The sequence below is a fragment of the Alphaproteobacteria bacterium genome (assembly GCA_017308135.1).
In the GTDB taxonomy this organism is placed as follows: domain Bacteria; phylum Pseudomonadota; class Alphaproteobacteria; order CACIAM-22H2; family CACIAM-22H2; genus Tagaea.
Map to the genome: position 1 here is coordinate 1 of JAFKFM010000010.1, position 56,398 is coordinate 56,398.

Consider the following 56,398-nt stretch of genomic DNA (forward strand, 5'->3'; position numbering starts at 1 on the left):
AGGTTGCCGCGAATGCCCTGCGCGACCGAGAAGGTCGACGCGTCGTCTTGCGCATCGGCGACGCGATAGCCGGTCTGCACCTGCTTGGAGGCGACGGACAGGGCCGACTGCGTGGTGCGCAACGAAGCGAGGGCGACGAGGGCGCCGACGTTGGTGTTAATCGAATTCGACATGATACGTGTTCCTTCCTTTCTAGGGTCTCTCCCGGCATTCTGCCGAGATAGCCAGCGAGCGCTTCCGGGATGGAATGCCCGCTCGCAAGGATGACAATACGCAACGTTTTTCGATCTGCCAAGCGAAATTCTCTAAAATTAGAAGAAAAATTTTGACGAATACGCCGGGCATTCTCTATTCAATCCGCCAATAAACTTTGCCGCATTCCAATGCGGAGACGGGAATTGGTCCCGATACGGCACGGCGGATCTGATGTATGCTCAAGTAATGGAAGGGATTTCGGCGATTCTGGCGGCCGCCTCGCGCAGTCACGCGCAAGGCGATTTCGCAGAAGCGGTTTCTGGATACCGTAAACTCGTTGCGGCCGGAATCCGCGTGCCGATGTTGTTTCAAAACCTCGGTGCGGCCTGTTTCGCTTTGTCGGACTGGGAGGGGGCACGCGACGCCTTCGCGACGGCGCTCCAAATCGCCGGCGACTCGCCCGACTCCGCCAAGCTGCATCTCAATCTCGGCGAAGCGCACGGCAAGCTCGGCGACTGGAATGCGGCGTCGCGCGAATTCATCCGCGCGTCGCAACTCGATCCAACGGATGCGGGCGCGTTCGCATTGGCCGGGCTCGCATTCCATCGCGCGCGCGATCTTGCCAAGGCGCAGGAATTCTATCGTGCGGCGTTGAAGCTGCTGCCGGACGACGCGGCACTTTGGAACAACCTCGGTGCGGCCGCGCAGGAAAGCGGCAATCCCGATGCCGCGATCGCCGCGTTCAAACGCGCGATCGAGATCGATCCGTCGCTGGCTTCGGCGCACGCCAATCTGGGTTCGGCCCTTGCCGATACGGGCGAACGCGAAGCCGCGCGCAATGCTTATGCGCGCGCGGTCGAACTCGATCCGGCGAATGCCGGTGCAAGGTTGGGCGCTTGCTTCGCCGAACTGCCGATCCTTTACGACAGCGCCGAGCAGATCGACGTCGCGCGCGACAATTACGCGGCCGCACTCGATCGGCTGATCGCGACGAGCGACACGAAGGATCCGGCCCTCGCCGCCGCGATCGGCCAGCATCATCCGTTCTATTTGCCCTATCAGGGCCGCGACGATGCGGATTTGCAGCGCCGCTATGGGCGCTTCGCCGCCGAAGCGATGGCGCATGCCTATCCGCAATGGGCGAAGCCCGTGGCGATGCCGCCGCGCGAACCGGATGGGCGTTTGCGCGTGGCTTTCGCAACCGCCTATTTCCGCAATCATTCGGTCTGGAAATTGTTCCGCGGTTGGATGGAAGGGCTCGACCGCAAGCGCTTCCGCTTGATGGGCTATTGGACCTCGCCCGCAGCCGATTCCGAAACGCCCAACGCGCGCGCGTGTTTCGAGCGTTTCGTCGAAGGCGGGTTCGAGACGATCGCGGCGGCACTCGAAACCGATCGTCCGCATGTGCTGATCTATCCCGAGCTCGGCATGGATCCAATCTGCCATCGCTTGGCGTGTTTGCGCTTCGCCCCCGTGCAAGCCTTCACCTGGGGCCATCCGGAAACGACCGGCTTCCCGGCAATCGATTGGTTCCTGACCAGCGATTTGATGGAGCCGCCGGGCGAGGGTACGCGCTACACCGAGCGCGTCGAACGCCTGCCGGGTTTGTCGATCGACTACGCGCCGCCCGAAACGCGCGCGACCCCTGATCCCGCCGCGTTCGGCTTGCGCAACACGGCGACGAAGTATCTCTGCTGCCAGTCGATCTTCAAATATCTGCCGCAGGACGATGTGCTGCTCGCGCGCATCGCCACGCGCGTGCCCCATTCGCAATTCGTGTTCGTCGGCCATCCCACGTCGCCCGCTCTTGCGGCGCGTTTCGCCGATCGCCTGCGCAAGGCGTTCAAGGCGCACGGCGTCGATCCTGCGCGCCACCTCGTGTTCCTGCCCTGGCTCGACCGCCAGCGTTACGCGAGCCTCAACGCGTCCTGCGATTTGTATTTGGACTCGCTGCGCTGGTCGGGCGGCAACACGGCGCTGGAAGCCTTGGCGCAAGGCGTGCCGCTGTTGACCTGGCCGGGCGAGACGATGCGGTCGCGCCACAGCTACGCGATCTTGAAGCAACTCGGCCTCGACGACGGGATCGCAACCTCGCCCGACGATTACGTCGCGCGCGCGGTGCGCTTCGGCCAAGACGAAGCGGCACTCGCCGCCTATCGCACGGCGACGCAGGCGGCTTTGCCGCGACTGTGGCGCGACAAGGCGCCGGTCGCAGCCTTGGCCGCTTTCATCGAACGCGAGGCCGCCGCCGCGCGATGACCGCCGATGCGCTTCATGCGGAGGGAACGGCGCTGCTTGCCCAGCAGGATCGCGACAGCGCGATCTTGAGATACGAGGCGGCATTGGCGCTCGATCCGCTGCATCTGCCGTCGCTCGTCGATTTGGGTGTGGCCAAATACTGGAAGCGCGACTACGCGCGCGCGATCGAGTTGTTCACGGCGGCGTTGACGCAACGCCCGGCCGACCGCGCCATCGCGATCAATCTCGCGCACGCCTTCGCCGACGATATGCGCCATGTCGCGGCCGAACGTTTGTGGCGCGCCTTAATCGCCGACGACCCGAGCCTCGCCCACGCGCATTACCAGCTCGGTTCCGCGTTGATGTGGCAGATGCGCCATCGCGAGGCGCGCGAATCGTTCCGTCGCGCGATCGATTTGTCGCAAGGCCCGGTGCGGCGCAAGATGTGGCGCGCCTATCTCAACGCGTTCCTATACGACGACGCGGTTCACCCGCAGGAAATCCGCAGCCGCAACGCCGAGTTCGTCGCCGAGTTGCCCAAGCCCGAAACGCCTGTCGTGTTCGCCAATCTGCGCGATCCCGGCCGCAAGCTGCGCATCGGCTATTCCAGCGCGGATTTCCGCGCGCATTCGGCGGCGCGCAGCTTCCGCGCCTTGTTCGAATTTCGCGACCGCGCGAATTTCGAGATCCATGTCTATTCCGAAGCGGCGACGGAAGACAGCGTGACAGACGAGTTCCGGGCGCTGGCCGATGGCTGGCGCTCGACCGTCGGTCTCGACGGGGCGCAAGCCGCCGCGATGATCCGCGCCGACGGCATCGACGTGCTGGTCACGATGGCGCAGCATTTCGATGACAACCGCCTCGACATTCCGGTGATGCGCGCGGCCCCCGTGCAGATCAACGCCTTCGACGTCGCGACCAGCGGCAGCGACGTGTTCGACGCGTTCCTCGCCGAGCCGACGATGGCGGCCATGCGTGGCGACGCGTTTACCGAGCGCGTGGTGCGCTCGCGCCGTGTTTACGTTCATGCGCCGTTGGAAGCCGCACCGCCGGTCGCAGTACCGCCCAGTGCGGCGGGTGCCGCGATCGCTTTCGGCTCGGCCAACAACCCGATCAAGATATCGGGCCGCGCGATCATGCTCTGGTCGCGCGTTCTGGCCGCCGTGCCCGGATCGACGCTGCGGCTGAAATTCTATAGCGCCTATCGCGAAGAGGCGACGCGCCTCGGCCTGCTCAACCGCTTCGCGGCGCACGGGATCGCGCCCGATCGGATCGTGTTCGAACTCGGCGGGGTGGAGACGGACGGCCATCTGCGGTTCTACGAACGCGTCGACGTGGCGCTGGACGCGACACCCTTCACGGGTTCGACCACGACCTTCGAAGCTTTGTGGATGGGCGTGCCGGTCGTGACCCCGCCGGGGCGCACCGTGTTGTCGCGCTGGACGGCGGGGATGCTCACCCGCGTGGGCCGCACCGATCTGATCGCGGCGAGCGACGAACATTTCGTGGCGCTGGCGATCGAGCAAGCGGTGAAGGCCAAGCACCAGGACCGCGCGGCTTTGCGCGAAGCGGTGCGCAAATCGGCGCTGTGCGATCCGCGCAAACAGGCGCGGGATTTCGAGCGGATCTATCGCGCCCTGTGGCGGCGCTATTGCGCCAAGGCGGGCGCGTGAGCGTCGCCGAGACCTTGCAAGCGGGCATCGCCGCGCATGGGCGCGGCGACAAACACGCGGCCTTGGCGCTGTTCGAACAAGCCGCGTCGGCCGAACTGGGCAATGCGGACGCCGCGTATCTTCATGGCTTCGTATTGTCCGAATTGGGGCGCGACGGCGAAGCGCTTGGTTCTCTCGAGCGCGCCGTTGCGCGCGTGCCCGGCAACGCCGCCTATCGCGGCGCTTTGGCGTTGTGCCTGAAAGGCCTCGGCCGGATCGGCGATGCGCGCGCCGAATTCGAGCGCGCCTTGGCATTGGCGCCCAACGATGTCGGCCTCGCGTTCAATCACGCCAACACGCTCGACGGCGATGCGGCCGTGGCGGCGTATGCGCGTGTATTGGCGCTCGATCCTCAGCACAGCGGCGCCAAGCTCAACCGCGCCAACGCGCTGGCCGCCTTGGGGCGCTGGCGCGAAGCCTTCGACGATTACGCGCGACTGCCCGGCGACAAGCGCGCGTTGATCGGCTTGGCGGGCGCGGCGCTGCATCTCGGCCGTGCGCAGATGGCGCATGATGCCGGGAAAGCGGCACTCGGCTTTGGCGACGATCCGAATGCGTGGTTCAATTTCGCCGTGGCACTCGGCATGCTCGGCCGCACCGACGATGCACTCGCGGCCTTCGGTAAGGCGGGCGACGATCCAAAGATCGCGCCCGCGAAAGCGACGGCGCTGAACCGCGCACATTGCTACGACGAGGCGTTGAAGGTGCTGGCGGATGCCGCACCCAGCTTCGAATACTGGATGGCGTTGGGCAACGCGCAGGCGGGCAGGGGCTTCTACGCCGCCGCCGCCGAGGCGTTCGCGCAAGCCGCCGCGTTGCGGCCCGGCGATCCCGACGCGGCGACGAACCACGCCAATGCGTTGCTCTATCGCGGGGAAGCGGATCGCGCTTGCGCGCTGCTGGCGAAACTGCCGGTGTCGTCGAGCGCGCTTTACGCGTTGAGCTATGCGGATGCGACAACGCCGGATGCGCTGCTCGAAGCGCATCGCGACTGGGCCAAGCGCTTTGCGCCCGTCGTGGCGCCCGCCATTCGCAACGCGCGGCCGCGCATCGGCTATGTCTCGGCCGATTTCTGCGCCCATTCCTGCGCGCATGTGTTGCGCGCCGTGCTGCCGAATCACGATCACGACAATGTCGAGATTCATGCGTTCTCGAACGTCGCGGCGGAAGATGCCGTCACGGCCGAACTCAAAGCGCATTTCGATCATTGGCACGATATCGCGGGCCTCGACGACGACGCGGCGGCCGATCTGATCCGTAGCGCGCGCATCGACCTATTGATCGATCTGTCCGGTCACACCGGCGGCCATCGCTTGGGCGTGTTCGCGCGCAAACCGGCACCGAGGCAAGCGACGTGGCTCGGCTATCCCGCCACGACCGGGTTGGCGCAAATCGATTTCCGGCTGGTCGATCGCGTCAGCGATCCGGCACCGGCGATGACGGAGGCGCCGGCCTTTATCGAGGGCGGGTTCTTGGCCTATGCGCCGCCACCGAATGCGCCTGAGCCGTCGCGCATTGGAACGGGGCCGGTCTTCGGCTCGTTCAACAATCTCGCCAAGCTGTCGCCGGCGACCATCGCGCTGTGGTCGAAGCTGTTGCGCGCGATGCCCGACGCGAAGCTGATCCTCAAGGCGCGCAGCTTCGAGGAAGCGGCCACACGTAACGCGATCGTGACGAAATTCGGCGACGTCGCCGAACGCGTCGAACTTCACGGCTGGCTCGGCGCGCATCTCGATCTTTATCGCAAGATCGACGTGGCGCTCGATCCTTTGCCCTATAACGGGACGATCACGACGTTCGAGGCGTTGTGGATGGGGGTGCCGGTCGTGACCTTGCCGGGGCGCACGCATGCTTCGCGCGTGGGGGCCTCGATCCTGCATCATGCGGGCTTCGGCGATTGGATCGCGAAAGACGAAGCGTCTTTCATCGAAACCGCGCGGCATTTGGCGAACGCGCCGCCGCCGCGCGAACAGATGCGGGCGCGTTTCGCGGCCTCGTCGTTGATGGACGGCAAGCGGATCGCGCGCGCGATCGAGGCGCTTACGGACGGTCCTTGATATAGGCGGCCGGCACGCCGCCCCAGATTTGATAGGGCGGAATCTCGCCCGACACGACCGATCCGGCGGCGACGATGGCGCCCTTGCCGATCTTGGCGCCGTCGAGGATCGTGGTGTTGGCGCCGATCCACACGTCGTCGCCGATCTCCACGCCGCCTTTCGACGGCGCGAAGCCCTGATGGCGGATTTCGACGTCGCGCCGCGCATAGGCGTGGTTCGACGGCACGACGCAAACATGCGGGGCCAGCAGCACGTAATTGCCGAGTTTGATTCCGTTGCCGGAATAAAGCGTGCAATGCGGATTGATGTAGCAATGTTCGCCGATCGACACGTCGCCCGAACCGCCGACGGCGCGGATCACGACGAAATCGTAGATCTGGCTGTGCGCGCCGATGCGGATCTTGGTGCCGCGCGTCGACGGGTGAATACGCGCGTCGGGCGACACATACGCCGTCGGATCGATCGACAGCGCGTCGCTCATGTCTTGGCGCCGAGCTTCTGCAACACGAAGGGCAGCAACTCGGCGATCTGGCGCGCGTTGGGCTCGTCCAGCCAGAAATACCCGTCATAGCCGCGCTTGGGGCCGTCGCTCAGCAATTCGACCTTGTCGTAGCGCTTGGCGAGCGCTGCGGCCTTCGCGAAGGCCGCGTCCCAGGCGCGTGTGGACAACGAAGCCCAATGCCAGCGCATCCAATCGGCGACCCATTCGGCGACGCAATGGTCGAAGACCACATCGCCGCCTTTGTCGAGTTCGGCCGCGTGCAGATCGAACAATTGCATGCGCAGCTCGGTCTGCAGATCGCGCGGCACTTCGTACATCGTCTGGAAGCCGCGCGACTGGACGAGCGCGCGGCCGGGATCGGCGACGATGCGCGCTTTGCCGCCGGCGAGTTTCGTCGTGACTTCTTGGCGGTCGATCGTCGGGGCGGCGGCGATGGCGATGATCATGTCACTTCACCCGCTTCAGGAAGCCGTGCGGCGACAGCGTCATCAGATATTTCTCCGGCAGTCGCAGATCGGGCACGAACGCGTCGGTCTCGGTCAGGAATTGCTTGGCGGCGGCGAGCGGCCCTTCGTTGGGCACGGGATGGTAGCCCATCAGATCGTTCAGCGAATCCTCGACGACGTAGTAAGAGCCGACATTGACGAATTTGGAGTAGAGCCGGATTTCCTTCAGCACGTGCTCCTTCTCGTGATCACTGTCGGCGATGACGAAGACCTTCTTGCCTTCGCAGCGCCGCGCGACTTCGTCGAGGATGCGCGCCGAGCCGCTATCGCCTTCGAGATACGTGATGTTCCCGGCTTCGCGCGGATCGTGCTTCAAATTCTTGAAGGTGATGTCGATGCCCAGCACTTCGCCATGGCCCATCAGCCTCAGGATATTGGCGAGGAACACGGAGGCGCCGCCGAACATCAACCCGAGTTCGAGCACGATGTCGGGCTTCGTGGCGTAGAGCAGTTCCTGATAGACCCAGCAATCCTCGGGCGACTTGATGATCTGATGGCCCAGCCACGTCTGCTGCATCTCGGGGATGCCGTATTTGTAGGCCTGGTGGACGTAGTAATAGTGATAGCGCAGATATTCGCGCACGGTCATGTTCGCCACGCGCTCCATATTCGTGCGCTTGGCGAAGATCGACGCGATCTGGTTCACATGCGGATTGTTGTAGAGGAGCTTGGGCGCCACTTGCGCCGTGCGGCAGAATTCCGCGCGCGCCGCATCGTCGTCGTCCAAGCGCCGTTCCACGAGGAACGACACATAGGCCTTGGCGATGGCGTGATCGGTGGCGGCGGTCTCGTCGAATTTCATCTTCTTCCATCCCGTTCGGCCGCGAGCGTTTGGAGCATGCCGGACAAAAACCCGTCGAGATCGTCGTGTGCCGCGCCGGTCTCGCCCCAGCTTGTTTCCAGCGCCAAGGCGGGTGGCGCTTGGGTCGGCGGCGGTGCTTCGATCGCGATCTCGCGTCCCAGCACGATCCGGGTGATCCCGGCGACTCGGGCGGCGAATTCGCGCACATTCATGGTATCGCGGCCCACGGCGTTGCGCACACGCCAGGGTTCCGGCGGCAGGGCCAGCGTGGCGGCGGCGATCTCGCCCAAACGGCGCGCCGCCAGGAAATTCCGCTGCTGAACGCCGGACGATTTCAGCACGATCTTGCCGGTCTCGACCGCTTCGCGCGGAAAACCGTAGGGGATCAACGCCCAGCGTTCGAAGCGCTTCAGATCGGCGGGGCGGCCATAGAGATTGCAGGCGCGGATCGTATCGCCCGAAATCCCGGAACTGCGCAGCACTTGTTCGGCGGCCAGATGCAGCCGCGCGTAATCGTTGGCGGGTTTGGGGAAGGCGTCTTCTTCGATTCGCCCTTCCAGCGGCCCATAGACATGCGCCGATGAAATATAGATCGCGCGCGCCAGCCCGGCGCGCTTGGCGGCGTCCAGCACCGTGCGCCAGGATTCGATGGCGATGCGCGGGCCCAATTCGGGGTCGCGCGCGGTCTCGTCCGTGATGCCGGCGGCATGGATCAATGCGTCGATGCCGCGCCAATCGATGCCCATGCCGGCCCCTTGTTGGGCGAGATCGATATGACGGCCGAGTTTCTCGCGCCGGCCCCAGGCGATCACCTGATGGCCCGCCGCGGCGAGGGCGGCGGCGATACCTTGGCCCGCGATGCCGGTGGCGCCGATAAGGGCGACGCGCTTGGCTACCATTCGATTTCGTCGGCGAAGGGCGAGACGATGTCGCGCAAGCGCGGCGCGGCGCGGTCGCGATCCGACAGGATCGGTTCGCGCGTCGGCCAATCGATGCCGAGATCGGGATCGGCCCAGGAAATCCCGGCTTCGGCCTGCGGCGCGTAGGGGGCGTCGACCTTGTATTGCACCAGCGTGTCGGGCGTGAGGGTGCAATAGCCGTGCGCGAAACCCTTGGGGATCACGACCCAGCGCGGCTCGGCGGCCGACAGCACGATCGAATCCCAGCGGCCGAAAGTCGACGAGCCGATGCGCAGATCGACGAATACGTCGAGCACGGCGCCGGCGGCGCAACGCACGATCTTGGTTTCGGCATACGGCGGGCGCTGGAAGTGCAAGCCCCGCAGCGTGTGTTTGGCGGCCGTGAACGCCTCGTTCTCCTGCGCGAACGCCGTGGGCAATCCGTGGGCCGCCCAAATCTCCGCATCGAACAAACGGCCGAAATAGCCGCGCGCATCTTTGCGCGGCGACAATTCGATCGCCATCGTGCCTTGGAGTTTAAGCGGGCGGATTTCCATCGTGGATCAGACCGGCGGTTTGACGATGACGCCTTGGCCCGTGGGCAGGCCCAGGATCGGCACGTTCCATTCCTTCGCCAATGCGTCGAAGGCGCGTTTCTGGTTGATATGCGGCGTCCAATTATAGTCGTCGAGCAGGATGACGCCGCCCGGCGACAGCATCGGCCAGAAATGGCGCGCCGCCGCGATTTCGGGGAAGGCGATATTCATGTCGAGCGACAGATAGGCGACGCGCGTGGTGTGGATCTGCGCCAGCGTGTCGGGCACCGCGCCCCGCACGATGCGCACGTTCGGAAACTTCGCGAATTTATCGACGACGATGTCGTAGGCGCCGCCGCCGCGATACTCGGCGTTGTAGCCTTGCAGGCCGATGGCGCGTTCGGCGTCGTTGATCTGATCTTCGGGCAAACCGTCATAGGTATCGGCCAGCCACATCGTGCGGTCGGTCAATTTGCCGAAGCCGGTCCAGTCGGCGATCGTGCCCGCCAGGATGCCGGTATTGACGCCGCATTCGACGAAATCGCCGGGCACGCGCAAGGCCTGCTCGGCCGCCCAGATCGCGATCCAGGCGCGCCACTCGATATGGATGTCCAGCATCCGCGTCGCGGTCGTGCGCATGCCGAAGCGATAGGCGCGCACGAAACGCGGATCGCGCAGGAATTCGCTGTTATGGATCGTCGCCAAGCCGTCGGCGTTGAATTGGATTTCGTCGGCCATGCGGTCTCCGATTCGGCGCTGGTGGCGCCATGGTGGTGCAGGCTCCGGCACGACGCAAGACGAACGGCCGGGCAATGGGCTAAGCTGGCGCTCCGAACATGCCCAAGGAAATCGTTCTGCTGACCGGGGATCGCGAGGCGCCGCATTTGGCGGCGCATCTACGCGGCTTCGCGCCGGCGGTGAATGTCCGCCATGTCGCGACGCGCGCGGCTCTGGACGAAGCCTTCGCCGTGCCCGTGGCCGGGCGGCGTTTGATCGCCTTTACCACCAATGTGATCGTGCCGGGGCGTTATCTCGCCGCGTGCGAGCATGGCGGCTATAATTTCCATCCCGGCCCGCCAAGCTATCCGGGCGTCTATCCCGAAAGTTTCGCGGTGTGGGAGCGGGCATCGCGTTTCGGCGCGACGGCGCACCGGATGTTGCGTCAAGTCGATGCGGGGCCGATCGTCGCGACCGAATGGTTCGACGTGCCGCCGGATTGCGGTCGGATGCATCTCGCCACGCTCGCTTTCGAGGCGTTGGTGCGCATCTTCGGCGATCTCGCCCATGCACTGATGAATGTGGATGCGTTGCTTCCCGAAAGCGGCGAGGCGTGGACGGGGGCGACGCGCCTGCGCAGCGAATTCGATGCGTTCTGCCGGATCGAGCCGGGCATGAGCGCGGAGGAATACAAACGCCGCTATCGCGCTTTCGGCGAAGGGCCGTTCCAGGACCTGCACATGACGATCCACGGCCATCGATTCAAAATCGACAATCCGTGGACGGAAGCGGATCTCAAACGCGAAATGGGGCGTTAGCGTCGGCGATCGCGTTCGCGCTCGCGTTTGCGCCGGTCGGCGGGTTCGCGCGCGGGCAGGCTGCGCGCATAATTGGCTTGGCCGCGTACGGCACTGGCCGCGGCCAGCGCCGCGACGAAGGGCCCGACATTCGTGTTCGTCGCCGCGTCGTTCGGCATCGGCGACGGCATCGCCGTTTTCGGCAAAGCCAGCGCCTTCAATACCAAAGCGGCGAGGGGGAGCGGGGCGGGGCTCAGCACTTTTCGTCCAGCACCATCGGCTGATAGGTGTAGGCGGCCTTCTTGGCCAGCGGCTGCGGGCGCGTACCGGTCTTGGTGTAGCCGGCCGCGTTGACGCGCTTCTCGTTCATCGCTTCGGCGATCGTTTTCATCACCTGTTCGTTGACCTTGCGGGCCGAATGGATCGCGCGTTCGTTCCGGCGCGCGGTTTCCTCGACCTTGTCCATCGCTTCGCGCACTTCGGCGAGCACGGCGGGCGCCAGCGCCTTGTAGTCGGCCGCGCGTTCCTTCGCCTGGCGCACGCACAGCACGAAATTGCGGGTGAGTTCGGCCTTCTCGCCCGAGATCTCGGCGATCTCCTGCATCTTCATGTCGACGAGCAGGGCGGTTTCCCGCTCCAGGCACGCGACCAGGCGCGCGGCGATCGCGATCAGCGTTTCGGCCGGATTGGCGAGCTGGGGCTTAGCGGGCGATTCCATCGGCCTTCTCCTGGATCTTGAGGATTTCGCTGGCGATATGCGGGGCGAGCCCGATGCCGCCGGCCTTGACCATCTGCTTGGCGTAGGCGCCGGTGAGGAACGAGCGCATCGTTTCCTCGGCCTGGCCGCCGCCGAATGTCGAGTTGACGGGGATGGTCGAGAACATGTGATTGAACATCTGTTCGAGGAACATGCTCTCGAAATCGGTCGCGGTCTTGTTCGCGGATTCGCGGGTGACGGCGGCGCTGCCGTTGCCTTTGAGCGCCATCGCCTTCTTCGAGACCACGCCATCGAGCGCGAATTCGCGGGCTTGGGAGATGTCCATGGCGAAACCCGAGCTCATGTCACATCACCGCGATTTCGGCTTGCAGCGCGCCGGCCGCTTTGATCGCTTGCAGGATGGTGATCATGTCGCGCGGCGTGATGCCCAGCGCGTTCAGACCGTTGACCAGTTCCTGCAACGTGACCGAACCCGGCAGAACCGCGAGGCGGCGGCCCGTGCCGTCGTCGACCTGGATGTCGGTGCGCGGCACCGTGGTCGTCGTGCCGGTCGAGGAGAACGGGTTGGGCTGGCTGACCTGCGGCGTCTCGGTGATGCGGATCGTCAGGTTGCCTTGGGCGATCGCGACGGTGGAGATGCGCACATTCTCGCCCATCACGATCGTGCCCGATTTTTCGTCGATCACGACGCGCGCCTGCTGGTCGGGCTGGACCTGCAGCTGCTCGATGTCGGTCAGGAAACCGACCAGATCGTTCTGGCGGCCGGGCGGGGGCACCATGATGATCGTGCCGGGATCGCGCGGGCGCGCGACCGGGCCGCCGGCGAAGGCGTTGATCGCCTGGGCGACGCGCCGCGCCGTGGTGAAATCGGGGTTGCGCAAAGTGAGGTTCACGGCCTGCATCGACGCCAACTCGAAGCCGAGTTCGCGTTCGACGATGGCGCCGTTGGAAACGCGACCGCCGGTCGGCGTGCCGCGCGTGACCGACGCGCCCTGGCCGCCGGCGGAGAAGCCGCCGATCGCCATCGGGCCTTGGGCCACCGCGTAGACTTCGCCGTCCGCACCCATAAGCGGGGTGACGAGCAGCGTGCCGCCTTGCAAGGACGTGGCGTCGCCCAGCGCGCCCACATTGACGTCGACCCGGCCGCCCTGGCGTGCGAAGGCGGGCAGGGTGGCGGTCACCATCACGGCGGCGACGTTCTTGGTGCGCAGCGTGTTGGCGATGTCGCGGGTGTTGACGCCCAGGCGTTCCAACATGCCGATCAAGGATTGCTGGGTGAACGGCGAGTTGTTGATCGTGTCGCCCGTTCCGTTGAGCCCGACCACCAGGCCGTAACCGACCAGGATGTTCTGGCGCACGCCTTCGAAGTCGGCGATGTCCTTGATCCGCACGCGGCCTTGGGCGGCCGCATCGGCGGGGATAAGGGCGCCGGTCGCCGCGAGGAGGGCGGCGAAGCAGGCACCGATCAGGTTCTTCATTCGGCTCGTCATGGCGTTATTTCTTCCCACGGACGGGGTTGGTCCGGGACAGGTGTTGCGAGGCGCATGCCAGTCGCACGCGCCATTCAACCCAATGAAAAACAACGATTTTTCATTTTCGGGATTGGCCTTGACCCGGCCATTTCTCCCCTGTCCCCGGCAGAATTTGCCGATTGCGCGAAACCCGAACCAAGCCCATCTTGATCGCAAGGGTTCCCGGCCATAACGGTTGGGACGGAGCGTTTTTGCCATGAAGATCGGCGAAACAAGCGGATCGCGGAATATCGGCGGGGCCGGCGGCGTCAAGCGCGGCGGCGGCGCCAAGGGATCCGATTTTTCGAAATTCCTTGAAGGCGACAGCGGCAAAGGCGTCGATGGTCCGTCCGGGACGGCGCCGACGCAGCTCGTGGGCGCGGTGCTGGGCGCCCAGGAAGTCGGGGATTCGACCTCCGAACGCGCCAACGGCAAGGCCCGCCAGCGGGCCGAGGAAATGCTCGAACGGCTCGAGGAACTGCGCACCGGTATCGTCACGGGCACCGTCTCGCGCGCCCGGCTGGTGGAATTGGCCCAAATGGCCCGCGCCCGGCGCGAAACCGGCGCCGACCCCAAGTTGCTGGAACTCGTGGGCGAAATCGAGCTGCGGGCCGAGGTCGAACTGGCCAAGCTCAGCCAAATCGACATCGTCCGGTAACGGACCTCCCTTAGACATTTTTTTGCTGGCAAACGGTGCTTGTCGCGCTATGTCCTGCCCCGCCCGGGCGGGGCCGGCGGACAAGCGAGCGTGCTTGCTTTGGTCGCCGGTATTCCGATACAAGCCGGGCCAACGGAACGCGAAACTCGGACGTCGAGCCGATCGAAAGCGAAAGACGGATCACAGTGAAAAACGGGGAAGCGATGACGTATCCGCTGTTGCCGCCGGATTATAAGCCGACGGAAAAAGAGGAATTCATGAACCCGCAGATGCGGGAATATTTCCGGCAAAAGCTGCTGACGTGGCGCGCCGAACTGCTGAAGGAGTCGAGCGAGACGCTGCACCACCTCCAGGAGGAAACGGTGCCCGAGGCCGACGTCACCGATCGCGCCTCGACCGAAACGGATCGCTTCACGGAGCTTCGCACGCGCGACCGCGAACGCAAGCTGATCGCCAAGATCGATTCCGCATTGCGCCGGATCGACGACGGCGTCTACGGCTATTGCGAGGATACGGGCGAGCCGATCGGCATCAAGCGCCTGGATGCCCGCCCGATCGCGACGTTGTCGATCGAAGCGCAGGAACGCCACGAGCGCATGGAGCGTACGCAGCGCGAGGATTGATCCAAGCGCTTCGTTCCAAGCCCAAATGAAAAAGCCCGGATGGTTCCATCCGGGCTTTTTTGTTGCGGGAGTTGCGGCCGGAATTATTCGGCGGCGGCGGCGGTCTGTTGCACGCAAGGAATGTATTCGCGGTCCTTGGCGGTCGACAGCGCGATCATCGCGTGGCTGCGCAGCACGCCTTGAATCGTCTTGATCCGGCGCGCGATCAGATCCTCGAGATCCTCGGGATCGCGGGCGCGCAGTTTCAGCATGTAGTTCCACTCGCCGGTGACGTGGTGGCATTCCTGGACCTCGGCGATCGCGCGGATCGCGTCCAGGAATTGCGGCTCGTTCTCCGGGCGGTCGATCGACACGCTGACGAAAGCCAGGACGGGGTATCCCAGCTTTCTGGCGTCGAGCCGCACGGTCCAGCCGCGCAGCGTGCCGGAGGTGACGAGCTTCTTGATGCGCTCGTTGGTGGCGGAGATCGACAGACCAATGGTCTTGCCGAGTTCGGCGAGGGAAGCCCGGGCGTCGGCCTGGAGTGCTTCCATGAGGGCGTAATCGATCCTGTCCATAACGCAAATTTCGCGAAGCAAATTGCGAATGTCAAAGATTTCTTTGGGTTAGCTGCCTTAAATATGCCTTACATCAGCAAGCCTAATGCTACGTTTACCACTTAAGTCATTGTCCAAAAACCAAGACCCCGCCCAGAGGGCGGGGTCTGATTAACCTCTTCGTATGGGGTATTTTTAGAAGGGCGAGATGATATCGATCATCTGATAGCCCCAGCGCGGCTGCTGGAGGTCGCTCAGCGTGCCGCGACCGCCGTAAGCGACTCGCGCTTCGGCCAGACGATCGTGGCGGATGGTGTTGTCCGACAGGATATCCGAAGGGCGCGCGACGCCGGTCACTTGCAGCTGGCGCGCTTCGTAGTTCACGCGGACTTCCTGGGTTCCGTAGAGCACGAGATTGCCGTTGGGCAGAACCTGCGTGACCACCGCGGCGACGCGCATCGACACCGACTCGTTGCGGGCGATCGTGCCCGTCCCGGTCGAGTTCGTCGTGCCGTCGACGCCGAGCAGGTTGCCCGTACCCGCCGAACCCTGCTGGCCCGGCGTGCCGATCGCGGCTTGGCCGCCCGGCAGGCGGCCGACGAGCGAGCTGGGGTCGTAGCCGAACAGGCCGGAGATATTGGCGCCGTCGTTCGACGTACGGCCGCGCGTCGAGGAATTCGTCAAGCTGGCATTGTCCGTCACGCTGATCACGACGGTGACGACGTCGCCGATCTGGTTGGCGCGCTGGTCCTTGAAGAAGGCCCGGGCCCCCGTGCGCCACAGCGAAGCGCCGGCGCGTTCGGGTTCGGGGCGGGGCATCGGCATCGTGACTTTGGGTTGCGCGTCCGCCGGATTGGCGATCGGGGAGAGCGAAGGCTCGCGGCCCATTTCCGAAAGGCGGCTCAGCGTATTGCCGCAAGCGCCAAGGCTGAGCGCCGAGGCGGCGACGAGAGCGATGCGAAGGGAGCGGTTCATCATGATCTCCGTGAATTCGGCTTTATGGGTTCGTTTTTATTGGGCGGATTTGTTCGGATCGAGATAGGCGAGCGGGCGGCCGAGCTGGACGAGCACCGTGTCGGGGGCGATGACGGTCGCTTCGATCGTGCGGTTCGACTGCGTGTTGACGATGCGGATCGTGTCGCCGCGGGCACCGTCTTCGGTGGCACGGCCTTGGGCGCTGAGTTGCAGGCTGCCGGTCTGCAACACGATCGTGACGGTCGCGTTGCGGGTGACCAGCGTGGGCGCGCGGACGTCGCCTTCGCGCACCGGCTCGCCGTCGCGCAAGCGCACGCGGGCGGTCTGGCCCACCAGGCGCTTCGGGTCGGCGATCAGATCGCGCTTGTTCGCGTCTTCGCGCACTTGGGCGAATTCGATGTCGTTGGCGCGGATCGTTTCGCCGGTGTTGACCGCGCGGCGCAGGATCGGCAGGCGGGCGGTGGCGAACAGGCGGCCCTGGATCTGCAAGCGCTGGGCGCCGGCATGACCCGCACCGGCGATGATCGACGCGGTGAAGCGGTTGGTGTTGCGGTCGATGCGGACTTGCTGCACGTCGACATGCGCGGGCGCTTCGAGCGGCAGGTGGATCGCGATCGCGCGGCTGCCGAGATCGATCTCGTCGCCGTCGCGCATGCCTTCGGCCTTCAGCGCTTCGCGCAGCGGCGGCAGGATGTCGTTCTGGTCGAGCGTACGGCCCGCACGTTCCAGCACCACGCGGTCGAAGCGCGTCTGCGGGCGCCAAGCGACACCGTTGGCGCGGGCGATATCGACGAGCTGCGTGACTTCGACCGAAATGCGCCGGCCCGGGGCGGGGCTACGCAGCACCGCGCGGTCGGACGTGATGCCGTCGAACAAGTCGGAGAGGCGCACGATGTCGGCTTCGACCGTCACCACATCGGTGCGCAGCGATTGCGCCGGGGCGGGGGCGGCGGCGGCGACGATCGACGCGGCGAGGAAGGTGATGAAGAGGACGAAGGTTTTCATGGCGGTTCTCCGGCGACCCGATGGTTCAGCGCATCTGGTTGACGACGTTGAGCATCTGGTCGGAGGCCTGGATGACCTTCGAGTTCATTTCGTAGGCGCGCTGTGCGGTGATCAGCGTCGTGATCTCGTTCACCGAGTTCACGTTCGAGGATTCGACGAAGCCTTGCTGCAGCGTGCCCACGCCGGCCGTACCGGCCGTGCCCACCGTCGCCTGGCCCGACGCGTCGGTCGGCAGGAACGAGGTGTTGCCGATCGGCTGGAGGCCCGCTTCGTTGACGAAGGTCGCCATCTGGAACTGGCCGATCTGCTGCAACGCCGTCTGGCCGGGGACGCGCACGAAGAGCTGGCCCGATTGGTTGACCGAAACTTCGACCGCGTTGTTCGGCACGTTGCCGGGGCCCTGCACCGGGAAGCCGTCGGCGGTGACGACCTGGCCCTGGTTGTTGAGCTGCAACGAACCAGCGCGGGTATAGGCGGTTTCGCCGGTGGGCAGCGTCACCACGAAGAAGCCCTTGCCCTGGATCGCGAGATCGAGCGGGTTGTCGGTCTTCAGCAGCGAGCCTTGCTCGTGGATGCGGTAGACGGCCGTGGGCTTCACGCCGAGACCGATCTGAATGCCGGCCGGCACCGTGCCGCCCGTGTCCGACGCGGCCGTGCCCGCACGGCGCTGGCCCTGATACAGCAGGTCCTGGAATTCCGCGCGCTGACGCTTGAAGCCCGTCGTGTTCAAGTTCGCGATGTTGTTCGAGATGACTTCGACGTTCAGCTGCTGGGCCAGCATGCCGGTGGCGGCGGTGTTGAGGGAGCGCATGGGGTTTCTCCTTCGATATCCGGTTAAGCGACGCGGGCGAGGCGTTCGATCGCCTTGCGCGCGCGCTCGTGTTCGCTGTCGATGACGCGTTGAGCCGATTCGTAACGGCGGGTGATGTCGAGCATCGTCGTCAGCTCCGTGACCGAGACCACGTTGGAGCCTTCGAGGATGCCCTGATGCACTTCCGCGCGCGGATCGGCGGGGATGGGATCGTTGTTGGAAGCGTAAAGACCGCCGCCCAAGCGCGTCAGCGCCTGTTCGTCCTGGAACTGGACGAGGCGGATGCGGCCGATATTCTGGTTGCCGGCGTAGACTTCGCCTTGGCGGGTGATTTCGAGGCCCGTCGCTTCCGGCGGCACGGTCATCGGCTGGTTGTTCTGGTCGAGGACGGGGAAGCCCTCGGCGTTGACGATGCGGCCCTGGCCGTCGAGGCGGAAATTGCCGTCGCGCGTGAAGCGCTGGCCGACCGGCGTGTCGACGACGAAATAGGCGTTGCCGTGGATGGCGACGTCGAGCGGCGCGTCGGTCTTGATCATCTGGCCGCCGCGCACGTCGCGATAGGTGCCGATGCCTTCGACGAACGCGACCTTGTTGGCGCCGTCGCCGCCCACGCCGGGGTTGCCGGCCTTGGGGGTGAGGTACGAGGCGAACAGCAAACGCTCGGCGCGATAGCCGGTCGTGTTGGCGTTGGCGATGTTGTTCGCCACGGTCTCCATCTGACGGCGCAGCGCGAGCTGGTTCGACAGCGCGAGGTATGTGGGGTTTTCCATCGTCGTTCGGTCCCGTTGGTCTCAAGGTCGCCCGTCGATCGGGCAGATCAGGTATCGCAACCCGCGTGCCAGGGCGTATTGCGATATAAATCAATGGCTTGATCCGGTGGCGGGGGCGTGGAAATCTGTCCTCCGGCAATTCTTGCCGGGCTGTTCCTGCCGCGAACGGGCCAAAACGGGAGGGGGTGGGCGATGGATGCCGGAAAACTCAAACGCGAGCTCGACGACGCGTTCAAGGCGCGCGCCCGGCTTTATCGGGCGATCCTGGACGAGCTGACGGCCGAAATCGGCGCCGAACGGGCCGAAGCCGTGCTCGGCCGGGCGATCGAAAAGCGCGGGATCGCGGCGGGCACGGCGCTATTCGGCGGGCTCGAATCGCCCACGGCCAAAGACGTAGCCGATCGGTTTTTGGCCGTGAGCCCGGCCGAGGGCACGCTTTATCCGCATACGCGCGACGACCGGGCGGGCGCGAACGGCGAAACCGGCGTCACCGTGAAGGTCCATCGCTGCCCGTTGCAGGAGGCGTGGCGCGAGGATGGCGCCTCGGATGCCGAGATCGCGCGGCTGTGCCGAATCTCCGGCCGGTTCGACACGGGCTGCTTCGGGGCCAGCGGTGTCGACTTCGAAGCGACGACCTGGACGCCCGGAAGTACCGGGTGCTGCACGCTTTTCCTGGGATCGGCGGCCCCGGCAGGGAAGCGTTGAATCCCGGAACGGGGTGGGGCATAGTCCGCGCCCGTTCGAGGCCGGCCCGCCCCAGGGCCACCTATATATACGTCACGACGTAGATAGAGGTCGCGCCGCGAACCCGTTCGGAGCGTAGCGCAGCCCGGTAGCGCATCAGTCTGGGGGACTGGGGGTCGTGGGTTCGAATCCCGCCGCTCCGACCATTCGTTAGAGACGAAGAAGCCCGCCCTGGGAAACCAGCGGCGGGCTTCGGCGTTTAAACAGGCGGGCGGCGTTGCGCCCAGGGCTGTGCTGTTTCGATCCAACGGGCGATGGAAAGCAATCGCGCTTCGTCGTACCAGCGCCCGACGAGTTGCAGGCCGATCGGCAGGCCTTCGGCGTTCCAGCCGCACGGAATGGAAAGGGCCGGATGCCCCGTGAGATTGAACGGATAGAGCGGCGCGCACCATTCCGCGTACATCGGCGTGTTCATGGCGCCGCCCGCGTCAACCGGCTTGGCAGGCGATAGCAAGGTCGGCATCGCGAGCACGTCGTAGCGGGTCAGCAATTCCTGGACGCCGCGGAACAGCACGGTGCGGCGGTCGCTCGCCTTCTGCCAATCGACGGCCGAATAGCCTGCGCCCTGGCGGACCATATCTTTGATCGTATCGGTCATCCGGTCGCCATGGCGCGCGAGGAGCGGCGGGGTGAGAGTGGCGCGGCTCGCCGTCGCGATGACGACGTAATACTCGAACACATCGTCGAACAGTTTCGTTTCGACGTCGTCGGCTTCGGCACCGCCGTCGCGTTGCAGCGCCTTGATCGTTACCTCGCACGCTTGCGCCACCTCGGGATCGATCGGATAGGCGCCGAAACGCGGCAGCCAGCCGATTTTCATGCCGAGTGGTGTGCCAGTAGCGGAGGCGGGTGCAAACGGAGCGACCCCCAGCGAGTGCGGATCCCGCCGGTCTTCGCCCGACATGATCGAGAGCATGACGGAAAGATCTTCGACATCGCGGCACATCGGGCCGGCGAAAACGAAGTTCGCGAACGATTCGGCGAAGAATTCGGCCGGGATGCGGCCCAGCGTCGCCTTCAATCCCAGAATGCCGGCGCAAGCGGCGGGGCAGCGGATCGATCCGCCGCCTTCCGTGCCGACGGCAAGTGCTCCAACACCCGCAGCCACGGCGGCACTCGCACCGCCGCTGGAACCGCCCGGCGTATGGGCAAGCGACCAGGGATTGCGCGTGATGCCGTATTTCGGGCTGTCGGTCAGCATTTTGTGCGCGAGCTCAGGCAGCGTCGTCTTGGCGACGACGATGGCGCCCGCCGCGCGCAACCGCGCCGCCAGCGTTACATCGGCTTGTGCGACGACATCGGCGAAGGCATGCGACCCGTTAGTGAGCGGGTCGCCAGCCGTGGCCAGATTGTCCTTTATTGTGATCGGAATGCCATGCAGCGGCCCGGTGGCTTTGCCGTGCGCGAGCGCCTCGGTCGCCGCGCGCGCCTCCTGGCGCGCCTTTTCATAGCGATCGACGGCGACGAAATTCAGCGCGGGCTGCAATCGTTCGGCACGTGCGATGGTCGCGTCGACGATCTCGACGGGCGTAAGACGGCCAGCCGCGATTTCGGACGACAGGATTCGCGCGGGCGCGTAGCAGATGTCTTCGGCGTTCAATTCGAACTCCCGTTATTCGGCGTTACTTGGAATCGGGCGTCTTGATGTTGCCGTCCGCGTCGAGATCGAAGCCTTTCGCGCGGGCGGCCGCAAGCAGCGCGTCGCTCCAGGTCACGCGACCGGGATCGGACCCGCCGATGATGGTCAGCAGATAAGCGTCGACGGGCGAATCGTTGCGGAACCCGCGCATGATTCCGGTCGGCACCGAGATCGTATCCCAGGGCCCGATCGACAGCTCGTTTTCGCCGTTGTCGCCCCAGATGATCGACCAATTGCCGGTCAGCACGACGAAGACTTCGAGCGTCTTGTGGGCGTGCAAGGCGCTGCCTTTGCCGGGGGCGGCGCGCGCGATGGTCAAATGGAAGTCGCGGGCGTCGGGGATCGCGACTTCCATCGTCGCGTCTTCGGTCACGCCGCGGCCGATGACGTTATAGTTGTCGCGCACGTATTCGGGCAAAGCGGCATCGAGCAGCGGGCGCGCCGAAGGCTTCAAATCCTTCCAGCGGGCGACGCGCTTCAGCATCTGCTCGCGCGTTACGATCGGTCTTGTCATGTCAGGTTCCTCGAATGGTGAATTGTCCGGCGTCGATGCTGAGAGATCGACCAGAAAGGTAATATAGGTATTATACCAAATGGTCTATCAAGATTATAATTGTCGAAAAACATATAGTTATTAGAGTTTGAGGAAGTCAGAAAAGAATCTTAAAACGAAACTTGCATACCTATTATACCAATGTTATGACTCCGATGAGTTCAATGCCAATAATCAAAACGGGGATGCAGCATGGAAAACATTCGCAAGTCCGGCGTTTCGCGGCGCGAGTTCATGGCCGGGACGGCGTCACTCGGCGCCATTGGTGCTGCCGGTATGTCGTGGTCGCCTTCGGCACAGGCGCAAGCGGCAGCCGTCAATCTGATGACGTGGTCTGCCGCGGTCGATCAGGTCAAAAGCCATATCAGCGCGTTCGAAGCGCAGTCCGGCCTGAAGGTCGGCTACGAGAACGCGCCGGGCGCGCAATTCCGCCAGACGTTGGTGACGAAGTTCGTCGGCAACGCACCGATGGACGTGATGTGGGTCAGCGACGCGTGGCTGCCGGAATTCGCCGAGGCGCAATGGCTCGCGCCGATCGATGGGTATTCGCAACTGACGAAATACAATTCGGACATCGAACAGTATTGCGTTGATTCAATGGTTTATAAGGGTAAGCAGTACGGTAACGTCTACTACACCGACTTCATGGCGTTCCTCTACAACGAGGAAATGTTGAAGCGCGCGGGCATTGCGGCGCCGCCTACGACCTGGGACGAAGTTGTGGCGCAGAGCTTGATCCTCAAGGAGCGCAATATCTGTGAACATCCGATGCTGCTGTCGCTGCAATCGGACGTGACTTGGTACATCGAGTTCATGTCGGCGCTGGCCTTCTCCTTCGGCGGAAACTTCACCGACAATTCGGGTCGCGCGGTGATGAACGATCCGTCCGGCGGCGTCGCACGGTCGCTCGAATGGGTGCGCGATGCCGTGCACAAGCACAAGATCGTTTCGCCCGCCGCGACGAATACGAATGAGATCGCGGGGCTCAAAGCCTTCGGGGCCGGTCAGCACGCCTTCGGCATCATTCCGCGCTATCGCCTGCGTCCGCTGAACAGCCCGGCGGAATCGCAAGTCGCCGGCAATGTCCGTATGGCGATGATGCCCAAGGGCGGGCCAAACGGCACTAACGCGACATGCGGCTGGGTGCGTTTCTACGGCATGTCCGCCGCGACCCAGCGCAATGCCGCCAGGGCCGCCAATGCTGTGAAGCTGATCGAATGGTTCGGCGGCAAGGCAATGGACAGCTACACGTTCCAGAAGATGATCATTCTGGATCTGGGGCTGCCGTATTGCACCAAGCCGCTGGACAACGATGCCGATATCATCGCCTTCTACGACAAGTTCGCGGGCGGCAACGATGTTATCCGCCGGCAAGCGGCGCAAACGCGCAAAAAAGATGTGGTCACCACCTGGTTCGGCGAATGGAATGACGTCAACATTCAAGCCACGCAGAAGGCCATTTTGAATCAGGTCACCGTGACGGCGGCTTTGAACGAGTCGGCGCAGGCATGGGAACGGCTACGGACGGGTAAGTGATACGGCGCGGCGGGGACGGGCAAGAAGGGGCGCGACGGATTTGATCGTCGGAAAATCGAGCTACGACGAAAGATGGGCGATGCTGCTGGTGCTGCCGGTAATGGCGGTGCTGGCGATCGTCGCGGTCTATCCGATCGTCCATTCCTTCTACACGAGTCTGTACGACATCGTGTTGACCCGTCCCCACCGCGCGCCTTTCGTAGGTTTGGCCAATTACATAGCCGTGTTCGACGACGCGCGTTTCTGGGTCGCGGTGCGGCGAACCACCGTCTACACGATCGTCAGCGTCGTCGGCACGGCGGGGCTGGCGCTGGTATTCGCGCTGCTGCTCAACGAAGTGTTCCCCGGCCGCAGGCTTCTGTCGATCATTTTGCTTATCCCCTGGGCGACGCCGTCGATCGTCAACGGGTTGATGTGGAAATGGATCTACGATCCGAGCTACGGCTCGCTGAACGGGCTACTAGATCGCTTGGGGCTCATCGACCGCTATCAACTCTGGCTCGCGGACCCGGATATGACGCTGCTGCTCGTCGCCCAGGCCGCGATCTGGAAGCAGATGCCACTCGCCGCGATCCTGCTGCTGGTCACGATGAAGGCGATCCCCGACGATCTCTATCGTGCCGCGAAGGTCGATGGCGCCACCGTACTGCAGCGGTTTCTCCACGTCACGATTCCAGGGCTGCGCTCGGGCTTCCTGCTGGTGTTCGTTTACGAGACGATGATCTCGATCCGCCATTTCGATCTTTTCGCGATCATGACCCAAGGTGGGCCGGGCGATGCGACCTTCACCGTGTCGTGGATGATCTATACTGAGACCTTCAACAGCCTGCGTTTTGGCACTGGATCGGCGATCGCCTTCATCCTGTCGATGGCGACGTTCGCGCTGTCCTACGCGTTGATCAGACTTCTGGGGAAGGACCGATGATCGCCTCTGGCTTTCGTTTGCCGGCCGCCGGGCGGCTGATCCGCGCGGCGGTCATCGCGACGACGGCATTGTTGCTGCTCGGTTATGTTCTGGGGCCGATCTATTGGGTCTTTTCGTCGTCCGTGACGGCGGAATCGGCCCTCGTCAGCAAGCCGATCCGCTTCGTGCCGGATGCCCCGAGCCTGCGGAATTTCAGAGCGATCTTCCTCTATGCCGAGGAGAAAGTGACTTACGACACGCGCCGTCAGAGCGATCCGTCGGCGGGCGAATTCGTGCCCTCGGCAGCGCAGAACCTGATGCCGGCGATGATGAACAGTCTCTATGTCGGCGTTTGGGTCGCGGCGCTGAACGTCATCTTCAGCCTGACGGCGGCCTATGCGATTGCGCGCATCCGCTTTCGTGCGCGCAACGCGGCACTGTTCGCCATCCTGACAACGCGCGTCATACCGGACATCGCGTTGGCCGTACCGCTCTTCCTGGTCATGCGCAATCTCGGGCTAATCGACACGCGCGAAGCTTTGATTGTCACCTATCTGGCGGTCACGCTGCCGTTCACCGTTTTTATCCTGATCAATTATTTTGAATCGATACCCAGCGATCTGGATCGAGCGGCACGGATCGACGGCTGTACGCATCTTCAGGTTCTTTGGCATGTGTTCCTGCCGTTGGGCATGCCCGCGATCGTTGCCTCGCTGCTGTTCGCCTTCCTGAGTAGCTGGAACGAATTCGTGCTGGCATTGATGACGACCAAGACGATGGCGGCGCAAACCTTGCCGATCGTGATTTCCGGTTTCGTCTTCGACTTCACGACGAGTTTCTCGTTCATCAACGCGGCGGGCGTCGTCGCGATCGTGCCGCCGGTCGTGCTGGCGATCGCGTTCGAACGATACATCGTCGGCGGCTTGTCCGCCGGCGCGGTGAAAGGTTAAGGGGCCGAAGCAGTGGCGCAGATCAAGATCGCGAACATGACGAAGCGTTACCAGGGAACGACGGTCGTAAAGTCGCTTGATCTGGAGATTCGCGACAAGGAGTTCCTCGTTCTGCTCGGGCCTTCGGGCTGCGGCAAGACCACCACGCTTAACGTCATTGCGGGGCTGGAGGACATCAGCGAAGGGGATATCTATTTTGACGATGCGCGTGTCAACGACGTGCCGCCCCATAAGCGCAATATCGCGATGGTCTTCCAATCCTACGCGCTTTATCCGCAGAAAACGGTCTACGAGAATATCGGTTTCGGCCTGCGGCTGATGAAAACGCCGGCCGAGGAGATCGATCGTCGTGTGCGTGCGGCTGCCGAGCGGCTGGAGATCGCGCATCTTTTGGAGCGCCGCCCCGCGCAGCTTTCCGGTGGCCAGCGCCAGCGCGTCGCCTTGGGGCGCGCGATCGTCCGCCAACCCTCCGTGTTCCTGATGGACGAGCCGCTGTCCAATCTCGATGCGGCGTTGCGCGTCACCACAAGGACCCTGATCAAGCAGCTCCATAATTCGATGGGTGCTACTTTCGTTTACGTGACCCACGATCAGGCCGAAGCGATGACCCTCGCCGATCGGATCGTCGTGATGAACCAAGGCATCATTCAGCAGATCGGCACGCCCGACGACATCTACCATCGTCCGGCGAATCTTTTTGTCGCGACCTTCCTGGGCACACCCCAAATGAACCTGATCGAGGGTACGTTGGGTTGGTCGTCGGGACGGCCGATTTTCTCGCGCGACGGCTTGACGCTACGGCTGCAGGACATGAATGGGCTTGCGAGCGGAGCCGGCGATCGTCCGGTCGTATTGGGAATCCGCCCGGAGGATGTAGCGATCGCGCCACCGGATGCGACGGACGATCCGCAGCTCGCTTGCGAAGCAGCGATGGTTTCCTCGCTCGGAGCCGAGAAATTTATCAATACGACCATCGCGGGGCGCGAGTTGACGTTCCGCGTGGGCAAGGATGTGGCGGTGTCGCCCGGTGACCGGCTGAAACTGACTGTGCCCGGTGCTCGGGTCCATCTTTTCGATCGGGGGACCGGGGCGGCCCTGGGAAATGCTTAGGGGCTGGGTTATTACAACCGAGGCGATTCGCGTGATATGCGGATCGGCGGAGAGATCGACGGAATGACGGACGAGCGGATACGCAAAAAGAAGCTTTCGGAGGAGGTCGGCGCGCGCCTCGAACGCGACATCGCCGACGGCGTTCTGCGCGTGGGCGATTTTCTCCCGTCTGAACGCGCGTTGATGACGCGCTTCGGCGTCGGCCGGCCCTCGGTCCGCGAGGCGCTATTCGCGTTGGAGAAAAAAGGTCTTGTGACCTTGGGCAGCGGTGCGCGCGCGCGGGTCTGCGCGCCGGACCCCGCGAAAATTTTGAGCGAGTTGTCGACGGCGGCGCAACTTTATCTCAGCAATCCCGAAGGCCTGCGCTCGATGCACGATCTTCGCACGCTGCTCGAAACCGGATTGGCACGCGAAGCCGCGCGTCGCGCCACGCCGGCGGATATCGCCCGCTTGCGCGAAAGATTGCTCGCCAACGAGAAGGCGATCGGCGACCGCGACGCGTTCGAGGCAACCGATAACGAACTCCATCTCGAACTGGCGAGAATTTGCGGCAACCCATTGCTGGTGCGGTTGCATGCCGTCGTCGTCGATTGGCTGGCGCAGCAGCGGGACATTGTTTTGCGCTATCCGGAAATTGGCCGCATCGCCTACGAGCATCACGAAGCGATCTACAACGCCATCGCCACCCACAATCCGGACCGCGCCGAGGAAGCCATCCGCGCGAGCCTCAACACGGTCGATCGCGCCTATTGGTCGACGCTGGCGAAGGAGCGGCCGCAGGATTCCGAGCGCGCTTTGCCGCAGTGACGATCGCCGACGCGCAGGCAGCACTCGAACGGTGCGCAACGTCAGCAACTGAACTCACGCAAGTTGCTTACGCCAAGATCGACGATCCGGCGGGCGAGGGGCAGCGCAGTTTCATTCGCCTGTTCCGCGATGCGGCGTTCACCACCGCGCGCGAGGACGATACGCGCCGTGCGGACGGTGTTCCGCGCGGCCCCCTCGCAGGGTTGCCGATTTCGATCAAAGATCTCTGCGACGTCGCCGGCAGCACGACATTGGCGGGCTCGAAAGCGTTGGCCGCATCACCGCCCGCCGTCGCCGACGCGCCGGTCGTCGCGCGGTTACGGCAAGCGGGCGCGGTTATTCTCGGCACGACCAACATGACCGAATTCGCGATGGGATCGCCGGGGACCAATCCGCATTACGGGACACCGGCCAATCCCTATGATCGCGCGACGCGCCGCATTCCCGGCGGCTCGTCGTCCGGGGCGGCGGTTTCGGTGAGCGATGGCATGGCGATCGCCGCCTTGGGCAGCGACACGGCCGGTTCGGTCCGCGTGCCGGCCGCCCTTTGTGGCTTGACGGGATTCAAGCCGACGGCACGGCGAGTACCGCTTGAAGGCACGATTCCACTCGCCTTCTCGGCCGATTCGATAGGACCGCTAGCACGCAGCGTCGCCTGTTGCGCCACGATGGATGCCGTGCTCGCTGGCGAAACCGAAACAAACTCGTCGCCCCGACCATTGAAAGGCTTGCGGTTCGGGTTGCCGGGGAATCACGTTACGGAAGGCCTCGATCCGGTTGTGGCCGCTGCGTTCGAGCGTGCGGTGTCGGCGCTGTCGGCGGCTGGGGCAAGGATCGAAACATTCGACTTCGCCGAGCTTCGCGAAATGGCCGCGATCGTTGCGCGGCTGCCCATCGCCGTTGCTGAAGGCTATTGGTGGCATCGGGAACGCTTAGCCGCGCACGGTGACCTATACGATCCGCGTATCGCGCGTCGGTTGCGCGCCGGTGCTGCGATTTCCGCTGCGGACTATATCGACTATTGTCGGGGGCGGGCGGATGTGTCGGCCCGAGCTGCCGTGGTTACGGCGCGGTTCGACGCGGTTATCATGCCCACGACACATATAATCGCGCCACCGATCGAATCAGTGGAGCACGACGATGCCGCGTGGCTGGCGACGAATCTGACGTTGATCCGCAATCCCGGGATCGCGAATTTCATGGATCGATGCGCGCTGACGATTCCCTGCCATGTGCTGGGCGAAGCGCCTGTTGGCTTCACCTTGATGGGCGAGGCGATGGCGGACCGGAGGTTGCTGGCGATCGGCCTGGAAGTCGAGGCGGTTTTGCGTCGTGGACGAGATTGAACGCTGAAGGCGATGTCGCCCAGGGTTCAAATCCCGCCTCTCTGAGCACTCGCGAAAGACGAAGGAGCCTGCCCTGGGAAACCAGCGGCGGGCTTCGGCGTTTTCGCGAGGTGAAGTCAGAATACTTTTCCTGGATTCATCATTCCGTGCGGATCGAGGAGCGCCTTGATCGCGCGCATCGCCGCGTGATTTTCCGGTGACGATATCCGGCGCAGTTCGTCGCGGCGCGCGACACCAATTCCATGCTCGGCGCTGAACACCCCGCCAAGTCGTTGGGCGAGATCATGGATCGAAGCGCGCAATGCCGCAAGCGCCGCTGGGGCTGGATCGGGAGCGTTCAATGGTGCAAGGAGATCGAAATGCACGTTACCGTCCCCGACATGACAAACCGGGACCTGCGGAAGGCCTGGTGCTTGGTTATGCGCGAGTTCGGTCGCAATCGAGATGAACTCGGCGATCCGCGAAACGGGGACGGCGATGTCATGTTGGATCGGCTTTCCAAAGCGCCGGCATGCGGCGCCATGCCGCTCGCGCAAAGCCCAAAGGCCGTCGCGTTCGCGCTCGCTCGACGCTAGAATGGCGTCGTCGAACGCATCGACCTCCGATGCCATCTCCAGATCCGCCTCGACTTGCGCGCGCAGTTCGCCAGGATCGCCGCGCGCGTTCCATTCGGCGAGTACGCCCCAGGCGGGCAGGTCCGGAAAGGGCGCTCGCAACGCGGCCTCCGCCGTCGCCAAATGCGTCAGTCCTTCGCGCGAGATCAGTTCGAAGACTTCGAGCGTCTCGTTCGCCGCCAGACGGCGAAACAACGCGATCGCGCGCGGAACGTCGGGCAAAGCAAAGAAGGCTGTTTCGCGCGCGGTGGCGCGTCGACCTAGCTCCAATGCCGCCGCGGTGATGAAACCGAGCACGCCTTCCGCGCCGATCAGAAGGCTACCGACATCGATGCCGGTATTGCCCTTGCGCACACCGCGCAAGCTTGACCAGATCGAACCGTCGGGGAGTACGGCTTCGATGCCGAGCGTGAGTTTGCGCATGCCGCCCCGGCGCCACGAACGCAGACCGCCGGCGTTCGTCGACAAAGCGCCGCCGATTTGCGCGCTGCCGGACGATCCAATACGCAGCGGAAAGCCGAGACCGTGATGCTCGGCGGCTTGATCGACCGCATCGAGTGTCGCCCCAGCTTCGACGACGATACTGGCGTTTTCCGGGTCGAGTTCGCGGATGCGTGCCATGCGGCGCAGCGAAACGGCAATCTCGGCGCCCGCGCGAGATGGCATGGCGCCACCCGCAAGCCCCGTCAGCCCGCCCTGGGGAACGAGGGCGATGCGCCGTTCACCGGCGAAGCGCACGATCCGCACGACTTCATCGACATTGCGCGGCTCCAACAACGCCAGCGGGGCGGGACCGGCTGGCCCACCCCACGGCGTATGACGCGCGGGATCGATCGGCGTAACGCTAATCTCGGGAAAGGCACGCGCGACATCGATTGCCGCGTTGCTGTCGGTCGACATCTCGCGTGCGGTTCCCTTACATCAATCCTTCACGCTTCATGACGCGCTCGATCCCCGCCGCGGCGGCGTCGAGTGCGGCTTTCACGGGCTTACGGCCAACGATGGCAGCGACCGTTTCCTCAAGGAAGATACGCTCGGCCTCCTTGGCGCCGGCGAAGGCCGGGAAGGGCGGCGCCGCGATAGGCAGCACCTTCTGAACGACGTCGGCGTAAGGCACCGTCGCGGCATAAGCCGGGTTGGCGTAGATCGATGCGCGGATCGGGCTGTTGTTGTTGAGTGCCAGCGTCAATTGCACGTCGGGTTGGCTCAAATGGGCGATCAGTTTGTAGGCGCGTTCCCGCGCGGCCGGATCGCCGTTGGCCGGGATTCCCATCGCCCAGAAACCGGCCGACGATGCGTATCTGACGCCCGAAACATCCTTCGACGTGGGGAAGGGGGCGAACCACACTTTTCCGGCGACCTGCGACTGATCGGGCGCGTTGAAGCGCTCGAAGTAATTGTCGCCGAAGATCCCCATCGAAATCAGCCCCTGACTCATCAAGTTCTGTAAGTCGGCGGGCGTGAGAATTCCGAGATTGGGCGGCAGCGCACCCGCGACAAAAAGTTCGTTCAATGCGGTGACGGCTTTGATCGCTGCGGGATCGTTGATCTTAATTTTGAAGTCAGGCGTGATGACATCCGCGCCGAAAGCGCGAAGAACGACAACCATGTCCTCGGCCTGATTCGTTTCGAACGCGAAGCCGTAAACCTGGGCGCCGTCCGCGCGTTTGTACGTGGCCTTCTTCGCCGCTTCCACGAAATCCTCGAACGTCGCGGGTTCGCTGGCGACGCCACGGGTGGCGAACACTTCCTTGTTGTAGAAAAGAAGCTGCGGATTATGGCGGATCGGGATCGCCTTGATGCCGCTTTTGTCGCTGAATGCCTTCACCATCGCGGGCGACACGTCGGCCATATCGCGGATCGGGTCCGATTTCAGCATTGCGTCCATCGGGACGAGGCGCGCGAGCAAGCTGGGTGTCGCCCAGGTGTTCAACAGGAAGACGATATCGGTCTTGGTGCGCGAGATATTGAGCTCGCGCAGAATCTTGTCCTGCATCTGGTCGAGCGGGATCGTCGTCCAGGAAAGCTTTACGTTGGCGGCTTTCTCGAAAGCCTCGCCAATGTTCACCGCCCCGCCGCCACGTTTGCCCTCGATCACCTGCTGGTGGACGATGTGCGACCACAGCGTGATTTCCGGGGCCTGTGCGGCGGCCGTACCTATTTGCAGACCAAGTGCGAGCGTCACTGCCGCGCGCCCCAGTTTCCCGAACGGATTGATCCTCATCGGCGAGTCCTCCTGCCTGTGGCGATTGAGCCTGTTTTTTTGCATTTCCGGAACCGGAACGGGTGCCCGAAAATCATGTGCGGAGGATTATGACGCGATCTAAGGCCAAGTAAACAATAAAAAACATCATTGATACAATCAGTCATGACACATAATGTGCGATGTATCGCTGCGGTCGGCCAAACCCGGTCGATGGAAGCGCGGATTCGGCTCGCGGCAAGCCATTATCCGTCGGGCTTTCGTGGCGCGCGCGGACCGAGCGCCCGTCGACGCGAGGTGATCTCTGTGTGGCCGCGCGCCGCCAAGCGGTGTACGACGCGTCAGGAGATTCGATGGCATGAACGACGTTGTGGACACCGAACAGCGCGCGCTACTGCAGCGAGAGCGTGGATACGACGCCTTCCATTCCGGCCTGATGGAAGGAGCGATCCAGCCCGGCCAATTCCTGTCGCAGCGCGAGATCGGCGTGCTGACCGGCCTGCCGGAGCGCGCGGTGCGGGAGTTGATCGTACATCTACTGAGCGACGGTTTGCTGGAAACCGCGCGTCAACGCGGCTTTCGCGTGGCAGGAGTCGACATTTCATTGATTCGCAATGCGTTCCAGCTTCGCCGCTTCATCGAGTGCGGCGCTGTCATGGAATTCTGCGCGCGCGCGGACGTGGCCGCGCTGGCCGCGTATCGTGCGAAGCACGAAGCGTTGATCCCCGAAGTGACGCCGAAGCCCGATGCGGAATTCCGAGAGCGCTATTACGCCGTCGATCGTGAGTTGCACGAAGCCATCATCGCTTCGCTTAAAAATCCGCTGATCGAGAACGTTTATCGCGTCAATGCAGTAAAGATCCGCCTGATCCGCAGGACGCAAGTCCGCCCCGATCAGTTCATGGCGCAGACCATCGACGAGCACTTGGCGATCCTTGCCGCCTGCGAACGGCGGGACCGCCATGCGGCGGTCGATGCGATGGCGCTGCATATCGACAACACCATGCGCCGCGTAATGGGGCTGGCTTGAAGGCGCGATCCGTGCGGACGGAGATCTAGAACGAAACCGCGCGTGCGCGCGCGCTTTCGATGTGTTCGCGCATCGTGGCGAGTGCTGCGGTTTCGTCGCGCGCGAGAAGCGCATCGAGGATGCGAATATGTTCGCCCAGCGCTGCCGGCAGTACTTCGGGCGTCAGGCGCATGCGATCGACATTGATCAAACGCACGCGGATGCTGACGATTCCATAAGCTTGAATCAGCATATCGTTGCCGGTCGCCTCGATCAGGAAGGCATGCATGCCCGCGTCGACCGATTGCGCCTCCTCAAGAAGTGCATGGTCCGCTCCGCGGGCGGCGCGCTCGAGGACATCCAGGTGCAAAGCCTTCTGATGCCGTAGCTCTTCGTCACCTACGATCTGAATAGCGGAGGATACCGCCTCGCGCTCGAACGCCATGCGCATCTGATAGGCGTTGCGAATCGATTTGAGATCGACCGCGGTAATTTGAATGCCGCGTTGCGGCATGACGGTGAGCAGGCCCTCGGCCTCTAGCCGCGGCAAAAGCTCGCGAAGGGCGCCCAACGATATATCGAGCATCGCAACCAACTCGCGTTGGGAGATCACATGCCCAGGCCGCAAACGTCCGGAAAGCAACAGACGTTGGAATCTGTCGTAAGCGAGGCGACGGACCGATCCGCCACCATCGCTGGGTTCATTTTCAGGAAGGATCGACGCAGATAGCAACATTCGCCTTCATTCCCCACTTGCGTGTCGAAATCAATCACCTGCGCTCGATTAACTTCATTCTCGGCACTGATGCCCAAAGTGATTGTATCAGATGTGGCAGGTATGATAAGGGCATACTTAACATATGCAATATGCCGCTGGGAAACTTTTCCTATACGGTGATCGGGGGGGCAATGGCGGGCATTGAGATCGATCAAGTGGTCAAGGATTTCGGCGGCTTCGTCGCGTTGAAGGGCGTGTCGATCTCGATTGCCGACGGAGCTTTCGTCGCGCTGGTTGGACCATCGGGGTGCGGAAAAACAACGTTGCTGCGCGCGATCTGCGGTCTGGAGGACGTGACCGACGGTGAGATCCGTATCGGCGGCCAAGTCGTGACCGACTTACCGCCGAAGGATCGCGACATCGCGATGGTGTTTCAAAGCTACGCGCTCTATCCCCATCTGGACGTGTTCGACAATATGTCGTTCAGCATGCGCATCGCCAAATCGCCGCGTGCCGCGATGGTGGAGAAAGTCGAGCGCGCCGCCGGTATTCTCGGCCTCGCGCCGATGCTCAAGCGCTTGCCGCGCCAATTGTCGGGCGGCCAGCGCCAGCGCGTCGCGATGGGGCGGGCGATCGTGCGCAGTCCGAAAGTGTTTCTGTTCGACGAACCGTTGTCGAATCTCGATGCCAAGCTGCGCGTGCAGATGCGCAAGGAGATCAAGCAGCTTCACCAGCGTCTCAAGGTGACGTCGGTGTTCGTCACGCACGATCAGGTCGAAGCGATGACCCTGGCCGATCGCATCGTGGTCATGAACGGGGGCAAGGTCGAACAAGCGGGCGATCCGCTGGCCCTTTACGACCGACCGGCGACGCCGTTCGTTGCGGGTTTCATCGGGTCGCCCGCGATGAACCTGATTGATGCGGTCATCGACCGCGCTGCCGGTACGCCGCGCGCCGCTGTTCCTGGCGGTGGCAATTTGCCATTGCCCGCCGATGTCCCAGTCAAGGACGGTCAGCGCATCGTCTATGGCGTACGGCCGGAGCATCTCGTCGCGGCATCCCCGGATGCGGATGGATTGTCGGCCGAAGTCACGGTGGTCGAGCCGACGGGATTTGAGACCTTCGTCTATTGCGACAGCCCGGCTGGCGAAATCTGTCTGCAGACGACCGACCGATTGGCTCTAAAGCCGGGCGCGAAAGTGCGCCTCGTGCCGGCGCCGGCGCATGTGCATCTCTTCGACGCCGCGAGCGGCGCGAGGCTCAATTGAGCGCCGCCGTTCTCGCGGGCGATTCCCGCCAGCAACGCCGGCAAGCCGCCGCGCGATCCCGCGATCGCTGGGCGATTTTGCTGCTCGCCCCGGTTTTTCTGCTGCTGCTACTCGTCGTTTTCATTCCGGAATTGTGGGCGCTGGGCATCAGCTTCACCAATTATCGGCTGGGCGAGGACGCGCGTTTCGTCGGGTTCGCGAATTTTGACTACTTCCTCAACGACCCGAATTTCTGGAACGCGCTCTGGGTCAATATCAAATTCGTCGCCGGCGCGGTCGTCCTGCAGATGGTCATCGGCGTGGCGATCGCGCTGTTCTTGGCGACGCGGAGCTTCAAGGCTCGCTATTTCTGGATCGCGCTCGTCCTCGCCCCGATGGCCGTCAGCCCGTCGGTGTCGAGCGTGATTTGGCGCTATCTGCTCGATCTCAATATCGGGCCGATCAATTACGGACTCGAGATGCTCGGGCTCGCCCGCATCGATTGGTTGACGAACCCGAGGGTGGCAGTCTGGTCGGTGATCGTCGTCGAAGTATGGCTCGCAATTCCGCATGTCATACTTTTCATCTATCCCGCGCGTATCACGTTTCCGCAGGAATTATATGACGCGGCGGACGTCGATGGCGCCAGCGCGTGGCAGAAATTCCTCTACATCACGCTGCCGCTGCTGGCGCCCGCGTTGTTTCTGGCACTCGTCTTCCGCCTGATCATCACGATCCGCGCATTCGGTGTCGTGTGGCTATTGACCAAAGGCGGACCCTTTCGCGAGACAGAGCTGCTCGCCATCTACATGTTCAAAGAAGGTTTTGAGAATTGGCGATTCGGCTCGGCGGCGGCGATCGCGTGGGCGATGCTTCTGTTCACGATGTTGTGCGCGTCGCTGCTGATCTGGCGCATGTATCGGAACGCGTTCGCTCGGCCGGAGGATGCGCGATGAATACACGACCGCCCCGCCGCCGCACGCCCGCACGCCGGCGCGCCGCCAATCTCGTTTCGGCGCTTGTTCTGGCCGCGATCGTGGTGTGGAGCTTCGGCCCCATCCTGGTGGCCTTCGTGTCGTCGTTCAAACACCAGCGCGATATCTTCACCTATGTTCCCACGCTAATCTTCTCGCCCACACTCGAGAACTACCGCGCCCTGATCGATAACTGGGGCGGATTTTGGCGTAGCTTGGCGATCAGCACTGTGACTACCTTGGGGGCCGCGGCGCTGGTCGTCGCCGTCAGTTTGCCGGCGGCCTACGCCTATTCGCGGTTGGCCCGACCGGCGATCGCGCTTACCGCGCTGTTCTTGATCGCGGTACGCATGTTCCCGCCGATCATCATAACGATCCCGTTGTTCCCCTTGTTCACGGGGATCGGCCTTGTCGATACGCCGTTCTCGATTGTGCTTGTTTACGCAGCGTTTCAAGTGTCGATGAGCGTGCTGTTGTTGAAGGTCTTTCTCGACGGTGTGCCGCGCGACATCGATGAGGCCGCGATGCTCGACGGCGCCACGCGGATGCAAACCTTCTTCCTGATCACGCTGCCGCAGATATTCCCCGGTATCGCGGCTGCGGTGATTTTCGTGACGCTGTTCGCATGGAATGATTTCCTTTTCGCTTTCCTGCTGACCGGTACGAGCGCCAAGACCGCGCCCGTAATGATCGCGGAGATGCTCGGCTCGGTCGGCGAAGGCGGGGCGACATGGGGTACCATCTTCGCCGCAAGTTGCGTGCAGTTGGGGCCGATCCTTATCTTCATTTGGCTAATCCAGAAGCCGTTGTTGCGCGGCTTCGGAAGGGGACCGAACACGTGAACGACGAAATCTGCGTCGAAGCGCTCGCGCTGACGGCATTCGTCGCCGCCCTTCTCGGCGCAGCGGGCTGTCCGCCGGACGAGGCGCAGGCGGTCGCTGCCAACCTGGTCGACGCCAATCTCGCGGGTCACGATAGCCACGGCGTGGGGCGCGCGCCACGCTATGTCGAAATGATCCGCGAAGGTTTGGTTGTGCCGGGCCGGCGGATCGCGGTGGAGCGGGACGGGGGCGGATTCGTTACCGTCGATGGTGAGTCCGGTTTCGGCGCTGTGATCGGCGCGCAAGCGGTCGATCTCGGTTGCGAACGCGCTGCGGCGAACGGCGCTTGCGTCGTTGCATTGCGCAACGCGAGCCACCTGGGACGTATCGGAGCGTGGGCCGAACGGGCGGCGGCGGCAGGATATGTGTCCGTCCACTTCGTCAATGTACGCGGCCGGAGCCTCGTCGCGCCTTATGGCGGGATCGACAGGCGGATGGCAACTTCGCCGATGTCGGTCGGGATACCGATCGCGGGAAGTGCGCCAATCATACTCGACTTCGCGACGTCGGCGGTCGCGGAAGGCAAAGTGATGGTGGCGGCGACTGGCGGGGCGAAGTTACCCGATGGCGTGTTGGTCGATGCGCAAGGACGGCCATCCGCCGATCCCGCGGCACTCTATGGCGAAACGGCCAGCGCGCTGGTGCCCAATGCTTCGCGAGGGGCCGGGGCCCTTGCGGTGTTCGGCGGGCATAAGGGCTCGGGCCTCAATTTTATGATCGAGATGCTGGCCGGCGCTTTGACCGGCGGCGGCGTGAATCGCACTTTTCGCGACCAAACCGAACAGCCGTTCCGCAATGGGATGTTGTCGATCTATCTCGATCCCGAGCGATTTGCGGGCCGCGACTATTTCGAACGCGAGGCGCTCGATTACGCGGCCTATGTGCGAAGCGCCAAACCCGCACAGGGCCACGATGAAGTCCTTATACCGGGCGATAAAGAGCGACGGATTCGCGCCGCGCGGCTGAAGGATGGCATTCCGCTGTCTCAGGGCGGATTGGCACGGCTTAACTCGGTTGCCGCGAAACTCGGCGTGCCAACATTGACGACGTTCTAACCGCTCCGTTCAGGCTTTGAGTTCTGTCGGCCCCACTATCATCGAAACCGAAAACATTCGCCGGGGTAACCAGCTTTGGGCATTGGCATATAGAAGCCGATTAATCAGGCTCGCGTTCTTTCCCGTTCTGAACAATACGCGCGGGCGTCAATGCGCCGACCCAGTAGCTGAGTTCGCCGGGATTGGCGGTCGGCCAAACGACGAGATCGGCGGCCTTCCCGGTTTCGAGTGTGCCATGCGTCTGCGCCATGCCCAAGGCCGCCGCCGCGTGCCGCGTGACGCCGGCGAGCGTCTCCTCGGGCGTCATCATGAAGAAGGTGCATGCCATGTTCATTGCGGTCAGTAGCGAGGCAAGCGGGCTGGAGCCGGGATTGAAATCGGTCGAAACCGCCATCGCGACGCCGTGCTTGCGGAACAGATCGATCGGCGGCTTGGTCGTTTCGCGCAGATAGTAATAGGCGCCGGGCAGAATGACCGCGACGGTACCGGCTTCGGCCATTGCGGCGATCCCGGTTTCGGAGGCGTATTCGAGATGTTCGGCGGACAGCGCGCCGTAGCGCGCCGCGACCTCCGCGCCGCCGAAAGCGGAAACCTGATCGGCATGCAGCTTCACGGGTAAACCTAGCGCGCGGGCCGCGTCGAAAACGCGTGCGGTTTGCGCATGGGTGAAGCCGATACTGTCGCAGAACCCGTCGACCGCATCGACCAGGCCTTCGCGCGCGAGGGCGGGCAACATCCGATCCGCGATCTCGGCGACGTAATCGTCGGCTTTGCCGGCGAATTCGGGCGGCACGGTATGCGCGCACAACGCCGTCGTCTTGATCGTCACCGGCAATTCACGGCCCAGGCGGCGTGCGACGCGCAGCATGCGCGCCTCGCTGTCGAGATCGAGACCGTAACCCGACTTGATCTCGATGGTCGTAACGCCTTCGGTCATCAGGCGCCGCACGCGCCATAACGCGGCGGCGAACAAATTGTCTTCGTCGGCGGCGCGCGTCTTGCGGACCGTGGCGCGAATGCCGCCGCCCGCGCGTTGGATTTCCTGATAGGTTGTGCCGGTCAAGCGCAGTTCGAATTCGTCGGCGCGATCGCCGCCGAAGACCAAATGGGTGTGACAGTCGATCAATCCCGGTGTGACGCAAACCCCGCCTAGATCGCGCGCGAGGGCCGCTATTCCGGCGGGTAAGGCCGCGCGGGGGCCGATATAGGCGATCTTGCCGTCCGCGACGGCGATCGCAGCGTCGTCAATCAGGCCGTAGGGCACGCCCGGCGCCATCGTCGCCGCACGGCAATTCGTATAGAGCAGATCCCATTGCGCGGTCATGGTGCGATCCCGTCGAGGAAATCGGCGAAGATGTCGCGGCCCTGGAGCGGCGCGCTGCCCATCGCCAGCGATAACGCGAAAGAGAGCAGAACCACATCGGCTGGGCGCGGATTGGCCGTGTCGCCCAGCAGATTCAGGACCAGCGTGGGGCAAGCAAATAGGGCGGCACGCAAAGTCTCGCGCCAATCGTCGGGTAGCAGTCCTTGCGCCTTCATCGCCTTCAAAAGCGGGCGCCACAGCAAGTCGCGTTTCGAATCCAGAAAAGCCGCCCGCATCCCATCCAGGCGCCAATCATGCTCGATCACGATCTTGCTGTCGCCGTAGCGTGCGCCGACACCGAAACGGCCGCTCGCCTCGGCGGGGTGATAAAGCCAAAACGGATGAGCAAAGATGTTGTGGACGGTCGCCTTTACCTCGGCCAGCAAAGCGGGAATTTCCGTGCCCGCGAATGCGGGATCGAACATTACCAGCCGCGCGGCATCGCCTTCGCGTTCGACCCAAACATTCGCGTTATGCGCGTCGCCATGCGCGACAACGCCGCCGAACCGCGCCAAGCGGCGCGGCTCAAGCAGGCGCAAGGCCCGGGCGAACACGCCATCCAGCGTATCGGCATATTCCACGCCGTTGATGATCCAGCGCGCGGCGGCGAGATTCCGCCAAGGAACGCTTGCACCCGCGATCTGGACGCTGCGCCCTTCGTGGAAGCGGCGCACGCGCCCGCCGATAAGCGTTGGCGCTTCGGGCTCGCACAGCCGCGCGTGGAACAGGCGATGGATCGGTTCGTCGGCGACTTTGGCGGGGTCGGCGGTGTGCAACGTGCGCAGATAGATTTCCGCGACCCGCGTGTCGAATTCGCGTTGCGCCGCGATCAACAGGGCCGGGTCCGGCGCGCCGGCTTCTCCGCGCTCGATCGCCAGCAACGAGGCGGCGAGCGTTTTCTCGTGCCGGATGCGATAGAGCAAGATTTGGCGTCCGGGATCGCGGCAGATGCGAACCGGCACATCGACCTCGTAGCCGTGGCGCTTCAGCAATTCGCCCCGGTAATACTCGGCAACCGTTTCTTCCTCGCCTTCCTCCTGATGGAGTTTGAAGAAGAACTCGCCGTCGTCGGTGCGCACCCGGCCGTTCAGCGAATTGAGGCTGGTCCAGTCGTAGTTCAATTTGGCGTCGCGCACGCCGATCGCGAAATTCTCCGCGACCAACCGCGCGATCGCGCGTTCGGCGTCCGTAATATTCCCGCTTTTTGCCAGCGCGCGCGCTTCGGAAGTCGGACTTGCCGCGAGCATGTCTAGCCCAGCGTCAATTCGGGCACGAGATCGCGGAAAAATCCGCTCTCGATCAATCGCGTCGCGGCGGCGATATCGGGCGCGAATTCCCGATCGCGATCGAGATGCGGCACTTTCGCGCGCACGGCTTCATGGGCCTTCAGCAGAACGGGCGAGGTCTTCAGCGGGGCGAGATAATCGAGCCCCTGGCACGCGGCCAGCAACTCGATGGCCACGATCCCCGCCGCGTTCGATGCCATTTCACCCAAACGCCGCGCCGCGTAGGTCGCCATCGAGACGTGGTCCTCCTGGCCCGCGGCGGTCGGAATGCTGTCGACCGTTCCGGGATGCGACAAGCATTTATTCTCCGACGCCAAAGCGGCGGCCGAGATTTGCGCGACCATGAAGCCCGAATTAAGGCCGGGATTGTCGGTCAGGAATGCGGGCAGGCCGCTCAACGTGCTGTCCATCAGCAGGGCGGTTCGCCGTTCGGACATGCCGCCGATCTCCGCGATCGCCAGCGCCAGCGTATCGGCGGCGAAGCCGACCGGTTCGGCGTGGAAATTGCCGCCGGACAGAATCTCGCCCGTATCGGCGAATACGATCGGATTGTCGGATACGGCGTTGGCTTCGATCGTCAAGGTCGCGGCGGCATTACGGATAAGGTCGAGGCACGCCCCCATCACCTGCGGCTGACAGCGCAGTGAATACGGATCCTGTACGCGATGCTCGTTGCGATGCGATGCCCAAATACCGCTGCCGTCGAGCAAGCGGCGATAGGCGGCGGCGACATCCATCTGCCCGCGATGGCCGCGCGCCGCGTGGATGCGTGGATCGAAGGGCGTGGAAATGCCCTTGCACGCTTCCAGCGACAACATGCCGGTGACAATGGCGGCGGCGAATACATTCTCGGCGGCGAACAGTCCGGAAAGGGCCAGCGCGGTGGTAACTTGCGTGCCGTTGAGAAGGGCGAGCCCTTCCTTTGGGCCCAGGCGCAACGGCGCGACCCCGGCGGCGGCCAGTGCGGCGTCGCCGCCAACAGTCGTTCCGCCGACGCGCGCCGTGCCGCGCCCGATCAATACGGCCGACATATGCGCGAGCGGCGTGAGATCGCCCGAGGCGCCCACCGAACCTTTCGCGGGCACGCAAGGATAGGCTTGGGCAGCGAGCAGGGCGAGCAGCGCGTGCACGATGTTCGCGCGTACCGCCGAATGGCCGCGCGCGAGGCCGATCGCCTTCAACGCCAGAACGAGGCGCATGACGGAATCATCCAGCAGCGGCCCGGATCCCGTGCAATGCGACAGCACGAGATTGAGCTGCAGTTCATCCAGGCTCGCGTCGTCGATACGCTTTTGGGAGAATTTTCCGAAGCCGGTGTTGACGCCGTAGATCGGCTTGCCTTCGCCCAAGCGGCGGGTCAGCGCGTCGGCCGATCCGGCGATGCGTTCCCAATCATTATCGGCGAATTGGAGCGCGCAGGGCGCTTGGGCGATCGCGCGCAATGTCGCGATCGGTACTGCACCGGCGGAAAGTTGAAGCGTTTGGATCATGCGCCGCGCCGTTTTTTGCCGCCGGTGGGGCGGGGACCGGCGAAGGCCTGCGACGCCGCATCGTCGGCGATTCGGCTCGACAAGGGCAGGGAATTGGGGCGCTGACCCAGACTGTCGAGGCGATAGCGGCTGCCGAGCGCGTAGCTCGAACCCGGGAACAGGAATTGGCTGCTGGTCGCCAGCGTATCGCCGGCCCATGTGCGCCGGAACAGCAGCAGGCACGGCTCGCCGTCGGGCACTTCCAGAAGTTCGCGCGCCTGCGGGTTCGGCAAAATCGCGTGGATGATATGCTCGATCTCCGTCGCCTCGACGCTGCCGCGCAGATAGCGGTAGGGCGTCACTTTGGAGAAATCGACGCTGATATAATTCGGGAACACCGCGGGATCAATCCACCGTTCCTCGAGCTGGACGGGCGTGTCGTTCTCGCGATGGACGATCAGCGAGTGGAACACGCGCAGGCCCGGGCGCATTCCGATGGCTTCGGCATCGGATTTTTCCAGCGTGATCGTTTCCAGCACCTTCATCTCGGCGCTGTGCCGATTGCCGCGCGCCTCAATTTCCTCGGCGATATCGCGCATCTCGAGCAGGGCGGATTGGGGCTTCGTCTTCGACACGAAGGAGCCGACGCCTTGCCGGCGCACGATGATTCCGGCCGCGGTCAATTCGCGCATCGCGCGGTTGACGGTCATTTTTGAGACGCCAAGCTGCTCGACGAGCTCGATCTCCGACGGCACACGCCGCCCGGCTTCCCATTTGCCGGATTGGATATGGTCGGTGATGAAGCGCTTCACCTGTTCGTAGGCGGGCATCGCGTCGTCGTACTCGTTCATTATCGCCTCGTGTCGATCATGTCCGCGCCAGACAGGAAGGGCCCAGCGCGCCGTAAGTTTTGTAGGAAAGGATGAATTCCTGGTGGCCGAGCGCTTCCGATTTCGTTTCCGCACCCCGGCAGATATCCGTGATCGCGTCGCGGATCTGCGCGCCGACCTGATCGAGCGTCGTGGCACCGGATAGAATGGCGCCGGCGTTGATATCCATATCGTCACCCAGCCGTTCGAACGTGTCGGGATTGGCGCAGATCTTCACGACCGGCGCGATGGCCGAACCGACGACCGAGCCGCGCCCGGTGGAGAACAGCAGGATCTGCGCGCCGCAGGCAATCAGTTCGGCGAGCTTGGCGTTGTCGTTGACGTTGGGATAACCGAAAACGGGCGCGCCTTCGGGGATATCGTCGACCAGGAACAGCCCACCACGCGCCGGACGTTCGCACGGGCGCAGCACGCCCATGATCGCGGAATCGCCCGATTTCGCGTAGGCGCCCATCGATTTCTCCTCCTGCGTCGTCAGGCCGCCTTCGGCGTTGCCCGGCGCGAAGCTGCCATGTCCCATTGCGTGATCGTAGGTCGCCGCCTTCGACAGGCAGCGATAAACCTCGTCGGCCACGGCCGGATCAGGCGAGCGTGACGCCATGAAATCCTCGCAACCGACGAGTTCTCCCGCTTCGGTAAAAATACACGCCGCACCGTCGCGGACAAGCGTGTCGAAGCAACGGCCGATCGCTGGATTCGCCGTGATTCCGCTGGTTCCGTCGGACCCGCCGCAAATCGTTCCGACGATCAAGTCGGCCCAGGCGAGGGGGACTCGGGGTGTGGCTTTGAGCGACTCGAGCGTCGCGGCGACCCAGCGCCGCCCCGTCTCGATCGTTCGCCTCGTGCCGCCGGTTTCTTGGATCGTCAACGTCGTGGTCGGTCGGCCCGATGCGGCGATCGCCGATCCGAGTTCGCCGCGATCGAAGCCTTCGCAGCCGAGCGAGACCAGCGCAACCGCGCCCACATTCGCATGGGTGCACAAAGCGCGCATCATCGCGAAGGCGTAGTCGTTGGGGTAGCAGCCGGGGAAACCGATCACCTGCACCTTCTGGGGTGCGAAGGCCGACGCGATCTCCCGCGCGACGAAATGCGCGCATTCGACCAGATAGACGACGAGGATCGTATCGCGCACGCCTTTACGGCCGTCGGGACGCAAATAGCCGATCATTCCGTCCTCCCCAGATAGCGGTGCGCGGCATCCAGCGTATAGGTCGGCAGATAGCCGCTTTTCATGTTGTGGACATGAACATGTTGGCCGCGGCCGATCGCGCGCGTGGCGATGCCGATGCGGGCACCGTATTTGACGATGTCGGCGCCCGCCGCGATGTCGTGGCGCGCGATCTTGTGGCCCAGCGACACGTTCGCATCGAGACCCAGCGGCGCGCCGTCGACGATCAGCCTTTCGCCCGCCGCCAGATCGGCGCAGGCGACGCAAACATTGTCGCGCGGGGATAACGCGATCAATCGCGGATCGTCGGCAACGCCCATCGAATCACCCGTTCAGCATCGGCGTGCGCAGCCCGGCGCGGCGCGCGGTTTCGCGTGCGATCGGATAACCCGCATCGGCGTGGCGCACCACGCCGATCGCCGGATCGGCGTAGAGGCAGCGCGAGATGCGGTCTGCGGCGGAATCGCTGCCGTCGGCGACGATCGTCATGCCGGCGGAGATCGAGCCGCCCATGCCGCTGCCCCCGCCTTGATGGATCGTCACGAGATCGGCGCCATTGGCGACATTGGCAAGCGCGTTGAGCAGCGGCCAATCGGCAACGGCGTCGCTGCCGTCGAGCATGCCTTCGGTTTCGCGCGTGGGCTGGGCGACCGATCCGGTGTCCAGATGGTCGCGCGACATCGCAACCGGGCCCTTCAACTTGCCGGTCCGCACCATGTCATTGAGGATCAGGCCGAACTTGTCGCGTTCGCCCAAGCCCAGCCAGCAGGTGCGCGACGGCAGGCCCTGGATCGGCACACGGGTTTCGGCGATATCGAACCAGGTATTGAGCTGTTCGTCGGCCGGGAAGGCGGCGCGCGCGGCGGCATCGGTCGCTTTCAGATCGTCGGGATCGCCCGACAGGCAGACCCAACGGAAGGGCCCGCGCCCGGCGCTGAAACTGTCGCGGATATAAAGCGGCACGAAGCCTTGCATGTCGAAGGCATCGTCCACGCCCGCTTCCTTGGCGTGGCCGCGCAAATTGTTGCCGTATTCGAAAATCGTGGCGCCTTTCGCCTTGAAGGCCAACAGTGCCCGCATATGCCGGCCCATCGCTGCCATGCTGGCGGTGATATACGCCTTGGGATCACGATTGCGGAATTCGATCGCAGCAGCGACATCGTAGCCGTCGGGGATATAGCCGTTGAGCGGATCATGCGCCGAGGTCTGGTCGGTGACGGCGGCGGGGACGAGGCCGAGCTTCAACAATGTTTCGAGCGACGTGGCCGCGTGGCCGACGACGCCGATCCCCAGCGTTTCACCGCGTGCGGCCGCGTCTTCCGCCAGACGTTTGGCTTCTTCGAGCGACCCAGTTTTCACGTCGCAATAGCCGGTGGCGATGCGTCGATCGATGCGCGCGGGGTCGATCTCAATCGCGATGCACACGCCGCCCGCCATCTTGACGGCCAGCGGCTGCGCTCCGCCCATGCCGCCCAACCCGGCGGTGACGAGAATTTTGCCTTTCAGCCCTTGCGCGCCGAAGCGCTTGCCGCAGGCGGCGAAGGTTTCGTAAGTGCCCTGCAGAATGCCTTGCGTGCCGATATAGGCCCAGGTGCCGGCGGTGTATTGGCCGTACATCATCAGGCCGCGCCGCTCAAGCTCGCGGTAGTGCTCCCAAGTCGCCCATTTGCCAACGAGATTGGTGTTCGCCGTGATGACGCGCGGTGCAGTCGACGCGGTGCGGAAAACCGCGACCGGCTTGCCCGACTGGATCAGCAGCGTTTCGTCGTCGGCGAGGTTCTTCAGCGTCTCGACGATCCGGCGATAGCAATTCCAGTCGCGCGCTACGCGCCCCGACCCGCCATAGACGATCAGCTGCTGCGGTTTCTCGCCGTTGGTCAGCGTGTTTTCGAGCATGCGCAGCAGGCCTTCCTGCCGCCAACCCTTGCAGCGCAATTCGGGCCCACGGCCCAGCTCGATCGGTTCGTTGATTAGATCGGTCATCGACGGCTTTCCTCGAACCAGGTCGCCGCCGTGGTCGCGTAGACGCGGATGGCTTGAAGATATTCCTCGATCGAGACGTATTCGTCGTCCCAGTAGCAGAACTTCGAACCCGGCCCGTAGGTGATCGACGGAATACCCGCTTCGATCATCACCGGCGTATCGGGCCAGGCGGGATGGCAGGCGCGCGCGGCTTCCTTGCCCGCGAAGGCGGCGTGGGATGCGCTGACCGCGTCGACGATCGGATGGCGCACCCAATCCATGGCGCTACGCGGATTGCGGATACAGGTTTCCTCCGGCTCCACCGTCGCGTTGAAGGCCGGATCGGCCGCGTGCAGTTTGTCGAGGATCGCCTGGACGTCGGCCAAAACCGAGGCCGCACTCGCCGACGGGCTGAAGCGCACATCCACGGTCACGTCGCAGGTCTCGGGGATCAGGCAGCGGCGCAAGCCGCCCTTGACCATCGAGACGTTGACGATCTTCTCCGGTCCGTAGCTGTCATGGCCGGGCTTTGTGAAGGAATCCTTCTTCAACTCGGCGATCAGCGGCACGATCTTCTCGATCGCGTTGACGCCCATATGCGCGGCCGTCGAATGCGCCGACACGCCCTTGATATGGACGGTCATGTAGAGAATGCCGCGCTGGGACGAGCAGATATCGAGATCGGTGGGTTCGCAGACGATACCCGCCTCGTGCTTCTCCCCGGCGTCGAGATAACGGCGCGTGCCCTCGCCGCCTTCGAAATGGTTGGGCACGCCCAGCACGACGATTTCGCCGCCCTTGGGCAAGCCAAGCTCGGCCAGCACGGTCGCAGCGACGATCATCGCCGTCGTGCCGCCCTTCATGTCGGTCGAGCCGGGACCGTAAACCTTGCCGTCACGCACTGGCACGCTGAACGGATCGAAGCTCCATGAACGCGAGGGCGGATAGACGTCGAAATGGCCGCAGAGCAACATGCGCCGCCCACTCGATGGGTCGCCGACGCGGCCAAGCACGTTGGGGGCGCCGGGCGTTCCGGAATCGGGTAGCGAAGCGCGCACACCCGACGCCGCAAGTTTGTCGTGAAGCACGTTCGCCATGCGCGCGAGCTGCGGTACGTCGCCCCAGATCGACGGCACCGAGACGACCTGGCGCAGGAACTCGACCATGGCGTCGCGGTTCTTCTCGACGTGATCGGCGACATGTTTGGCGATCGTTTGCTTGTCCATGACGTTCTCCGCTTAGGCCTGCGACAGCCATTGTTCGAGATTGATCTCGTCGGCGCCGACCAGCCGCTTGCGCTCGAACTCCGCGCGGCGCGCAAAGGGCACGCAAGCGTCGATGCCCATGCGGCCCCAATGGTCCTTGTGCGGATCGCGATAGAAGGTCGGCGTTTCCGGCACGATGATCGTGTCGCGATCGGGACGCGCACGGGTCAAGATCGCCCAGAAAACGTCGTTGAAATCGTAAAGATCGACGTCTTCGTCGACGACCGTGACGTATTTCGCCCAGGTCGGCTCCGCCCCCAGCACCGCCTGCAGCACTTGGCGCGCGTGGCCTTCGTATTGCTGACGGATCTGCACCACCGCATGGAAGGCGAAGGGCAGGCAGATGACGTCGATGATGCCGGGCAGGATCGCGTTGATGCGCTGGAAGATGTTCGCCGCGATGGTGATTTCCAGCGTCAGCACTTCCTCGGGCGAGCCGCACAGGATGCTGTGGAACACCGCGTTCGGCCGGGCGGTCACGCCCAGCACTTCGAACACCGCGTTGTTGTCGACCGGCACGTAATAACCCATGAACTCGCCGAACGGGCCTTCGGGGCGGCGTTCGTTGGGCAGGAAGCGGCCTTCGATCACGATCTCGGTACTCGCGGGAACTTTCAGATCGATATGCTTGCAGGGGCGCATCTCGATCGGCTTGCCGCGCAATTGGGCGGCAACCTCGACCTCGTCGGCGTCGTAAGGCAGCGGCGTGGCCGCCGTCAGGAACAATTGGGGCGGCGGGCCGATCAACATCGCCGCTTCCAGCGGCTTGCCCATCTTCTCCGCCTTCTCGTGATACATCGTCAAATGATGGCGCGGGGCGAGGCGTACGCGCAGTTCCTCGTCGCTCACATACATCGAGCGATGGAAGGACAGGTTGCGCACCTTGGTTTCCGGCTCCTCGGCCAGGAAGATCGCCGAGGTGAAATAGGGGCCCGCGTCGCGCTCGGAATAGGTGATGAGCGGCAGATCGCTGACCTTCACGTCCTCCAAATCCTTGGGCAGCGGCACCTGGCGGATCGGCGGCTCCTTCAGCTTGGTGCCGAGCGTGGTGAGTTGATGCCATTTGCGGCAGAAATCCGTCGGCTTGATGCCCAGGATCTGCGCCAGCCGCGTACGATTGCTGTAGATCGACGTCAAAACCGGAAAGCGCGAGCCCGTGACCTTTTCAAACAGCAGCGGCTTGTCGTGCTTCTTCTGCACGAGGTCCGTGATTGCGGCGAGCTGGTGCTTGGCCTGCACCTCGCGCTCCACCTTCAGAAGCTGGCCTTGGGATTGGAGGGATTTCATAAACTCGCGCATCGCGACTTTCCTTTTTGAGCCTTATCTCGTGAACGCCGACAGGCCGACCATCCGCTCCACGGCGAAGATCAGCAGGATCGAAAACAGGATGGTGATGGTCGAAACCGCGGCGATCAGCGGTTCGAATTGCCATTGCAGATAAAAGAAGATTTCGACCGGCAGCGGCGCGAATTCCGGCGTCGAAAGGAAGATCGACAGCGGATAATTGTTCCAGGACACGATGAAGCTGAGCAGCGCGCCGCCCGCCACGCCCATGCGCACTTGGGGGAAGGTGATCTTGAAGAAGGCGCGCACCGGGTGCTCGCCCAGCATGATCGCCGCTTCCTCCAGCGACGGATCGGTGTTCTGAAGATTGGCCATGATGGTGCGCAATGGGAAGGGCAGCGTGATGATGATGTGCCCGATGGTCAGCGCCAGGAACGAGCGGCCAATACCAACCGTGATCGCCGCCTGATAGATCGCAAGGCCGATGACGACCGTGGGGATCAGCAGCGGCGACATCAAAAACTGCGTGACGACACCTTTGCCGCGGAAGGGGTAGCGCACGATCGCCATGGCGGCGCACAGCGCCACGCCGGCCGACACGGCGGCCGCGACGATGCCGATCTGGATGCTGAGAAAGAACGCGCGGACGAAATTGTCGGCGGCGAAAGCGCGCTTGTACCAATCCAGCGTGAAGCCTTCCGGCGGGAAGACGATATGCCGGGGATTGAACGACGACGCGACGATCACGACGATCGGTGCGATCATCACCGCGATCCAGAACAGGCCGAAGATGGCGAGTGCGATGCGGGCGGGGCTGCGGAAGCCGGAATCGGCGTACATGGTTAGCGTCCTCCGGCGGCGCGGTTGAGCGCCAGCGTCACGACGGCGAGGGAGATCAGCGTCGCGCCGAGCAGGATGAAGCTCATCGCCGACGCGAAGGCGACGTTGCCGGAGACGTTGGCGGTCCGATAGATCAACATGCCCAGCATGGGCACTTTGCCGCCGCCCAGAAGCTGCGGAATGGCGAAGGATGCGATCGAAATGCAGAAGATCAGCACGAAACCGCTGAGCACGCCCGGCAGGGTCGCCGGAAAGATCACACGGCGGAAGACGTAGGGGCCGCTCGCGCCCAGGGAATAGGCGGCTTCGACTTGGCGTTGGTCGATCTGCTCGATCACACCGATCATCGCGATGACGAAGAAGGGAATGGCGAGATAGGTGAGACCGATGACGACCCCCGTCTCGTTATAGAGAAGTTGCAAGGCGGGCAGGCCGATATACTGCGCCAATCCCACGACCGGTCCGTTGTCGAACAGCAGCAACATGATGCCGAAAACGCGGATGACGGTGTTGAGCCAGAGCGGGCAGACGATCGCCGCGATGAGCGCCGCCTTGAACTTCTGATTGCGCGTCTGCGCCACGAAAAAGGCGAGCGGATACCCGATCAACACGGCGAGAAGGCAGGACAGCAGCGATACGCGTACCGTCGTCCACAGGATGCGCTCGAGATAGAAGACGTCGCCCAGGAAACGCGTGTAATTCTCCGCGCTCATGGGGCCGAGGAAGACCGGCTGCTGTCCGGGGGGCGTGACGCTGAACTGGGCGAGCCACGCGAGCGGAAAGCCGAACAGTCCGATCAGGATAAGCGCGGACGGCAGAAGCAGCAGCCAATGCGGCCTGATCGCCGGCAAAAAGCGCCGGGGCGGTGCGGCGATAATCGGGGTGGGGGCGGTCATTGCACCGCCTTGGGGACAAGGCAGCCGCCATCGAAGCGGACATGAACGAACTCGCCGCCACCCAGCGGGGTGCGGCTGTCGAAGAATACGTCGCCGCCATTGTCGAGCATCAGTTGGTAGCGATAGACATTGCCCAGGAACAGAAACTCCACGATACGCGCCCGCATCGCGCCGGCTTCGCCGGACGAAGCGAGGACCACTTCTTCCGGCCGGACGGCCAGAAGGGCGCGGTCGCCGCGCGCGAAAGCCTCGATGCGGCGCAGCTTCGGCACGCTGACTTCCATGCCGTCTGTCGTGCGCAGCCACGCGGTTCCGTCGGCGCCCGCACCGTCGAGCCCCACGTCCAGGAACGTCGCCTTGCCGATGAAGCGTGCGACGAACTCGGTGCGCGGCTCGAAGTAAATTTCGTGCGGCGAGCCGTGTTGCTCGATCTGGCCGAGATTCATGACGACGACCTGATCGGACAGCGATAGCGCCTCGTCCTGGTCGTGGGTGACGTAGATGGTCGTTTGGGCGATGCTGCGCTGAAGATGCTTCAACTCCAAGCGCATGTCTTCGCGCAGCTGACGATCCAGATTGCTGAGCGGTTCGTCGAGCAACAATAGCGGGGGATTGATGACCAGCGCGCGGGCGAGCGCCACGCGCTGCTGCTGGCCGCCGGACAATTCGCGTGGTGTACGCTGGGCAAGGCCGCCGAGATGCAAACGTTCGATGGCGGAGGTGACGCGTGTGGCGATCTCCGCTTCCGGTAGTTTGCGCACGCGCAAGCCGAACGCGACGTTCTCGAACACACTCATATGCGGCCACAGCGCGTAGCTTTGGAACACCATGCCGATGCCGCGATGGCGCGGCGAGACATTGGTCATGTCCTGGCCGTCGATATGGATCGAGCCGCTATCGGCCTTCAGAAATCCCAGAACGATACGCAATGTCGTCGTCTTGCCGCAGCCGCTATGCCCGAGAAGCGATACGAACTGGTTGCGCTTGATGTCGAGCGACACGCCTTTCAGGACACGGACGGGGCCGTATCGTTTCTCGAGATTGCGGACGGAGACGAAGGAGTCGGACATCGGGATGATCCAGTGACTGCAAAAGCGTATCGGGGAAGGCTCACGGCCGGCGCATCATGGGGAACGCGCCGGCCGCGATCGCGAGGTGGCGCTTCAGCGGAAGGCGACTTCCTTGTTCCAGCGCTCTTCCCAGGCGCGGTTATTGGCGTCGATATATTCCCAATCGACGTTGATCAGGCTTTCGATCGCATCCTTGCCGTGCGGCACGCGCGCGGCAATTTCGGGCTCGAGCACGGCTTTCGAATTGGCCGTGCCGTAGTTCATGATCTTGGCGAGGTTTGCCGCGATCTCGGGGCTCAGCAGGAAGTTGACGAGCTTCATCGACAATTCCGTGTTGGGACGCCCGGCGACGACTTGCAGCGTGCCGATCAACGCGAACCCGCCCGGCTTCGGATTGACGAACTTGACCGGCAGGTTCTGGTCGGTCGCGAGCCAGTTGGCGCGGCCATTGGTGCAGGTCGAGGCCCAGACCTGGCCGGTGCGGAACAGCGTCGAGAGATCGCCCCAATTCTCGTAGTATTTGGCGACGCTGGGTGCCAGCTCGGCCATCTTCTTGAACCCGGCATCGGGCTTGCGTTCGTCGCCGCCGTTCAACTTGGCCATCGTCACCAGCAGGCTGATCGAATCGACGCGATAGCTGCGGATGCTGACGCGGCCTTTGAGATCATTGCGCCACAGATCGGACCAGTTCTCGATCGGACCCGTGCGGCCGGGCAGGTAGCAAACGCCGAAACTGCCGTAGAACAAGCCGACCTGATAGGGATCCATCGCCGCGACGGGGTAAAGATCCGCCATGTTGGGGATCTTCGACTTGTCGAGCGGAACCAGCAGCTTCTCCTTCTGCATTTGATAGGAGTAGACCGGGTCGGTGATCAGAACATCGACCTCCTTGTTGCGTGCCATCGTCACCGTCGGCGCGCCGAGCCCCGCGACGATGTTGACGCGCACGTTGTTCTCGCGTTCGAATTTCGGCAGATGCGGCTCGAACACGGCCTTCATGGGGCCGAGTTCCGTGGCGTTCATGGTGATCGTCGTCTGCGCGGCGGCGGTACCGGACATCTGGCACGCGAAAGCTGCTGCGAAGGCGACGGAAAGGCTTCCCTGTATGCGCATTTTCCTTCCTCCTTGCCTGATCGGGTGGTCGGTTTAATTCACGCGGCGGTATCGGACGGGGCCGTGGCGCGCGCGGCGTTTTCGAACGCCGCGAGAAACTGGTCGTTATCTTCCGCATGGCCGATGCTGACGCGTAGCCATGTCGCGAAATTCCCGCCCCACGGTTTGACGATCACCCCGTGGCGAAGCAGCGCTTGGGCCATGGCGGCGGCCGGACGCTTGGCATCGAAGAACAGGAAATTCGCCCGGCTTGGCGCCGGTTCGTGGCCCATCGCCGTCAGCGCGCGGGCGACGCGATCGCGCTCCGCGAGCGTGGCGGAAACGGATTTGGCGACCGCCGCTTGATCGGACCACGCGGCACGCGCGGCGATTTGGGCGAGGCGATTGACGTTGAACGCCGTGCGTACGAGATCGAGATGCCGCGCGAAAGCGGATTCGGACGCGACGCCATAGCCGACGCGCAGCCCCGCAAGTCCATAGGCCTTCGAGAAAGTCCGCAGGGCAAGATAGCGTTTGCCCATCCGGTCGAGCATCGGAATGCTCTCGGGGTAGTCGCCGCCGCGCGCGTATTCGTAATAGGCCTCGTCGGCGACGATTACCGTGTCTGGATGGGCGGCGGCGCAGATGGCTTCGAATTCCGCCGCCGGAATGGCGTTGCCGGTCGGATTGTTCGGATTGCACAAAAACAGGAGCTTCGTGCGCGCCGTCAGGGCGGCGATCGTTGCGGCGGCGTCGAGCGAAAGATCGGCCTTGCGCGGTACGTCGATGACCGTCGCCCCCATCACGATCGCGTTATCTCGATAGACGGAGAAGGTGGGGGAGGAAAGTACGACCTCGTCGCCCGGATTGATGAAGCAGCGGCAGGCGAAGGCGAGAATGTCTTCCGATCCGTTGCCGAAGATCAGGCGATCGGTGGCGACGCCCAGCGAGCGCGCGATATCTTCACGCAGATCCCGGCAATTCGGATCGGGATAATGTTCGAGCGAAGCCGCTTCCGCCAAAGCGGCGCGCACGCGCGGGCTGGGGCCATACGGATTCTCGTTGCTACCGAGCTTGGCGATGCGCGGCGGCGCATAGAGGCGGCGGATTTCCTCCACCCCCAAGCCGGCATTATACGGCACGAGGGTCGTGACCGCCTCGCGATACAGCGCGCGCGCTCCTGTTCCGTCGTCGGCATTTTTTGTGATCGAGGTCACGTGCCGCACTGCCCTGCTTATGTATGTCGAGGGCAATTAGGTCAGATATTCCCGCCGTCGTCAATGAGTGTTATATACTAGTATAGGGTATATGGTTGGGATCGATGGAACCGCTCTATAAATTCACGTCCGGCGACGCGCCGGTTTTGGTGAGCGTGCCGCATGCGGGCACGCATATTCCCGCAGAAATCGCATCCACGATGACACCGGCGGCGCTGCGAGTCGAGGATACGGATTGGTTCGTGGATGCGCTTTACGATGTCGCGCCGGCGCTCGGCATCGGATTGTTGACGGCAACGCATTCGCGCTATGTCGTTGATCTCAATCGCGCGCCCGACGACGTTTCGCTTTATCCGGGAAAGAGTGTGACGGAGCTCGTGCCGACCACGACATTCGCGCACCAGCCGATCTATGCGCCGGGCCATGTCCCGGATGCGGACGCGATCGCGCGGCGCGTCGCGCGCTATTGGCGGCCCTATCATACGCTGCTGCGCGACGAACTCGATCGCCTGACGGCGAAATACGGCGCGGTAGTGTTGTGGGATGGGCATTCGATCCGCAGCGTCGTGCCGCGTTTCTTCGACGGCGTGCTGAGCGATATGAATTTTGGCACCGCCAAAGGCCAAGCGGCAAGCGCGTCGCTCGTCGCGGCGGTGTCCAGCGCCGCGAACTCGGAAGACGCTTTCGGCGCCGTTTGGGACGATCGTTTTATCGGCGGCTACATCACGCGGACCTACGGCAAGCCGGCGGCGCGAGTTCATGCCATTCAACTGGAAATGACATGGCGGACCTATATGGTGGAGCAGGCGCCATATAAACTCGATCCGGGCCGCGCCGCCAAAGCGCGCGCCTATATCGCCGCCTGTTTGCGTGCCGCCCGCGATTGGGCGCGCGCGCAACGCGCGTAATAGGAAAGGGTGCGATGACGCAACGGTTGATCGTCGGCATTTCTGGCGCATCGGGCGCGATCTACGGCATTCGCTTGCTGCAGGTGGCGCGCGCCGCAGGATTGGAAACGCACCTCGTCGTCACCAAAACGGCGGCGCAGACGATCGCCTGCGAAACCGACCACTCCTTGAAGGACGTCTGCGAAATGGCGGATGTCGTGCATTCGGCGGCCGATCTTGGTGCGGCGATCTCCTCGGGATCGTTCCGCACGCTCGGCATGATCGTGGCGCCGTGTTCGATGCGTTCGCTGTCCGAAATCGCCTACGGCAACACCGGCGGTCTGTTGACGCGCGCGGCCGACGTGCAACTCAAGGAGCGCCGCCGCGTGGTTTTGCTGGCGCGCGAGGCGCCGCTGCATCTGGGGCATTTGCGCGCGATGACGCAGGCGACGGAGATCGGCGCCGTTGTCTTGCCGCCCGTGCCGGCCTTCTACAATCGGCCGCAGACTCTCGACGATATCGTCGATCACACGGTCGGCCGTGCGCTCGATCTTTTCGGCGTCGAGAGCGGGATCGTGAAGCGTTGGAAAGACTCGGGATCGTCGTGCTCGTAGGATGGCTTCGTGGGCGATTCCACATCCGGACGTTTGAATTGAGAAGCTGACGCTCCGCTGCGTCAGTTTCCACAAAAGGCCTCAAAATGCTTCGATATTGTGGAAAACAATATTGAAACAATTGAATTCTATACGGTCTGGGGGACTGGGCTCGCGGCGATGCCGCTCGGGATTCGAATCCCGCCGCTCCGACCACTCGCAAGAGACGAAGAAGCCCGCCCTGGGAAATCAGCGGCGGGCTTCGGCGTTTTTCGACGGCCGTGGACGCGTGGTGCACGCTCATTCCAAAAGATAGCTTCAGATGGAAAAGGTGGCTTGCGAATATTATGAACAAAGGCGCATTCGCTGTTCGACGGCATATGCAACAGCGTCTCGCATGACGCCCCAGACCAAGCGGAGCCTCCCTCACGAGCCGCGTCTGAAGCGTTAAGCAAGCCAAGCGCGTTATGGGCACCGCAACTCGTCGCGATCGCGGCGCCGACAGCGACGATCGCAAAGATAAAATCAGCTTGTCGATGGCGTAAAACTATCATTCTTTCCGAAACTCAACAGCCTCATCGGTTCGCATGAACGATTCAACGTCCCCCACGGCAGACGTAAGATCTGCCGGTCGTTACATTCTCATTGGTATTCTCACCGTTGCGCCACTGACGGTTACCTGGATTATTCTCGATTTTCTTTTTGCGCAGTTATCGAGGGTCGGGAAGCCTTGGGTCGCGACGATTGCGCGCGGAATCGCTCCGGAAAGTCCAGGCACAGCCCAGTTATTGCAGAATGAGACGTTCCAATCGTTTGTTGCCGTTGGCGTTGTTTTATTGGGATTGTGGCTGCTCGGCTGGGTGGCGAGCCGCGTCATCGGGCGGCGCTTAATCGGAATTTTCGAACGCCTGATTGGGCTCATTCCCTTTGTAGATAAGGTATATCACGCGACCCAACGCTTCTTGACCATCGCCGGTGGTACGCAAGACGGCGCGCGCCGTGTGGTGTTAATCGAATTTCCGTCGCGCGATATGAAAGTAGTCGGGTTTGTGACGAAGACGCTTGTCGATGCGAATTCGGGTACCCAATTGGCAGCTGTTTATGTGCCGACGGCGCCGAATCCGACTTCGGGTTATGTCGAGATTGTGCCAATCGAGAATCTGGTATTCATCGACTGGACATTCGACGAGGCGATGGCCTTCATCGTGACTGGTGGCTCCAGTGCGCCGGATCGGATCGCATACAGCCACCCACCGCCACGCGGCTAACCCACCATGCATTTTTAAAGTGCGGCAGCAACGCCATCGGGCGTTCGCGCCGGAAACGGCAAGATCGACTTGGGGTTTTCGCCGAAATTTTTCGTACCTACGATGAACGCAGACGCATCCGATTGACCCATGACGAGTCGCGCAGCGCGAGGCGCGATATAGTCGATGCCGGCGACGTTCTCGGAAACCGTGGCCAAGATGCGACTTTGGAATTGCGAGGTTCGACGCTATGCCGCCGACCGACACGATCGCGTCCGCGCTGGGCGGAATTGGGCTGTTTCTGCTCGGCATGTCGATGATGACCGAGGGACTCAAGGCGGCCGCAGGCGGTGCGCTACGCGACTGGCTGGCGCGAGCCACGCGGACGGTGCCGCATAGTTTGGCGGCCGGCTTCCTGATTACGGCTTTGGTTCAATCGTCCAGCGCGGTGACGGTCGCCGCGATCGGGCTCGTCAACGCCGGACTGCTCGGCTTGACACAGGCGGTATGGCTGGTGTTCGGCACCAACGTGGGCACGACGATGACCGGCTGGATCGTCGCGTCGATCGGAGTAAAGGTCGATGTCGCGGCGCTTGCTTTGCCAATGATCGGTTTGGGCATGGCCTTGCGCATTGCGGCGGGCGGCCGGGAAAGGATCACCGGCGGCGGCGGCGCGATCACGGGATTCGGGCTGTTCTTCCTTGGCATATCCTTTCTTCAGAACGGCTTCGCGCACGCCGCCGACACGCTGGTGCTGGGCTTGCCGGCGGAGGGCGGAATCACCAAAACGGCGATGCTCGTCGCCGTCGGCACCGCCCTGACTGTGCTGATGCAATCGTCCAGTGCCGCGCTCGCGGTGACGCTCGCCGCCAGCGCTGGCGGCGGTCTCGGTATCGAAGCGCTCGCGGCGGTCGTCGTGGGCACAAATATCGGCACGACGTCGACCGCATTCTTCGCGGGTCTTGGCGCGACATCGGCTGCTCGGCGCGTGGCGGCGGCGCATATCATCTT

At 63.5% G+C, this 56,398-nt stretch carries 57 protein-coding genes and 1 tRNA gene (1 of these 58 cut by a window edge); 23 read left to right on the forward strand and 35 right to left on the reverse strand.

What is annotated here, in order from left to right; translation table 11 throughout:
* A partial coding sequence (locus J0H39_16880) for a flagellin (GenBank protein ID MBN9498429.1) occupies positions 1-173 on the reverse strand: 173 nt, incomplete at its 3' end.
* 253 nt (positions 174-426) lie between these two features.
* On the opposite strand from J0H39_16880, the gene J0H39_16885 reads away from it, so the two are divergent.
* From J0H39_16885 to J0H39_16895, 3 genes are read left to right on the forward strand one after another with little or no spacing between them, the layout of a single operon-like run.
* Positions 427-2,454 (forward strand): tetratricopeptide repeat protein, encoded by a 2,028-nt coding sequence (locus tag J0H39_16885; GenBank protein MBN9498430.1) that lies wholly within the window; start codon positions 427-429, stop codon positions 2,452-2,454.
* Entirely contained in the window at positions 2,451-4,106 is a 1,656-nt protein-coding gene (locus J0H39_16890) for a tetratricopeptide repeat protein (protein ID MBN9498431.1), read from the forward strand. The genes J0H39_16885 and J0H39_16890 overlap by 4 nt, the downstream gene beginning before the upstream one ends.
* Positions 4,073-6,202 (forward strand): tetratricopeptide repeat protein, encoded by a 2,130-nt coding sequence (locus J0H39_16895; protein ID MBN9498432.1) that lies wholly within the window; start codon positions 4,073-4,075, stop codon positions 6,200-6,202. The genes J0H39_16890 and J0H39_16895 overlap by 34 nt, the downstream gene beginning before the upstream one ends.
* On the opposite strand, the gene J0H39_16900 is transcribed toward J0H39_16895, so the two are convergent.
* From J0H39_16900 to J0H39_16925, 6 genes are read right to left on the reverse strand one after another with little or no spacing between them, the layout of a single operon-like run.
* On the reverse strand, positions 6,186-6,683 hold the full coding sequence (locus J0H39_16900; GenBank protein MBN9498433.1) for an acyltransferase: 498 nt from the start codon (positions 6,681-6,683) through the stop codon (positions 6,186-6,188). The genes J0H39_16895 and J0H39_16900 overlap by 17 nt on opposite strands.
* Positions 6,680-7,150, reverse strand: coding sequence for a hypothetical protein (locus J0H39_16905; protein MBN9498434.1), 471 nt, complete (start codon positions 7,148-7,150; stop codon positions 6,680-6,682). Before J0H39_16905 ends, J0H39_16900 begins: the two co-directional genes overlap by 4 nt.
* A gap of 1 nt (position 7,151) precedes the next feature.
* The gene (locus tag J0H39_16910; GenBank protein MBN9498435.1) at positions 7,152-8,012 is read right to left on the reverse strand and encodes a hypothetical protein; all 861 of its coding nucleotides are present in this window, start codon (positions 8,010-8,012) and stop codon (positions 7,152-7,154) included.
* The gene (locus tag J0H39_16915) at positions 8,009-8,911 is read right to left on the reverse strand and encodes an SDR family oxidoreductase (protein ID MBN9498436.1); all 903 of its coding nucleotides are present in this window, start codon (positions 8,909-8,911) and stop codon (positions 8,009-8,011) included. The genes J0H39_16910 and J0H39_16915 overlap by 4 nt, the downstream gene beginning before the upstream one ends.
* Positions 8,905-9,468 (reverse strand): dTDP-4-dehydrorhamnose 3,5-epimerase, encoded by a 564-nt coding sequence (rfbC, locus tag J0H39_16920; protein ID MBN9498437.1) that lies wholly within the window; start codon positions 9,466-9,468, stop codon positions 8,905-8,907. Before rfbC ends, J0H39_16915 begins: the two co-directional genes overlap by 7 nt.
* Before the next feature lie 6 nt (positions 9,469-9,474).
* The gene (locus tag J0H39_16925; GenBank protein ID MBN9498438.1) at positions 9,475-10,185 is read right to left on the reverse strand and encodes a class I SAM-dependent methyltransferase; all 711 of its coding nucleotides are present in this window, start codon (positions 10,183-10,185) and stop codon (positions 9,475-9,477) included.
* Between the two features lie 98 nt (positions 10,186-10,283).
* Here J0H39_16925 and J0H39_16930 point away from each other — a divergent pair, with 98 nt between their 5' ends.
* Complete coding sequence (locus J0H39_16930) at positions 10,284-10,982, forward strand: methionyl-tRNA formyltransferase (GenBank protein MBN9498439.1); 699 nt, start codon at positions 10,284-10,286, stop codon at positions 10,980-10,982.
* Here the strand turns inward: J0H39_16930 and J0H39_16935 are convergent.
* The 4 genes from J0H39_16935 to J0H39_16950 are packed head-to-tail and all read right to left on the reverse strand — an operon-like array spanning position 10,979 to position 13,169.
* Positions 10,979-11,221: a hypothetical protein gene (locus J0H39_16935; GenBank protein MBN9498440.1), complete on the reverse strand. Its 243-nt coding sequence runs from the start codon at positions 11,219-11,221 to the stop codon at positions 10,979-10,981. The genes J0H39_16930 and J0H39_16935 overlap by 4 nt on opposite strands.
* Entirely contained in the window at positions 11,215-11,679 is a 465-nt protein-coding gene (locus tag J0H39_16940) for a hypothetical protein (GenBank protein MBN9498441.1), read from the reverse strand. The genes J0H39_16935 and J0H39_16940 overlap by 7 nt, the downstream gene beginning before the upstream one ends.
* Entirely contained in the window at positions 11,663-12,022 is a 360-nt protein-coding gene (locus J0H39_16945; protein MBN9498442.1) for a rod-binding protein, read from the reverse strand. The genes J0H39_16940 and J0H39_16945 overlap by 17 nt, the downstream gene beginning before the upstream one ends.
* Before the next feature lies 1 nt (position 12,023).
* Positions 12,024-13,169 (reverse strand): flagellar basal body P-ring protein FlgI, encoded by a 1,146-nt coding sequence (locus J0H39_16950; GenBank protein MBN9498443.1) that lies wholly within the window; start codon positions 13,167-13,169, stop codon positions 12,024-12,026.
* Between the two features lie 238 nt (positions 13,170-13,407).
* On the opposite strand from J0H39_16950, the gene J0H39_16955 reads away from it, so the two are divergent.
* Both J0H39_16955 and dksA read left to right on the forward strand, forming a co-directional pair.
* Complete coding sequence (locus J0H39_16955) at positions 13,408-13,848, forward strand: flagellar assembly protein FliX (protein ID MBN9498444.1); 441 nt, start codon at positions 13,408-13,410, stop codon at positions 13,846-13,848.
* 203 nt (positions 13,849-14,051) lie between these two features.
* On the forward strand, positions 14,052-14,471 hold the full coding sequence (gene dksA / locus J0H39_16960; GenBank protein ID MBN9498445.1) for an RNA polymerase-binding protein DksA: 420 nt from the start codon (positions 14,052-14,054) through the stop codon (positions 14,469-14,471).
* An 83-nt stretch (positions 14,472-14,554) separates the two neighbouring features.
* Here the strand turns inward: dksA and J0H39_16965 are convergent, their stop codons facing one another.
* From J0H39_16965 to flgF, 5 genes are all read right to left on the reverse strand, one after another.
* Positions 14,555-15,028 (reverse strand): Lrp/AsnC family transcriptional regulator, encoded by a 474-nt coding sequence (locus J0H39_16965; protein ID MBN9498446.1) that lies wholly within the window; start codon positions 15,026-15,028, stop codon positions 14,555-14,557.
* Between the two features lie 174 nt (positions 15,029-15,202).
* Positions 15,203-15,985 (reverse strand): flagellar basal body L-ring protein FlgH, encoded by a 783-nt coding sequence (locus J0H39_16970; GenBank protein ID MBN9498447.1) that lies wholly within the window; start codon positions 15,983-15,985, stop codon positions 15,203-15,205.
* Positions 15,986-16,018: 33 nt separating this feature from the next.
* Positions 16,019-16,987 carry a flagellar basal body P-ring formation protein FlgA gene (gene flgA / locus J0H39_16975; protein ID MBN9498448.1) on the reverse strand — a complete coding sequence of 323 codons (969 nt, stop codon included), beginning with the start codon at positions 16,985-16,987 and terminating at the stop codon, positions 16,019-16,021.
* A 25-nt stretch (positions 16,988-17,012) separates the two neighbouring features.
* Complete coding sequence (gene flgG, locus J0H39_16980) at positions 17,013-17,798, reverse strand: flagellar basal-body rod protein FlgG (protein MBN9498449.1); 786 nt, start codon at positions 17,796-17,798, stop codon at positions 17,013-17,015.
* 23 nt (positions 17,799-17,821) lie between these two features.
* The gene (gene flgF, locus J0H39_16985) at positions 17,822-18,568 is read right to left on the reverse strand and encodes a flagellar basal-body rod protein FlgF (GenBank protein ID MBN9498450.1); all 747 of its coding nucleotides are present in this window, start codon (positions 18,566-18,568) and stop codon (positions 17,822-17,824) included.
* 192 nt (positions 18,569-18,760) lie between these two features.
* Here flgF and J0H39_16990 point away from each other — a divergent pair, with 192 nt between their 5' ends.
* Positions 18,761-19,273, forward strand: coding sequence for an L-2-amino-thiazoline-4-carboxylic acid hydrolase (locus J0H39_16990; protein MBN9498451.1), 513 nt, complete (start codon positions 18,761-18,763; stop codon positions 19,271-19,273).
* Between the two features lie 108 nt (positions 19,274-19,381).
* A tRNA-Pro gene (locus J0H39_16995) sits at positions 19,382-19,458 on the forward strand.
* Between the two features lie 53 nt (positions 19,459-19,511).
* Here J0H39_16995 and J0H39_17000 read toward each other — a convergent pair.
* The gene (locus tag J0H39_17000; GenBank protein ID MBN9498452.1) at positions 19,512-20,912 is read right to left on the reverse strand and encodes an amidase; all 1,401 of its coding nucleotides are present in this window, start codon (positions 20,910-20,912) and stop codon (positions 19,512-19,514) included.
* A gap of 22 nt (positions 20,913-20,934) precedes the next feature.
* Positions 20,935-21,465 (reverse strand): cupin domain-containing protein, encoded by a 531-nt coding sequence (locus J0H39_17005; GenBank protein ID MBN9498453.1) that lies wholly within the window; start codon positions 21,463-21,465, stop codon positions 20,935-20,937.
* Positions 21,466-21,696: 231 nt separating this feature from the next.
* On the opposite strand from J0H39_17005, the gene J0H39_17010 reads away from it, so the two are divergent.
* The 6 genes from J0H39_17010 to J0H39_17035 all read left to right on the forward strand — a co-directional run bounded on the left by J0H39_17010 (position 21,697) and on the right by J0H39_17035 (position 28,157).
* Positions 21,697-23,040 carry an extracellular solute-binding protein gene (locus tag J0H39_17010; GenBank protein ID MBN9498454.1) on the forward strand — a complete coding sequence of 448 codons (1,344 nt, stop codon included), beginning with the start codon at positions 21,697-21,699 and terminating at the stop codon, positions 23,038-23,040.
* Positions 23,041-23,119: 79 nt separating this feature from the next.
* A complete protein-coding gene (locus J0H39_17015) occupies positions 23,120-23,965 on the forward strand; it encodes a sugar ABC transporter permease (GenBank protein ID MBN9498455.1) in 846 nt (281 codons plus the stop codon).
* A 17-nt stretch (positions 23,966-23,982) separates the two neighbouring features.
* The gene (locus tag J0H39_17020) at positions 23,983-24,894 is read left to right on the forward strand and encodes a carbohydrate ABC transporter permease (protein MBN9498456.1); all 912 of its coding nucleotides are present in this window, start codon (positions 23,983-23,985) and stop codon (positions 24,892-24,894) included.
* Between the two features lie 12 nt (positions 24,895-24,906).
* Complete coding sequence (locus J0H39_17025) at positions 24,907-26,004, forward strand: ABC transporter ATP-binding protein (protein ID MBN9498457.1); 1,098 nt, start codon at positions 24,907-24,909, stop codon at positions 26,002-26,004.
* Between the two features lie 36 nt (positions 26,005-26,040).
* A complete protein-coding gene (locus J0H39_17030; protein MBN9498458.1) occupies positions 26,041-26,811 on the forward strand; it encodes an FCD domain-containing protein in 771 nt (256 codons plus the stop codon).
* Positions 26,808-28,157, forward strand: a complete 1,350-nt coding sequence (locus tag J0H39_17035; GenBank protein ID MBN9498459.1) for an amidase — start codon at positions 26,808-26,810, stop codon at positions 28,155-28,157. The genes J0H39_17030 and J0H39_17035 overlap by 4 nt, the downstream gene beginning before the upstream one ends.
* Positions 28,158-28,273: 116 nt before the next feature.
* Here J0H39_17035 and J0H39_17040 read toward each other — a convergent pair whose 3' ends face one another.
* On the reverse strand, positions 28,274-29,671 hold the full coding sequence (locus J0H39_17040) for an FAD-binding oxidoreductase (protein ID MBN9498460.1): 1,398 nt from the start codon (positions 29,669-29,671) through the stop codon (positions 28,274-28,276).
* A gap of 16 nt (positions 29,672-29,687) precedes the next feature.
* The gene (locus J0H39_17045) at positions 29,688-30,995 is read right to left on the reverse strand and encodes an extracellular solute-binding protein (GenBank protein ID MBN9498461.1); all 1,308 of its coding nucleotides are present in this window, start codon (positions 30,993-30,995) and stop codon (positions 29,688-29,690) included.
* 337 nt (positions 30,996-31,332) lie between these two features.
* Between J0H39_17045 and J0H39_17050 the strand changes: the two genes are divergently transcribed.
* Complete coding sequence (locus J0H39_17050; protein ID MBN9498462.1) at positions 31,333-32,004, forward strand: GntR family transcriptional regulator; 672 nt, start codon at positions 31,333-31,335, stop codon at positions 32,002-32,004.
* A gap of 25 nt (positions 32,005-32,029) precedes the next feature.
* Here J0H39_17050 and J0H39_17055 read toward each other — a convergent pair whose 3' ends face one another.
* The gene (locus tag J0H39_17055) at positions 32,030-32,719 is read right to left on the reverse strand and encodes a GntR family transcriptional regulator (protein ID MBN9498463.1); all 690 of its coding nucleotides are present in this window, start codon (positions 32,717-32,719) and stop codon (positions 32,030-32,032) included.
* A 173-nt stretch (positions 32,720-32,892) separates the two neighbouring features.
* Between J0H39_17055 and ugpC the strand changes: the two genes are divergently transcribed.
* The 4 genes from ugpC to J0H39_17075 are packed head-to-tail and all read left to right on the forward strand — an operon-like array spanning position 32,893 to position 36,858.
* Positions 32,893-33,969: a sn-glycerol-3-phosphate ABC transporter ATP-binding protein UgpC gene (gene ugpC / locus J0H39_17060; protein MBN9498464.1), complete on the forward strand. Its 1,077-nt coding sequence runs from the start codon at positions 32,893-32,895 to the stop codon at positions 33,967-33,969.
* Positions 33,966-34,904: a sugar ABC transporter permease gene (locus tag J0H39_17065; GenBank protein MBN9498465.1), complete on the forward strand. Its 939-nt coding sequence runs from the start codon at positions 33,966-33,968 to the stop codon at positions 34,902-34,904. The genes ugpC and J0H39_17065 overlap by 4 nt, the downstream gene beginning before the upstream one ends.
* Positions 34,901-35,764 (forward strand): carbohydrate ABC transporter permease, encoded by an 864-nt coding sequence (locus J0H39_17070; protein ID MBN9498466.1) that lies wholly within the window; start codon positions 34,901-34,903, stop codon positions 35,762-35,764. The genes J0H39_17065 and J0H39_17070 overlap by 4 nt, the downstream gene beginning before the upstream one ends.
* Complete coding sequence (locus J0H39_17075) at positions 35,761-36,858, forward strand: malate/lactate/ureidoglycolate dehydrogenase (protein MBN9498467.1); 1,098 nt, start codon at positions 35,761-35,763, stop codon at positions 36,856-36,858. The genes J0H39_17070 and J0H39_17075 overlap by 4 nt, the downstream gene beginning before the upstream one ends.
* Before the next feature lie 100 nt (positions 36,859-36,958).
* On the opposite strand, the gene J0H39_17080 is transcribed toward J0H39_17075, so the two are convergent.
* The 14 genes from J0H39_17080 to hisC form a co-directional block, all read right to left on the reverse strand.
* The gene (locus J0H39_17080; GenBank protein MBN9498468.1) at positions 36,959-38,182 is read right to left on the reverse strand and encodes an imidazolonepropionase; all 1,224 of its coding nucleotides are present in this window, start codon (positions 38,180-38,182) and stop codon (positions 36,959-36,961) included.
* Complete coding sequence (locus tag J0H39_17085) at positions 38,179-39,468, reverse strand: hypothetical protein (protein MBN9498469.1); 1,290 nt, start codon at positions 39,466-39,468, stop codon at positions 38,179-38,181. Before J0H39_17085 ends, J0H39_17080 begins: the two co-directional genes overlap by 4 nt.
* A 2-nt stretch (positions 39,469-39,470) precedes the next feature.
* Entirely contained in the window at positions 39,471-40,997 is a 1,527-nt protein-coding gene (gene hutH, locus J0H39_17090) for a histidine ammonia-lyase (GenBank protein ID MBN9498470.1), read from the reverse strand.
* Complete coding sequence (gene hutC / locus J0H39_17095) at positions 40,994-41,827, reverse strand: histidine utilization repressor (GenBank protein MBN9498471.1); 834 nt, start codon at positions 41,825-41,827, stop codon at positions 40,994-40,996. Before hutC ends, hutH begins: the two co-directional genes overlap by 4 nt.
* A gap of 16 nt (positions 41,828-41,843) precedes the next feature.
* Positions 41,844-43,034, reverse strand: coding sequence for a UxaA family hydrolase (locus J0H39_17100; protein ID MBN9498472.1), 1,191 nt, complete (start codon positions 43,032-43,034; stop codon positions 41,844-41,846).
* Positions 43,031-43,354, reverse strand: coding sequence for a UxaA family hydrolase (locus tag J0H39_17105; GenBank protein MBN9498473.1), 324 nt, complete (start codon positions 43,352-43,354; stop codon positions 43,031-43,033). The genes J0H39_17100 and J0H39_17105 overlap by 4 nt, the downstream gene beginning before the upstream one ends.
* 4 nt (positions 43,355-43,358) lie before the next feature.
* Positions 43,359-45,017 carry a urocanate hydratase gene (gene hutU / locus J0H39_17110; protein MBN9498474.1) on the reverse strand — a complete coding sequence of 553 codons (1,659 nt, stop codon included), beginning with the start codon at positions 45,015-45,017 and terminating at the stop codon, positions 43,359-43,361.
* Positions 45,014-46,222, reverse strand: a complete 1,209-nt coding sequence (locus J0H39_17115) for a M20/M25/M40 family metallo-hydrolase (protein ID MBN9498475.1) — start codon at positions 46,220-46,222, stop codon at positions 45,014-45,016. The genes hutU and J0H39_17115 overlap by 4 nt, the downstream gene beginning before the upstream one ends.
* Before the next feature lie 12 nt (positions 46,223-46,234).
* A complete protein-coding gene (locus J0H39_17120; GenBank protein ID MBN9498476.1) occupies positions 46,235-47,560 on the reverse strand; it encodes a UbiD family decarboxylase in 1,326 nt (441 codons plus the stop codon).
* Positions 47,561-47,581: 21 nt separating this feature from the next.
* The gene (locus J0H39_17125) at positions 47,582-48,385 is read right to left on the reverse strand and encodes an ABC transporter permease (protein ID MBN9498477.1); all 804 of its coding nucleotides are present in this window, start codon (positions 48,383-48,385) and stop codon (positions 47,582-47,584) included.
* 2 nt (positions 48,386-48,387) lie between these two features.
* Positions 48,388-49,281, reverse strand: coding sequence for an ABC transporter permease (locus tag J0H39_17130; protein ID MBN9498478.1), 894 nt, complete (start codon positions 49,279-49,281; stop codon positions 48,388-48,390).
* Positions 49,278-50,351 (reverse strand): ABC transporter ATP-binding protein, encoded by a 1,074-nt coding sequence (locus J0H39_17135; protein MBN9498479.1) that lies wholly within the window; start codon positions 50,349-50,351, stop codon positions 49,278-49,280. The genes J0H39_17130 and J0H39_17135 overlap by 4 nt, the downstream gene beginning before the upstream one ends.
* A 93-nt stretch (positions 50,352-50,444) precedes the next feature.
* Positions 50,445-51,464 (reverse strand): extracellular solute-binding protein, encoded by a 1,020-nt coding sequence (locus J0H39_17140; GenBank protein MBN9498480.1) that lies wholly within the window; start codon positions 51,462-51,464, stop codon positions 50,445-50,447.
* Between the two features lie 38 nt (positions 51,465-51,502).
* Positions 51,503-52,612 (reverse strand): histidinol-phosphate transaminase, encoded by a 1,110-nt coding sequence (gene hisC, locus J0H39_17145; GenBank protein ID MBN9498481.1) that lies wholly within the window; start codon positions 52,610-52,612, stop codon positions 51,503-51,505.
* 152 nt (positions 52,613-52,764) lie between these two features.
* Between hisC and hutG the strand changes: the two genes are divergently transcribed.
* From hutG to J0H39_17165, 4 genes are all read left to right on the forward strand, one after another.
* Positions 52,765-53,568: an N-formylglutamate deformylase gene (gene hutG, locus J0H39_17150; protein ID MBN9498482.1), complete on the forward strand. Its 804-nt coding sequence runs from the start codon at positions 52,765-52,767 to the stop codon at positions 53,566-53,568.
* A gap of 14 nt (positions 53,569-53,582) precedes the next feature.
* Positions 53,583-54,161, forward strand: coding sequence for a UbiX family flavin prenyltransferase (locus J0H39_17155; GenBank protein MBN9498483.1), 579 nt, complete (start codon positions 53,583-53,585; stop codon positions 54,159-54,161).
* Between the two features lie 566 nt (positions 54,162-54,727).
* Positions 54,728-55,408 (forward strand): DUF502 domain-containing protein, encoded by a 681-nt coding sequence (locus J0H39_17160; GenBank protein MBN9498484.1) that lies wholly within the window; start codon positions 54,728-54,730, stop codon positions 55,406-55,408.
* Between the two features lie 229 nt (positions 55,409-55,637).
* Positions 55,638-56,398 carry the start of a Na/Pi cotransporter family protein gene (locus J0H39_17165; protein MBN9498485.1) on the forward strand. Its footprint extends 868 nt past the window's final position, so only the first 761 of its 1,629 coding nucleotides appear in the window; its start codon is at positions 55,638-55,640; the stop codon falls past the right edge of the window.

Bases quoted from the DNA above. Each gene is read 5' to 3' on its own strand.
- J0H39_17115 (MBN9498475.1), bottom strand. From the start codon at position 46,222: ATGGACAAGCAAACGATCGCCAAACATGTCGCCGATCACGTCGAGAAG.
- J0H39_17080 (MBN9498468.1), bottom strand. From the start codon at position 38,182: ATGACCGCGCAATGGGATCTGCTCTATACGAATTGCCGTGCGGCGACG.
- flgA (MBN9498448.1), bottom strand. From the start codon at position 16,987: ATGAAAACCTTCGTCCTCTTCATCACCTTCCTCGCCGCGTCGATCGTC.
- J0H39_16905 (MBN9498434.1), bottom strand. From the start codon at position 7,150: ATGATCATCGCCATCGCCGCCGCCCCGACGATCGACCGCCAAGAAGTC.
- J0H39_17030 (MBN9498458.1), top strand. From the start codon at position 26,041: ATGCGGATCGGCGGAGAGATCGACGGAATGACGGACGAGCGGATACGC.
- J0H39_16885 (MBN9498430.1), top strand. From the start codon at position 427: ATGTATGCTCAAGTAATGGAAGGGATTTCGGCGATTCTGGCGGCCGCC.
- J0H39_17050 (MBN9498462.1), top strand. From the start codon at position 31,333: ATGAACGACGTTGTGGACACCGAACAGCGCGCGCTACTGCAGCGAGAG.
- rfbC (MBN9498437.1), bottom strand. From the start codon at position 9,468: ATGGAAATCCGCCCGCTTAAACTCCAAGGCACGATGGCGATCGAATTG.
- hutG (MBN9498482.1), top strand. From the start codon at position 52,765: ATGGAACCGCTCTATAAATTCACGTCCGGCGACGCGCCGGTTTTGGTG.
- flgF (MBN9498450.1), bottom strand. From the start codon at position 18,568: ATGGAAAACCCCACATACCTCGCGCTGTCGAACCAGCTCGCGCTGCGC.
- J0H39_17130 (MBN9498478.1), bottom strand. From the start codon at position 49,281: ATGACCGCCCCCACCCCGATTATCGCCGCACCGCCCCGGCGCTTTTTG.
- hutU (MBN9498474.1), bottom strand. From the start codon at position 45,017: ATGACCGATCTAATCAACGAACCGATCGAGCTGGGCCGTGGGCCCGAA.
- J0H39_16910 (MBN9498435.1), bottom strand. From the start codon at position 8,012: ATGAAATTCGACGAGACCGCCGCCACCGATCACGCCATCGCCAAGGCC.
- J0H39_16890 (MBN9498431.1), top strand. From the start codon at position 2,451: ATGACCGCCGATGCGCTTCATGCGGAGGGAACGGCGCTGCTTGCCCAG.
- J0H39_17085 (MBN9498469.1), bottom strand. From the start codon at position 39,468: ATGCTCGCGGCAAGTCCGACTTCCGAAGCGCGCGCGCTGGCAAAAAGC.
- J0H39_17010 (MBN9498454.1), top strand. From the start codon at position 21,697: ATGGAAAACATTCGCAAGTCCGGCGTTTCGCGGCGCGAGTTCATGGCC.
- J0H39_16940 (MBN9498441.1), bottom strand. From the start codon at position 11,679: ATGGAATCGCCCGCTAAGCCCCAGCTCGCCAATCCGGCCGAAACGCTG.
- ugpC (MBN9498464.1), top strand. From the start codon at position 32,893: ATGGCGGGCATTGAGATCGATCAAGTGGTCAAGGATTTCGGCGGCTTC.
- J0H39_16900 (MBN9498433.1), bottom strand. From the start codon at position 6,683: ATGAGCGACGCGCTGTCGATCGATCCGACGGCGTATGTGTCGCCCGAC.
- J0H39_17055 (MBN9498463.1), bottom strand. From the start codon at position 32,719: ATGTTGCTATCTGCGTCGATCCTTCCTGAAAATGAACCCAGCGATGGT.
- J0H39_16990 (MBN9498451.1), top strand. From the start codon at position 18,761: ATGGATGCCGGAAAACTCAAACGCGAGCTCGACGACGCGTTCAAGGCG.
- J0H39_17040 (MBN9498460.1), bottom strand. From the start codon at position 29,671: ATGTCGACCGACAGCAACGCGGCAATCGATGTCGCGCGTGCCTTTCCC.
- J0H39_16950 (MBN9498443.1), bottom strand. From the start codon at position 13,169: ATGACGAGCCGAATGAAGAACCTGATCGGTGCCTGCTTCGCCGCCCTC.
- J0H39_16945 (MBN9498442.1), bottom strand. From the start codon at position 12,022: ATGAGCTCGGGTTTCGCCATGGACATCTCCCAAGCCCGCGAATTCGCG.
- hutC (MBN9498471.1), bottom strand. From the start codon at position 41,827: ATGAACGAGTACGACGACGCGATGCCCGCCTACGAACAGGTGAAGCGC.
- dksA (MBN9498445.1), top strand. From the start codon at position 14,052: ATGACGTATCCGCTGTTGCCGCCGGATTATAAGCCGACGGAAAAAGAG.
- J0H39_17015 (MBN9498455.1), top strand. From the start codon at position 23,120: ATGCTGCTGGTGCTGCCGGTAATGGCGGTGCTGGCGATCGTCGCGGTC.
- J0H39_16915 (MBN9498436.1), bottom strand. From the start codon at position 8,911: ATGGTAGCCAAGCGCGTCGCCCTTATCGGCGCCACCGGCATCGCGGGC.
- J0H39_17045 (MBN9498461.1), bottom strand. From the start codon at position 30,995: ATGAGGATCAATCCGTTCGGGAAACTGGGGCGCGCGGCAGTGACGCTC.
- J0H39_16965 (MBN9498446.1), bottom strand. From the start codon at position 15,028: ATGGACAGGATCGATTACGCCCTCATGGAAGCACTCCAGGCCGACGCC.
- J0H39_17005 (MBN9498453.1), bottom strand. From the start codon at position 21,465: ATGACAAGACCGATCGTAACGCGCGAGCAGATGCTGAAGCGCGTCGCC.
- J0H39_17135 (MBN9498479.1), bottom strand. From the start codon at position 50,351: ATGTCCGACTCCTTCGTCTCCGTCCGCAATCTCGAGAAACGATACGGC.
- J0H39_17160 (MBN9498484.1), top strand. From the start codon at position 54,728: ATGAACGATTCAACGTCCCCCACGGCAGACGTAAGATCTGCCGGTCGT.
- J0H39_16930 (MBN9498439.1), top strand. From the start codon at position 10,284: ATGCCCAAGGAAATCGTTCTGCTGACCGGGGATCGCGAGGCGCCGCAT.
- flgG (MBN9498449.1), bottom strand. From the start codon at position 17,798: ATGCGCTCCCTCAACACCGCCGCCACCGGCATGCTGGCCCAGCAGCTG.
- hutH (MBN9498470.1), bottom strand. From the start codon at position 40,997: ATGATCCAAACGCTTCAACTTTCCGCCGGTGCAGTACCGATCGCGACA.
- J0H39_17125 (MBN9498477.1), bottom strand. From the start codon at position 48,385: ATGTACGCCGATTCCGGCTTCCGCAGCCCCGCCCGCATCGCACTCGCC.
- J0H39_16970 (MBN9498447.1), bottom strand. From the start codon at position 15,985: ATGATGAACCGCTCCCTTCGCATCGCTCTCGTCGCCGCCTCGGCGCTC.
- J0H39_17120 (MBN9498476.1), bottom strand. From the start codon at position 47,560: ATGCGCGAGTTTATGAAATCCCTCCAATCCCAAGGCCAGCTTCTGAAG.
- J0H39_17070 (MBN9498466.1), top strand. From the start codon at position 34,901: ATGAATACACGACCGCCCCGCCGCCGCACGCCCGCACGCCGGCGCGCC.
- J0H39_16925 (MBN9498438.1), bottom strand. From the start codon at position 10,185: ATGGCCGACGAAATCCAATTCAACGCCGACGGCTTGGCGACGATCCAT.
- J0H39_17155 (MBN9498483.1), top strand. From the start codon at position 53,583: ATGACGCAACGGTTGATCGTCGGCATTTCTGGCGCATCGGGCGCGATC.
- J0H39_17100 (MBN9498472.1), bottom strand. From the start codon at position 43,034: ATGATCGGCTATTTGCGTCCCGACGGCCGTAAAGGCGTGCGCGATACG.
- J0H39_16955 (MBN9498444.1), top strand. From the start codon at position 13,408: ATGAAGATCGGCGAAACAAGCGGATCGCGGAATATCGGCGGGGCCGGC.
- J0H39_17140 (MBN9498480.1), bottom strand. From the start codon at position 51,464: ATGCGCATACAGGGAAGCCTTTCCGTCGCCTTCGCAGCAGCTTTCGCG.
- J0H39_17105 (MBN9498473.1), bottom strand. From the start codon at position 43,354: ATGGGCGTTGCCGACGATCCGCGATTGATCGCGTTATCCCCGCGCGAC.